The 56,846-nt window shown below is 67.2% G+C and carries 49 protein-coding genes and 1 pseudogene (1 of these 50 running past the window's edge); 8 read left to right on the forward strand and 42 right to left on the reverse strand.

Annotated elements, in window-relative coordinates; all coding sequences use genetic code 11:
• From ACSFBF_RS33655 to ACSFBF_RS33765, 23 genes are all read right to left on the reverse strand, one after another.
• Positions 1–1,044 (reverse strand): type VI secretion system Vgr family protein (locus ACSFBF_RS33655; protein WP_435474581.1); only part of this gene is annotated, 1,044 nt, incomplete at its 3' end.
• Positions 1,045–1,065: 21 nt separating this feature from the next.
• A complete protein-coding gene (tssH, locus tag ACSFBF_RS33660) occupies positions 1,066–3,789 on the reverse strand; it encodes a type VI secretion system ATPase TssH (protein WP_435474583.1) in 2,724 nt (907 codons plus the stop codon).
• Positions 3,786–4,982 (reverse strand): type VI secretion system baseplate subunit TssG, encoded by a 1,197-nt coding sequence (gene tssG, locus ACSFBF_RS33665; protein WP_435474585.1) that lies wholly within the window; start codon positions 4,980–4,982, stop codon positions 3,786–3,788. Before tssG ends, tssH begins: the two co-directional genes overlap by 4 nt.
• Positions 4,979–6,850, reverse strand: a complete 1,872-nt coding sequence (tssF, locus tag ACSFBF_RS33670) for a type VI secretion system baseplate subunit TssF (protein ID WP_435474587.1) — start codon at positions 6,848–6,850, stop codon at positions 4,979–4,981. The genes tssG and tssF overlap by 4 nt, the downstream gene beginning before the upstream one ends.
• The gene (gene tssE, locus ACSFBF_RS33675) at positions 6,851–7,378 is read right to left on the reverse strand and encodes a type VI secretion system baseplate subunit TssE (RefSeq protein ID WP_042673168.1); all 528 of its coding nucleotides are present in this window, start codon (positions 7,376–7,378) and stop codon (positions 6,851–6,853) included. It lies immediately after the preceding gene.
• An 11-nt stretch (positions 7,379–7,389) separates the two neighbouring features.
• The gene (locus ACSFBF_RS33680) at positions 7,390–8,250 is read right to left on the reverse strand and encodes a type VI secretion system accessory protein TagJ (RefSeq protein ID WP_435474590.1); all 861 of its coding nucleotides are present in this window, start codon (positions 8,248–8,250) and stop codon (positions 7,390–7,392) included.
• A gap of 127 nt (positions 8,251–8,377) precedes the next feature.
• The gene (locus ACSFBF_RS33685) at positions 8,378–8,860 is read right to left on the reverse strand and encodes an Hcp family type VI secretion system effector (RefSeq protein ID WP_435474591.1); all 483 of its coding nucleotides are present in this window, start codon (positions 8,858–8,860) and stop codon (positions 8,378–8,380) included.
• A 47-nt stretch (positions 8,861–8,907) separates the two neighbouring features.
• Positions 8,908–10,416: a type VI secretion system contractile sheath large subunit gene (gene tssC / locus ACSFBF_RS33690; RefSeq protein WP_435474593.1), complete on the reverse strand. Its 1,509-nt coding sequence runs from the start codon at positions 10,414–10,416 to the stop codon at positions 8,908–8,910.
• Positions 10,417–10,449: 33 nt separating this feature from the next.
• Positions 10,450–11,028 (reverse strand): type VI secretion system contractile sheath small subunit, encoded by a 579-nt coding sequence (gene tssB, locus ACSFBF_RS33695; protein ID WP_093081718.1) that lies wholly within the window; start codon positions 11,026–11,028, stop codon positions 10,450–10,452.
• 94 nt (positions 11,029–11,122) lie between these two features.
• Positions 11,123–12,217, reverse strand: a complete 1,095-nt coding sequence (gene tssA, locus ACSFBF_RS33700) for a type VI secretion system protein TssA (RefSeq protein WP_435474596.1) — start codon at positions 12,215–12,217, stop codon at positions 11,123–11,125.
• 151 nt (positions 12,218–12,368) lie between these two features.
• Entirely contained in the window at positions 12,369–13,550 is a 1,182-nt protein-coding gene (locus ACSFBF_RS33705) for a fumarylacetoacetate hydrolase family protein (RefSeq protein ID WP_435474598.1), read from the reverse strand.
• 89 nt (positions 13,551–13,639) lie between these two features.
• Positions 13,640–17,395, reverse strand: a complete 3,756-nt coding sequence (locus ACSFBF_RS33710) for a molybdopterin cofactor-binding domain-containing protein (protein WP_435474600.1) — start codon at positions 17,393–17,395, stop codon at positions 13,640–13,642.
• The gene (locus ACSFBF_RS33715) at positions 17,392–17,892 is read right to left on the reverse strand and encodes a (2Fe-2S)-binding protein (RefSeq protein WP_435474602.1); all 501 of its coding nucleotides are present in this window, start codon (positions 17,890–17,892) and stop codon (positions 17,392–17,394) included. The genes ACSFBF_RS33710 and ACSFBF_RS33715 overlap by 4 nt, the downstream gene beginning before the upstream one ends.
• Positions 17,870–19,030, reverse strand: coding sequence for an ABC transporter substrate-binding protein (locus ACSFBF_RS33720; RefSeq protein WP_435474604.1), 1,161 nt, complete (start codon positions 19,028–19,030; stop codon positions 17,870–17,872). The genes ACSFBF_RS33715 and ACSFBF_RS33720 overlap by 23 nt, the downstream gene beginning before the upstream one ends.
• 55 nt (positions 19,031–19,085) lie before the next feature.
• Positions 19,086–19,811: a bifunctional nicotinamidase/pyrazinamidase gene (gene pncA, locus ACSFBF_RS33725; protein WP_435474606.1), complete on the reverse strand. Its 726-nt coding sequence runs from the start codon at positions 19,809–19,811 to the stop codon at positions 19,086–19,088.
• 31 nt (positions 19,812–19,842) lie between these two features.
• A complete protein-coding gene (locus ACSFBF_RS33730) occupies positions 19,843–20,577 on the reverse strand; it encodes an ABC transporter ATP-binding protein (RefSeq protein WP_435474608.1) in 735 nt (244 codons plus the stop codon).
• The gene (locus ACSFBF_RS33735) at positions 20,574–21,383 is read right to left on the reverse strand and encodes an ABC transporter ATP-binding protein (protein ID WP_097197427.1); all 810 of its coding nucleotides are present in this window, start codon (positions 21,381–21,383) and stop codon (positions 20,574–20,576) included. The genes ACSFBF_RS33730 and ACSFBF_RS33735 overlap by 4 nt, the downstream gene beginning before the upstream one ends.
• Positions 21,380–23,323: an ABC transporter permease gene (locus tag ACSFBF_RS33740; protein ID WP_435474610.1), complete on the reverse strand. Its 1,944-nt coding sequence runs from the start codon at positions 23,321–23,323 to the stop codon at positions 21,380–21,382. The genes ACSFBF_RS33735 and ACSFBF_RS33740 overlap by 4 nt, the downstream gene beginning before the upstream one ends.
• Positions 23,324–23,353: 30 nt before the next feature.
• Positions 23,354–24,559, reverse strand: a complete 1,206-nt coding sequence (locus ACSFBF_RS33745) for an ABC transporter substrate-binding protein (protein ID WP_435474612.1) — start codon at positions 24,557–24,559, stop codon at positions 23,354–23,356.
• A gap of 66 nt (positions 24,560–24,625) precedes the next feature.
• Positions 24,626–25,210, reverse strand: coding sequence for an amino acid synthesis family protein (locus ACSFBF_RS33750; protein WP_435474614.1), 585 nt, complete (start codon positions 25,208–25,210; stop codon positions 24,626–24,628).
• Between the two features lie 32 nt (positions 25,211–25,242).
• Positions 25,243–25,884, reverse strand: coding sequence for an amino acid synthesis family protein (locus ACSFBF_RS33755; protein WP_435462296.1), 642 nt, complete (start codon positions 25,882–25,884; stop codon positions 25,243–25,245).
• 21 nt (positions 25,885–25,905) lie between these two features.
• Entirely contained in the window at positions 25,906–26,823 is a 918-nt protein-coding gene (locus ACSFBF_RS33760; protein ID WP_435474616.1) for a UPF0280 family protein, read from the reverse strand.
• Positions 26,824–26,825: 2 nt separating this feature from the next.
• Positions 26,826–28,451 (reverse strand): 6-hydroxynicotinate reductase, encoded by a 1,626-nt coding sequence (locus ACSFBF_RS33765; RefSeq protein ID WP_435474618.1) that lies wholly within the window; start codon positions 28,449–28,451, stop codon positions 26,826–26,828.
• A gap of 311 nt (positions 28,452–28,762) precedes the next feature.
• Here ACSFBF_RS33765 and ACSFBF_RS33770 point away from each other — a divergent pair, with 311 nt between their 5' ends.
• The 3 genes from ACSFBF_RS33770 to ACSFBF_RS33780 are packed head-to-tail and all read left to right on the forward strand — an operon-like array spanning position 28,763 to position 31,489.
• Positions 28,763–29,536, forward strand: a complete 774-nt coding sequence (locus ACSFBF_RS33770; RefSeq protein WP_130426483.1) for a ferredoxin--NADP reductase — start codon at positions 28,763–28,765, stop codon at positions 29,534–29,536.
• 19 nt (positions 29,537–29,555) lie between these two features.
• Positions 29,556–30,335: a TetR/AcrR family transcriptional regulator gene (locus tag ACSFBF_RS33775; protein WP_435474620.1), complete on the forward strand. Its 780-nt coding sequence runs from the start codon at positions 29,556–29,558 to the stop codon at positions 30,333–30,335.
• Positions 30,290–31,489 (forward strand): amidohydrolase family protein, encoded by a 1,200-nt coding sequence (locus ACSFBF_RS33780; protein ID WP_435474622.1) that lies wholly within the window; start codon positions 30,290–30,292, stop codon positions 31,487–31,489. The genes ACSFBF_RS33775 and ACSFBF_RS33780 overlap by 46 nt, the downstream gene beginning before the upstream one ends.
• Positions 31,490–31,504: 15 nt before the next feature.
• Here the strand turns inward: ACSFBF_RS33780 and ACSFBF_RS33785 are convergent, their stop codons facing one another.
• From ACSFBF_RS33785 to metH, 4 genes are read right to left on the reverse strand one after another with little or no spacing between them, the layout of a single operon-like run.
• Positions 31,505–31,906, reverse strand: coding sequence for a GtrA family protein (locus ACSFBF_RS33785; RefSeq protein ID WP_307617424.1), 402 nt, complete (start codon positions 31,904–31,906; stop codon positions 31,505–31,507).
• Positions 31,903–32,907 carry a glycosyltransferase family 2 protein gene (locus ACSFBF_RS33790; RefSeq protein ID WP_435474625.1) on the reverse strand — a complete coding sequence of 335 codons (1,005 nt, stop codon included), beginning with the start codon at positions 32,905–32,907 and terminating at the stop codon, positions 31,903–31,905. Before ACSFBF_RS33790 ends, ACSFBF_RS33785 begins: the two co-directional genes overlap by 4 nt.
• Complete coding sequence (locus ACSFBF_RS33795; RefSeq protein WP_435474627.1) at positions 32,904–34,733, reverse strand: ArnT family glycosyltransferase; 1,830 nt, start codon at positions 34,731–34,733, stop codon at positions 32,904–32,906. The genes ACSFBF_RS33790 and ACSFBF_RS33795 overlap by 4 nt, the downstream gene beginning before the upstream one ends.
• Positions 34,734–34,785: 52 nt before the next feature.
• Entirely contained in the window at positions 34,786–37,524 is a 2,739-nt protein-coding gene (metH, locus tag ACSFBF_RS33800; RefSeq protein ID WP_435474629.1) for a methionine synthase, read from the reverse strand.
• 224 nt (positions 37,525–37,748) lie between these two features.
• Here metH and ACSFBF_RS33805 point away from each other — a divergent pair, with 224 nt between their 5' ends.
• Together ACSFBF_RS33805 and ACSFBF_RS33810 are read left to right on the forward strand one after the other, a co-directional pair.
• On the forward strand, positions 37,749–38,720 hold the full coding sequence (locus ACSFBF_RS33805) for an esterase/lipase family protein (RefSeq protein ID WP_435474681.1): 972 nt from the start codon (positions 37,749–37,751) through the stop codon (positions 38,718–38,720).
• 7 nt (positions 38,721–38,727) lie between these two features.
• Positions 38,728–39,675 (forward strand): lipase secretion chaperone, encoded by a 948-nt coding sequence (locus ACSFBF_RS33810; protein ID WP_435474631.1) that lies wholly within the window; start codon positions 38,728–38,730, stop codon positions 39,673–39,675.
• Here the strand turns inward: ACSFBF_RS33810 and ACSFBF_RS33815 are convergent.
• Positions 39,665–40,108 carry a PACE efflux transporter gene (locus ACSFBF_RS33815; protein WP_435474633.1) on the reverse strand — a complete coding sequence of 148 codons (444 nt, stop codon included), beginning with the start codon at positions 40,106–40,108 and terminating at the stop codon, positions 39,665–39,667. The two genes, ACSFBF_RS33810 and ACSFBF_RS33815, sit on opposite strands and share 11 nt — an antisense overlap.
• Before the next feature lie 101 nt (positions 40,109–40,209).
• Between ACSFBF_RS33815 and ACSFBF_RS33820 the strand changes: the two genes are divergently transcribed.
• The 3 genes from ACSFBF_RS33820 (at position 40,210) to ACSFBF_RS33830 (ending at position 42,913) form a co-directional block, all read left to right on the forward strand.
• Positions 40,210–41,142: a LysR family transcriptional regulator gene (locus ACSFBF_RS33820; RefSeq protein ID WP_435474635.1), complete on the forward strand. Its 933-nt coding sequence runs from the start codon at positions 40,210–40,212 to the stop codon at positions 41,140–41,142.
• A 33-nt stretch (positions 41,143–41,175) separates the two neighbouring features.
• Positions 41,176–41,790, forward strand: coding sequence for a TetR/AcrR family transcriptional regulator (locus tag ACSFBF_RS33825; RefSeq protein WP_435474637.1), 615 nt, complete (start codon positions 41,176–41,178; stop codon positions 41,788–41,790).
• An 88-nt stretch (positions 41,791–41,878) separates the two neighbouring features.
• Positions 41,879–42,913, forward strand: a complete 1,035-nt coding sequence (locus ACSFBF_RS33830; RefSeq protein WP_435474639.1) for an NADP-dependent oxidoreductase — start codon at positions 41,879–41,881, stop codon at positions 42,911–42,913.
• A 12-nt stretch (positions 42,914–42,925) separates the two neighbouring features.
• Here the strand turns inward: ACSFBF_RS33830 and ACSFBF_RS33835 are convergent, their stop codons facing one another.
• The 14 genes and pseudogenes from ACSFBF_RS33835 to ACSFBF_RS33900 form a co-directional block, all read right to left on the reverse strand.
• Positions 42,926–43,642 carry an SH3 domain-containing protein gene (locus ACSFBF_RS33835; protein WP_435474641.1) on the reverse strand — a complete coding sequence of 239 codons (717 nt, stop codon included), beginning with the start codon at positions 43,640–43,642 and terminating at the stop codon, positions 42,926–42,928.
• Positions 43,643–43,717: 75 nt separating this feature from the next.
• Positions 43,718–44,770 (reverse strand): homocysteine S-methyltransferase family protein, encoded by a 1,053-nt coding sequence (locus ACSFBF_RS33840; protein ID WP_097197444.1) that lies wholly within the window; start codon positions 44,768–44,770, stop codon positions 43,718–43,720.
• 40 nt (positions 44,771–44,810) lie between these two features.
• Positions 44,811–45,635 (reverse strand): N-formylglutamate deformylase, encoded by an 825-nt coding sequence (hutG, locus tag ACSFBF_RS33845; protein ID WP_435474643.1) that lies wholly within the window; start codon positions 45,633–45,635, stop codon positions 44,811–44,813.
• A gap of 7 nt (positions 45,636–45,642) precedes the next feature.
• Positions 45,643–47,028 (reverse strand): formimidoylglutamate deiminase, encoded by a 1,386-nt coding sequence (locus ACSFBF_RS33850; protein ID WP_435474645.1) that lies wholly within the window; start codon positions 47,026–47,028, stop codon positions 45,643–45,645.
• Positions 47,025–48,260, reverse strand: a complete 1,236-nt coding sequence (gene hutI, locus ACSFBF_RS33855) for an imidazolonepropionase (protein ID WP_435474647.1) — start codon at positions 48,258–48,260, stop codon at positions 47,025–47,027. Before hutI ends, ACSFBF_RS33850 begins: the two co-directional genes overlap by 4 nt.
• A gap of 27 nt (positions 48,261–48,287) precedes the next feature.
• Positions 48,288–48,860: a HutD/Ves family protein gene (locus ACSFBF_RS33860; protein WP_435474649.1), complete on the reverse strand. Its 573-nt coding sequence runs from the start codon at positions 48,858–48,860 to the stop codon at positions 48,288–48,290.
• The gene (locus ACSFBF_RS33865) at positions 48,857–49,525 is read right to left on the reverse strand and encodes an amino acid ABC transporter permease (protein WP_435474651.1); all 669 of its coding nucleotides are present in this window, start codon (positions 49,523–49,525) and stop codon (positions 48,857–48,859) included. Before ACSFBF_RS33865 ends, ACSFBF_RS33860 begins: the two co-directional genes overlap by 4 nt.
• A 7-nt stretch (positions 49,526–49,532) precedes the next feature.
• Positions 49,533–50,285 (reverse strand): transporter substrate-binding domain-containing protein, encoded by a 753-nt coding sequence (locus tag ACSFBF_RS33870; protein WP_258351903.1) that lies wholly within the window; start codon positions 50,283–50,285, stop codon positions 49,533–49,535.
• A 45-nt stretch (positions 50,286–50,330) separates the two neighbouring features.
• Positions 50,331–51,065: an IclR family transcriptional regulator gene (locus tag ACSFBF_RS33875; RefSeq protein ID WP_435474654.1), complete on the reverse strand. Its 735-nt coding sequence runs from the start codon at positions 51,063–51,065 to the stop codon at positions 50,331–50,333.
• A gap of 142 nt (positions 51,066–51,207) precedes the next feature.
• A pseudogene (locus ACSFBF_RS33880) lies at positions 51,208–52,054 on the reverse strand (phytanoyl-CoA dioxygenase family protein).
• The gene (hutU, locus tag ACSFBF_RS33885; protein WP_093081786.1) at positions 52,054–53,781 is read right to left on the reverse strand and encodes a urocanate hydratase; all 1,728 of its coding nucleotides are present in this window, start codon (positions 53,779–53,781) and stop codon (positions 52,054–52,056) included. Before hutU ends, ACSFBF_RS33880 begins: the two are co-directional and overlap by 1 nt.
• Positions 53,782–53,809: 28 nt before the next feature.
• A complete protein-coding gene (hutH, locus tag ACSFBF_RS33890) occupies positions 53,810–55,369 on the reverse strand; it encodes a histidine ammonia-lyase (protein ID WP_435474656.1) in 1,560 nt (519 codons plus the stop codon).
• 59 nt (positions 55,370–55,428) lie between these two features.
• The gene (gene hutC, locus ACSFBF_RS33895; protein WP_435474658.1) at positions 55,429–56,166 is read right to left on the reverse strand and encodes a histidine utilization repressor; all 738 of its coding nucleotides are present in this window, start codon (positions 56,164–56,166) and stop codon (positions 55,429–55,431) included.
• Positions 56,167–56,174: 8 nt separating this feature from the next.
• A protein-coding gene (locus tag ACSFBF_RS33900; protein WP_435474660.1) for an ABC transporter ATP-binding protein crosses the window boundary here: on the reverse strand, positions 56,175–56,846 show its 3' portion. The gene runs 114 nt beyond the window's last position; the window shows 672 of its 786 coding nt (coding positions 115–786); its start codon lies beyond the right edge, outside the window; its stop codon occupies positions 56,175–56,177.

The raw sequence follows: 56,846 nt of genomic DNA on the forward strand, positions 1-56,846 counted from the left end.
GGTGGGCTGCGCCACGAAGTTGAAGTCGTAGCTGCCGGGCTCCGAGCCCGTGGCGTAGCCGCCCTCGCGCAGCGCGTACGACACGGACGCCACCAGATACTCCTGGTTGTCGTCCGACCTGGGCGAGTTGCGCATCGTGAACTTGTAGCCCGGCGCCATGCCGCGCACGGTCGAATGCCCCGTGCTGCGCTGCGCGAGCGCCTGCGACTCTTCCAGCCGGACCTTCGCGTAGTGCTCGCCATCGCCTGCGGCCGGGTAGTCGCCCAGCCACTCGTACATCTCGTAGTCGGCGTTGTCGTGGCCCCTGGGCTGGCTGCGCACGTTGAGCAGGTCACCCTTGGGCGTGGTGAAGTTGAAGTCGTCCACCGTGTAGCTGCCCGAGCGCACTTCCTCGCTGGGCTGCCACTCCCGGATGACTTCCATGTCTTCGCTGATGTCCCGGTCGGCCGCGAAGTAGTCGATGGTCTCGTAGCCGGGCATCGCCTCGTGCGTGCCGACGTCGTCGGCCAGCACCAGCGTGTGCTGGTTCTGTTCGTGCCTGAACCAGTAGTAGATGCCTTCGAGTTCCATCAGCCGGCTCACGAAGGCGAAGTCGCTTTCGTTGTACTGCACGCAGTACTCCCACTGCCGGTAGCTGCCGCTGAGCTGCTTCTCGAATGCGAAGCCGTAGTCGCCGAACACCTCTTCCAGGATCTCCACCACGCTCTTGTTCTGGAAGATCTTGTTGTCGCTCGAACGCGTGAGGTACCACAGCCACGGTCGCACGGTGGCCCGGTACACGGTGTGGCGCTCGGTGTCGCCTTCACGCCCGATCATCGAGAAGCGCACCACCTGGCCGTTCAGATATCGCGGCTCGCTGCCCGCTGTCTGAATCTCCAGCGACAGTGGCTTGCCCAGCACCGACTTCAGGTCGATCGAAGCACTCGGGCTCAGCAGATCGACCTCGAACTCGAACAGCTGCGACAAACCCTCCGTGCCGCGCATCGAGCGAAACAGCAGCTGACTCTCGTCCAGCGGTGTGTGCGCCTTTACGACTCTGGCCATGAGGGTTGTCTCCTTGTATTTTTAAACTTCGGAAAACTCGTAGTGGAAGTCGTCTCCAGCTGCGCTCAGCTGCACGCCGCTCAGCTTGCGCGCACTGACCGTGGCGCCGATGACTTCCTCGCTCAACCGCGGAAGGATCGTGTGCGTGAGGATCGCATCGATCATCCGGCCGCCCGATTCGATGGCCGTACAGCGGCGCGCTACGAGTTCGACGGCGCTGTTGTCGTAGGCCAAAGCAATGCCGTGGTTCGCCTGCAGGCGCGCCGCAATGCGATCGAGCTGGAGGCGGATGATGCGATGCAATGCCTCTGCGTGCAACGGGTAATAAGGCACTACAACGAGACGGCCGAGCAGCGCGGGCGCGAACACCTTGAGCAGCGGCTCACGCAGCGCTGCGGCCAGCGGCTCGGGGTCGGGGCGCAGGGTCGGGTCTTCGCACAGCTGCATGACCAGGTCGGTGCCGACGTTGGAGGTCATGATGATCACGGTGTTGCGGAAGTCGATGTGGCGGCCCTCGCCGTCTTCCATCCAGCCCTTGTCGAAGACCTGGAAGAAGATCTCGTGCACGTCGGTGTGCGCCTTCTCGATTTCGTCGAGCAGCACCACGCTGTAAGGCCTGCGGCGCACGGCCTCGGTGAGCACGCCGCCTTCGCCGTAACCCACGTAGCCGGGCGGTGCGCCCTTCAGCGTGGAGACGGTGTGCGACTCCTGGAACTCGCTCATGTTGATGGTGACGAGGTTCTGCTCGCCGCCGTACAGCGCTTCGGACAGTGCCAGCGCGGTCTCGGTCTTGCCCACGCCAGAGGGGCCGCACAGCAGGAACACGCCGACGGGTTTGTTGGGGTTGTCGAGCCGTGCGCGCGCAGTGCGGATGCGGCGTGAGATGGTCTCCAGCGCATCGGGTTGCGCGACCACGCGGGCCGAAAGGATCTCGCCGAGCTTCAGCACCGATTGCGCGTCGTCGCGCACCATGCGGCCGATGGGAATGCCAGTCCAGTCGGCCACGACGGTGGCGATGGCCTGCGCATCGACGGCTGCGAGGATGAGCGGCGATTCGCCCTGCAGTTGCACGAGCTTGTCTTGTGCTTCGTTGAGTTCGGCGCGGATTTCTTCCGGGGTTCGCTCGGGCTTGCCGGGGGGCGTATCGACCGACGACGGTTCGCTGTCTTCTACCGCGTCAGCCTGCACCTGCGGCACTGCCGCCGGCGACAGCTGCTTGCGCAGCGCCACGATGCGCTCGACCAGCGCGCTTTCTTCCACGCGCCGCGTCTCCAGCAGATCGAGCTCAGCCTGTGCCGCCGCAACCTGTACCGCGATGTCTTCCACGCGCTGATGCTCGCCCACGCCAATGGCCGCCTCGCGCCCCGCGATGCCCGACTCGATGCCCAGCACCTCGATACGGCGCTGCAGGTCTTCGATGGCGGCGGGCAGCGCGTGCTGGCTCAGCGCCACGCGCGCGCACGCGGTGTCGAGCAGGCTCACGGCCTTGTCGGGCAGTTGCCGCGCGGGAATGTAGCGGTGCGACAGGCTCACGGCCGCTTCGAGCGCGGCGTCGAGAATGAGCACGCCGTGGTGCTTCTCCAGCTCGGCCGAGATGCCGCGCAGCATGATCACCGCCTTGGGCTCGGTGGGCTCGTGCACCTGGATGGTCTGGAAGCGCCGCGTGAGCGCCGGGTCTTTCTCGATGTACTTCTTGTACTCCGACCAGGTGGTCGCGCCGATGGTGCGCAGCCGCCCGCGCGCAAGCGCTGGCTTGAGCAGGTTGGCCGCGTCGCCGGTGCCGGCCGTGCCGCCCGCGCCCACCAGCGTGTGCACTTCGTCGACGAACAGCACGATGGGCTTAGGGCTCTTTTCGACCTCGTCGATCACCTGGCGCAGGCGCTGTTCGAACTCGCCCTTCACGCCCGCTCCGGCCTGCAGCAGCGTGGGGTCGAGCACCCACAGCGACACGTCTTTCAGCGAAGGCGGCACGTCGCCCGCGGCGAGGCGCGAGGCGAGGCCTTCGACCACGGCCGTCTTGCCGACGCCGGCCTCGCCGGTGAGCAGCGGGTTGTTCTGGCGGCGACGCATGAGGATGTCGATGATCTGGCGGATCTCGTCGTCGCGGCCGTAGACCGGATCGAGCTCGCCGGCGCGCGCCTTGGCCGTGAGGTCGCTCGCGTACTTGGCGAGTGCGGAGCCGCCTGCCGCGGGGCCGTCGCCCTGGTGGTGCGCCACTGCGGTTGCACCGCCGGCTGCACCAGCGCTCGGCGCAACATCGAAGTCGTCTTCGGGTGAGCCTTCAGTCCATGCTGCGAGCTGCGCCACCAGCACGTCGGGCACGATCTTGTCGAACTCGCGCGAAATGCCCGAGAGCACCTGGCGCAGGCCCGGCGTCTTGATGATGCCCGCCAGCAGGTACGCGCCACGGATCGAGGTGGCCTCGAAGCGCAGGCTCGCATAGACCCACGCGCGCTCAACGGCGTTGTCGACGTGTTCGGAGATGTCGCTGATCGACGTAGCGCCGTGCGGCAGCCGGTCGAGCGCACGCACGAGGTCTTGCTCGACCGCGTCGAGGTTGAGCCCCGCGCGCTTGATGATGCGCAGCATGTCGCTGTCCTGCAACTGCAGGATCTGGTGCAGCCAGTGCACCAGCTCGACGTAGGCATTGCCGCGCAGCTTGGCGAAGGCGGTGGCGGTCTCCAATGCCTTGTAGAGCATCGGATTGAGTTTCGAAAAAAGAGAGACGCGGCGGATGTCGGTCATAGAGCCATGGATGAAGATGCGGACGCGGCAACGGGTGCCGCCGATGCGGAACGGGAAAACAATGCTTCGGGCTGGAACACCATGTCGCCGGCGTCGGTGTCCGACAGGCGCGTGCCGAGCCAGCTGCCCCAGCCGAGGCGTTGGTTGCTGTTGAGCCGCATACCGTGCGCGTCCTGCTTCTTGAGCACGAGCCGCAGCTCCCACGCGAACTCGATGCCGACGTACTGGCGCACCCAGTCGACCACCTGCTGCAGCCGCTTGCTGCCGGGCAGGAACTCGCGGAACTCTTCCTGCGAGAGCGGCCCGAGTTCGAGGCGGAACTTGCTCTGCGCATCGCGCACCGCGAGGCCGATGGTGGCGCCGCCGCCGAGCCGGTGGTTGCGACCGGTGATGCCGATGCGGCTGACCTGGCGCTCGTCGATCATCACCCAGTCGCTCACGAACTCATCGACGCGCACGGGCACGTCGAAGTAGAGCTTGAGGATCTGGATCAGGCCCTCGGGGTTGCGCGTCTGGCGCACGAGGTGGCCCGCCATGAAGGTGCGCGCATGGTCGGCAATGCGGTCGCGCTCCTTGAGGCCGGGCTGCCCCATGTTCATGAGGCTGGCCACGTAGTCGACGAAGCGATGGCCGTCGGGGCGGTCCAGGCTGTTGACCGATTGCGCGTCAGCCCAGGCCCGGTAGAACAGCAGGATCAGCCGGTGATGGAACAGATCGGCGAACGCGCTGATGGTGTTGTCGGCATGGTGCCGCTTGCGTTCGCGCGCGTACTCCGTCAGGTGCAGCGGCAGCGGACCGTTGGGGCCGAACAGGCCGAAGCCGTAGATCGAGATGCGCGGGGGACCGTCGCTGTCGACATCGACGCCCGACACGTTCGAGGGCGCGAAGGCCATCGAGGGCTCTTGCCCGAGGCGCAGCGGCTCATCGAGCGGGCGCGGCGCGCGGCCCAGCAGCGGATGATCGCCCTGCGCGTCGAGCCGGCGCAGCAGCATGAACAGGTCGTGCTCGAAGGGCTGCTCGACCAGCTTGGCCCAGAGCACGGGATCGGTCTGCGGCACGCCGCGCCGAGGTGTCACAGGGAGGGCGGGCTGCGCGATGTCATGGCGGACCTCGGCCGTGTCCAGCACCTCCTGGGCCTCCCCGGCCGGCGCTGCGGCCTGCTGCATCCCGTCGGTGAAGCCGGCTTCGCTCATACGGCGGGGCGGCGTCCCACGCGCGGGGTCCACCGCGCGATCTCGCCGCGCTGCATGCTGGACAGCGCGAACTCGGTGAACGCATTGAGCGACACGTGCCGGCTGAAGAACTGCTCCAGCACGGCGCCGAAAAGATACGGGCTCGCGCCCGAGAACGCGACCTCGTCGATCTTGAGCGCAATCTCCACGCCACGCCCGAACACGATGGGGCCCGGCTCCGGCAGGCGGCGGAACACCGGCGCCAGCGCCATCGAGCGCACACCCTGGATCTGCCGGCGCACCGAAGGGTCGGCGAGGTTGCCGTACAGGTCGAGCATCTCGCGCAGCGCGGCCGCGCCCTGCGCCGCATCGACGTCGGTAAGGCTCAGGTAGTTCAGGCCGAGGTGGCTGATGAGGCGCCACGTCAGCGCGCCCTCGGCCAGTGCGGGGTACGGCCGCGAAGGCCCGCGCAGGATGCGGATCGATCGCACGGGCGCCGACACGCGCAGCGTGAAATCCGACTCAAGCCCGGTCGGCAGCAGCAGCGGCAGGTCGCGGTTGGTGCACAGCGCATCGAGCGTGATGTGCCGCAGGCTGTGCGGAAACGGCGCGTCGTGCTGGTCGACCAGCGACACGTAGACCTCGCTGCCGGTGTAGCTGGTGCGCGTGCCCTGGGCGCGTGCGCGGTCCGACACCAGGCGCGGCTCCCGGCGCAGCGAGAAGTACGCACCGAAGTCGCCGTCGTCCGCCGCAAACGAACCGAGGAAGGGCCGGAACTCGCGCTCTTCCGAGCCGTTGGCCATGTGGCCGGTGACGCGCTCGACGGTGAAGATCTCGAAGTCGCGCGGGCGCGTGCGGTCGATCACCGCGTGGTGCTCATGCTGGCCCGGCCCCACCGGAATGCGGTCGCTGCGACGCGGCACAAGGTTGATGATGGGCGTGCAGAACAGCGAGAAGTGCTTGGCGTCTACCAGCCGTTCGAGGTCGCCGTCGGCGCGGTCGAGCAGGATCACGATCTCCATCGTGGTGCCGCCCATGGCCTGCACCGCCGCGCGCAGCTTGCTCACGCTGAAGAACAGGTAACGATCGGGAAACGCGAAGTACTCGTGCAGCAGGCGGTAGCCCTGGAACGAGCGCGCGTCGTAGGGCAGCAACGCCTGGTCGGGGTCGAAGCCCTCGTGCCTGATGGCCTCGTCGCCCAGCGGCACGATGCGCGCCGTGCTGCCCGGTCCGCTGCGGCACACGACGCCGACGCTGTGGTGCGCCGCGAGTTCGAGCACGCGCAGCGCATGCAGCTCCGCGCCCGAAAGAAAGAACTCGAGCCGGTCGAGCGGCATGTCGGCAAAGCGCGCGCCGCCCACCGCTTCGAGCTTGATGGTGATGGCGCTCTTCGCCTGCCGCGCAGCCATGGGCATCGCATGCGCGATTTCCGCGGGCACCGGGCCGATGCCGGCGTCGGCGATGCGAATGGGCCACAGCGTGACGGCATGGCCGGTGCGAAACTCGCAGGCCGTCTGCTCGCCCTTGATCATTCGCCCGCGCAGGATGGTGTGGCGCGGCAGCTCGTAGCCGGCCTTCAGCGAGCCTTCGTTGAGGTTGCCGTCGATCTGCACCACGGCCATGGCGGGCAGCGGCGCGAGAAAGTTGGGGTACACCACTTCGAGCAACCGCTGCGAGAAGCGCGGAAACTCCGCGTCCATCTTGAGCTGGATGCGCGCAGTGAGAAAGCTGAAGCCTTCGAGCAGGCGCTCCACGTAAGGGTCGCTGACCTCGATGCCGCGCATGCCGAGGCGCCCGGCGATCTTCGGGTAGCGCTGCGCGAACTCGGCCCCGAGCTCGTGCATGTAGGTGAGCTCGCGGTTGTAGTAATCGAGCAGCCGCGCGTCCATTCAAAGGCCTCCGGTGGGCCGCAGCACCATGTGCCCGCTTTCGAGGTCGAGCTCCGAGCGCAGGATGAATTCGATCGGGTACGGCACCGACCACAGCGTGCCGCGGATCTCCAGCGCGAGCAGGTTGTGGTGTTCGAGATCGGTGGCATCGGTCACGCAGCGCACGTCGATGCTGTCCTTCATGATGCGCGGCTCGAAATCGATGATGGCCGAGCGGATGGCCGCTTCGACGTCCGCGAAGTCGACCTCCGACATGCGGCCGCCGGCCCAGCCGCGTACGCCGAAGTTCAGCACCGAACGGCGCGCGCGCGGCATGGTGTTGATGTTGTGGTCCGCACCGAAATTGGTGGTGTTGAGCAGCCACTGCAGATCACGCAGCACCGAGTCGCGCAACAGCCTACCGCTCATGAGGAAGGCGCCAGCGCGCTCCTGCCGGGTCTGCGGCGTCTTGTCGGTGAGACGGTCGAGCAGCACCGGCTGCAGGCGGTCGCGCGCGACGCTTTCCTGCTGGTCGCCGTCGGTGTCCATGATGCTGCTCATCAGGTCGCGTCCTCGCGCGAGAACTCGATGAGCCGCAGGTCGAGCAGCGAATGGTCGCCAGCCTCGCTGATCAGCGTGCGCTGGCCGAGGCCCGCGTATTGATCTTCGCCGGCCAGCGGCAGCCAGTCGGTGCGGCGGCCCAGCGTGGTTTCGTCGTCGAGGCCTTCGAGCGAGCCCGGGTAGCGCACCGGCACCAGGCCGTTGAGTGCGCGGCCGTCATGCAGCTCGAATTCAGCAGGCGCCCAGAGCAAGTCGACCAGATGTTGCGGACGCGAAAACTTGATGCGGCGCACCTCGGGCAGGGGCAGCCACGCATATCCCGAGGGCGTGAGCAGCTCCAGCACCGCACCGATGCGCACATCGCCGTCGCACAGCCACGCGAAGATGCTGCGCTCCACCGGTTCGCCGTCGAGCGCCTGCACGGCGCGCGAATCGGAGCGGTCGACGCTGGTGAGCGCACCGTGCAAGGCGGGCGTGGCCTGCCGCGCGGCCTCGCGCAAGGCGGCGGCTTCTTCGGCGCGGTCAGCCGGCAGGGCAGCAGCAGCGATCAGCTGTTCGACCCATTCCGCGTTGCCGCAGACGATGGCCGGGGCGCGCCCGCCGGACCAGAAGTCGCTGCGATGCCGTTCGCCCGAAAGCGCCATCGAACACGTGACGCTGGCGGGCGTGAAAGTGGGGTCGAGCTTGGTGGCGAGCTTGAGCTGGTCTTCGGCCCGCTGCCATTCGCCGCGCAACGCGAGGAAGTGGCACAGGGCAAGACGCAAGCTTGCATTCTGGGGATTGGCGCGGATCTGCCTCTGTACCCATTCGGTGTGCTCGGCCACGGAGCGTTCGCCCAGCACTGCAAACCCATCGCCCATGAAGCTTCCTCGCTGACTGAATGGCACACGGCGCGAAAGGCCTGTGTGCGAAGGACGGCCGTGGAGGCCGTCGGGAAAAACGTCGCGGCCGGCCCGCTGGGCCGGCCGCGCATCGGGAAAAAGGAAATCAGGCTTCCTTGTTTTCCTTGATGTTCCAGCCCAGCACCGTCTCGGCGCCCTTGCCGCCCTTGTCGGTCTGTTCCCAGTACTGCTGCTTCACCTTCGCGGCCTGGAAGGCGTACTGCACGAACACGGCATCCGAACCCTGCTCGGCCGTGTACTGAACCGAGGTGACCAGCACTTCTTCGAGCGTGACGCGCGTGTATTCGATCTGCGCACCGCCGGCCTTGCAGACCGACACTTCCACCTTGGCCAGATGCTTGCCGCTGGCGCAGTTCTTCAGGACGGACGGCGCCGCCTTGTCGATACGTGCAAGCACTTGCAGGTCATTGAAGCTCGCCTTGCCCACGCCGCCGCCACCGCCGCTGACCATGTTTCCAGGCTGCGTTGCTCCCCACGCAAACGACTTGATGTCCGTCCACTCCTTGTGGTTCGAGTCCTTCGATTCGCCGTTTGCGCCCTCAACGCGCATGAACATGTCTACTGCCATGATTAACCCCCAAAGTTATATGTGCCCGATTCCGGGACACCGTTGAATTAGCTGCTGTCCTTCTTGTTGGATGGCAGCTTCGAAACCAGCCGCAACGACACCGTCAGCCCTTCGAGCTGATAGTGCGGCCGGAGAAAAAACTTGGCGGCGTAGTAGCCCGGGTTGTCCTCGATGGCTTCCACCTGGACTTCCGCCGCCGCCAGCGGCTTCATTGCCTTCGTGTCCTGCGACGAGGTGCCGGGGCTGCCGTCGACGTAGTTCATGATCCAGTCGTTGAGCCAGCGCTCCATGTCCTCGCGCTCGCGGAACGAACCGATCTTGTCTCGCACGATGCACTTCAGGTAGTGCGCGAAGCGGCAGCAGGCGAACAGGTACGGCAGGCGCGCCGCGAGGTTCGCGTTGGCCGTTGCGTCGGCGTCGTAGTACTCGGCCGGCAGCTGCAGCGACTGCGCACCGATGAAAGCCGCGAAGTCGGAGTTCTTGCGGTGCACCAGCGGCATGAAGCCGTTCTTGGCAAGCTCGGCCTCGCGCCGGTCGCTGATGGCGATCTCGGTCGGGCACTTCATGTCCACGCCGCCGTCGTCGGTCGGGAAGGTGTGGGTGGGCAGGTTCTCCACCGCGCCGCCGGACTCGACGCCGCGGATGGAGGTGCACCAGCCGTACTGCTTGAACGAGCGGTTGATGTTCACGCCCATCGCATAGGCCGAGTTGGCCCATGTGTAGCGGGTGTGCGCGGCCGAGTCGGTTTCTTCCTCGAACTCGAACTCGTCGACCGGATTCGTGCGTGCGCCATACGGCAGGCGTGCCAGGAAGCGCGGCATGGCCAGCCCGATGTAGCGCGCGTCTTCCGAGTCGCGCAGGCTGCGCCATGCGGTGTGCTCGGTGTTCTGGAAGATCTTGGTCAGGTCGCGCGGGTTCGACAGCTCTTGCCACGAATCCATCTGCATCACGGTGGGCGATGCGCCGGCGATGAAGGGGCAGTGCGCGGCGGCCGCGATCTTGGCCATTTCGCTGAGCATCTCGACGTCGGGCGGACTGTGGTCGAAGTGGAAGTCGCCGATCAGCGCGCCGAAGGGCTCGCCGCCGAACTGACCGTACTCGGCTTCGTAGATCTTCTTGAACAGCGGGCTCTGGTCCCAGCCGATGCCCTTGTGGCGCTTGAGCGAGCGCGCCACTTCGCGCTTGGACGCGCACATCACGCGGATCTTGAGCTGCTCGTCGGTCTCGGTGTTATTCACGAGATAGTGCAGGCCGCGCCATGCGCCTTCGAGTTGCTGGAAGTCCTCGTGGTGCAGGATCTGGTTGATCTGCTCGGAAAGCTTGCGGTCGATCTCGGTGATGATGGCCTGCACCGTGCGGTAGGCATCGTTGGAGACGGTGACGGTGCTTTCCAGAGCCTGCACGGCCAGCGTCTTGACGGCGTTCTCAACCGCCTCGCGGGCCTGGTCGGTCTTGGGCTTGAACTCGCGCTGCAGCAGGTCGGCGAACTCGTTCGGCTCGAGCGTTTCGACGGAGGCGGGTGCGCGCGCGGCGGTCTGTTTGGGGGCGGTGCTCATGATGATGACGGTCCTTGCTGCTCGTGCTCGCGCTTACTCGGAAGAGGTCCCTGGGTTGCCGGGCGTGCCGGCCTTTTCGTTCGCGGCTTCCACGGCCTTGGCAACGGCCGGGTTCGGCGCCGAGGCCAGCGACTTGAGAAGCCCCGGGTTCTGCAGCGCCTGCGCGATCAGTTGCTCCGCGCCGTTCTTGCCGTCCATATAGGACAGCAGGTTCGACAGCTCGGTGCGCGCTTCGAGCAGGTGCTGCAGCGCGCCGACCTGGCGGGCGATGCGCGCGGGCGAGAAGTCGTCCATGCTGTCGAAGGTGATGTCGACGTTCATCTGGCCGTCGCCGGTGAGCGTGTTGGGCACCTGGAAGGCAACGCGCGGCTTGATGGACTTCATGCGTTCATCGAAGTTGTCGATGTCCACCGCCATGAACTCGCGCTCGCCGAGGTCGGGCATCGGGTCGACCTGCTTGCCCGCGAGATCGGCGATGACGCCCATCACGAAGGGCAGCTGGATCTTGCGTTCGCTGCCGTAGATCTCGACGTCGTATTCGATCTGCACACGCGGCGCGCGGTTGCGCGCAATGAACTTTTGACCACTGTTTCTGACACGGTTGTCTGCCATAAGCTTCCTCTTGAATCTGTAATGCGTGTGGGTACGACCCCGGCAGTCCTGCCGGCCTGCGGAGTCCGCGACGGCCCCCGCCCTGTCCTTGTTATTACGTGCTGCCCCCACTGTTCAGTGGACGTCCTGCAAGGCTTTCTATCTTTTGCAATCCCTCGGGCACGAGCTCTTCGATGATCTGGAAGAAGTTGAGATCCAGCAGCCGCTGCGCTCTGCGAATCAGCATGGGCGCCGGATGACTGGGTTCCGTGCGCTCCATGAACTGGCAAGCTTTTTCCAACAACACTTGCACATCATCACGAGTCGATATTTCAATATCTTTAATAAGCACCGTGCGTAGGCCAGCACCACCATTTGCACTGCCGACAGCTGCACCCTTGGCAGCCGGCTCGGCGCCTCCCGCCCCTTGCGGATCGGCTCCAGAGTGGGCTTCGCCAGCCTCTACCCCTTCGCTCTGCGCCTGCTCGGGCAACAGCTGGGCCACGGTGCGCAGCGAGCGTTCGAGCCGCGAGAAATCAGGCGCCCAACTCTGGCCGAGCGCGCGTTCGCAGGTCTCGCGTATGCGCTGCAGCAGGTCGAGCGCAGCACGCAACGCCACCACCGGGGGCGCCGCCTTTTCCTGCGCGCGCCGCGCCGCGTCCCGCAGTCGGCCAATGCCGCCCGGGTAATCGATCTGATGGTCGGTCTTGCTCGAATCGAGCAAAGCTTCGACCTGTCGCAGGCTCATTGATGCGCCGCCGTCTTCGAGCAGCCTTGCATCGCGAACACTGCGCCCCAGTCCCTCGGCTTCGGCCAGCGCGGCCAGTGCATTCATGCGCGGCAGCGGGTCTTCGAAGCCATCGTCGACAACGCGCGGATGCACGCCGTCCCAGAATTTCTGCAGCACGGCGTCGACGAGTTGCAACCCGTCGACATAGCCGGGCAAGCCACGGTTTTCGGTCCAGGCCAGCGTGAGGGGCACCAGCACTCGCAGGTCGCGCGTACGTGTGCACAGCTGCTTCGCGATGCGTTCCACGCGGGCCCAGTCGGGCGGCTCGGCGGGGATGATCGTCGAGCCGAATTGCTGCTCGCGCTTACCGGTTGTTGCTTGGTGCAACGCCATGAAATCGGGGTCGTATTCCAGGTCTTCACCGCACGGATGCGAGCCTTCCACAGGCAACTGCAATAGATCGATTTCGCTCGGCGACAACCTCTTCTCCCTTGTTCATCCGTTTCGTAACAGCGGCGATATTGAGGGGAACAAGAGGCGCGGTCAACAGCAACAGAATGCAACACGACGCGTATGAATTACTAAGGAGTACAACTCCTTTTAAAACTCAAACGGAACGTCTACATGCAAATCACAGCAGACCGCGTTCACTCAAATTGCGCATCAACGCACTGATACCAAAAGTCCACATCGGCGCCTGGTCCGCGTGCACAACGCGATTGACCAGGGCGCCGAGTTCCGGTGCGGCAATGCACACGCGGTCGCCCACGACGTGGGTGAATCCTTGCCCAGGCCCGTGACGGTCTTGTGTCGGCGCGAACATCGTTCCAAGAAACAACATGAAACCATCAGGGTAGGCGTGATGCCTACCCACGGTCTGCGCCACGAGGTCGAGCGGATCGCGGCTGATCTTCGACAGCGAGCTCGAACCCTCGAGCTTGAAGCCCTCGGGGCCGGTCACTTCCAGCGCGACGGTGATGCGGCGCACGTCCGCAATGCCGAAATGCGCATCGAACAACCGGATGAAGGGGCCGATGGCGCACGAGGCGTTGTTGTCCTTGGCCTTGCCGAGCAGCAGCGCGCTGCGGCCTTCGAAGTCGCGCAGGTTGACGTCGTTGCCTAGTGCAGCGCCGAGCGTCTCGCCGCGGCTGTTGACTGCGAGCACGACCTCGGGCTCCGGGTTGTTCCACACCGAGCCCGAATGAATGCCGACATCGGCGCCTGTGCCCACGGCGGAGAGCACGGGGGCCTTGGTGAAGATCTCGGCGTCGGGGCCGATGCCGACTTCGAGGTACTGCGACCACGCGCCCTGCGCGATCAGTACTTCCTTGACCTTCATGGCCTCGGGCGAGCCCGGCACGATGTCGGCGAGGTTGTCGCCGAGCACGCCACCGATGGCCGCACGCGTGGCCTCGGCCTTCGACGCGTCACCGCGTGCCTGCTCTTCGATCACGCGTTCGAGAAGGCTCGCGACGAAGGTGACGCCGCTGGCCTTGATGGCCTGTAGGTCGCAGGGTGCGAGCAGCCAGGGCTTGCTCGTGTCGCGCGCGGTCTCGTCGCTGTTGGCAAGGACTTCGTCGAGCGCGGCGATGCGCGGTGCGCCCTGCAATGCGTGGCGAACGGCTTCTGCAGGCGCTTTCTTGCCTTCGAGCAGGTCGCTCATGGTTGGCGCGAGCTTCGACAGGTCGTACAGGTCGCCGTCGTGCACGGCCACCAGCACGGGGCCCACGCCGGGTTGCCAGAGACGGCCGACGAGGGTGGCGCGTTCGGCGTCGCGGGGCAGGCTGGAAGAGATTGAAAGATCGAGCGGCATGGCGTGGTGTCTCCGTGGATGTGTGCGCTACGTTGCATCGTAGCGGCGCACAGCGAAAGACGACGCGGCCGGCCCCTCTCTTCTTTGTGTCAGTGCCCCGGCGCAGCCCGCACGCGCGCCACATCGGCAGGCAGGTTGGCCCACGCAGGCTCCTGCGGTGCGAAGCGCGCGCGCATGTAGCCGGCGAGCTCGGCGATCTGCTGGTCGTCGAGCACCTCGCGGAACGCGGGCATGAAGCCGATGTCGCGGCTCGCGGGCTCGCGCACGCCGTCGAGGATGGTGCGCAGCAGGTTGTCGGGCTTCGCGCTCGTGAGGTTGCTGTTGAGCGCGAGCGGCGTGTTCACGCCGAGCAGCGTGGGGCCGTTGCCGTCGTGGTGGCAGGAGGCGCAGGCGCTGTCGAACATGCGCTGCGCGGGGCCGAGCAACTGGCCCTGCGTGCGTGCGGCGTTGCTGATCGCTTGCTGTGCCACGGCTGACGGCTCCGCAGCCGGTGCGGGATTGAACGAGCCGAGGTAGGTGGCCATCGCACGCACGTCTTCGTCCGGCACCTGTGCGAGTTCGCGCACCACCTCGGCCATCGGGCCACCGGCGATGCCATGGCGCTGCGTGTGGCCATGGCGCAAGTAGCGATAGAGCTCGTCGGCATCCCACGGCACCGCTGACTTCGACAGGTGCGTGAGCGCGGGCGTCTCCCAGCCGTCGATCATCGCGCCCGACAGGAAGGCGCTGCCGCCCTGCTCCGCGCCGAGCGCATTGCGTGGCGTATGGCAGGCGCCGCAATGCCCGAGGCCATTGACAAGATACGCGCCGCGGTTCCATTCCGCGCTCTGCGTGGCCACGGGCTGCATCGGCGTCGGATCGTGGAAGAGTGCGTTCCAGCCGGCCATCAGCGGCCGGATGCTGAACGGAAACTTGAGCTCGGACTTCGGCGTTTCCGCACGCACCGCAGGCATCGACATGAAGTACGCATAAAGCGCCTGCAGGTCGTCGTCGCTGGTCTTGGCGAAGGCGGTGTAGGGGAACGCGGGGTACAGGTAGTGGCCGTCGCGCGAGACACCTTCGCGCATCGCGCGCTGGAAGGCGCTGAAGGACCAGTGGCCAAGGCCCGTCTCTGCGTCGGGTGTGAGGTTGGTCGTGTAGAGCTTGCCGAAGGGCGTTTCCATCGCGCGGCCGCCCGCGTTGGGTGCGCCGCCAGGGGCTGTGTGGCACACGGCGCAGTCACCGGCGGCGGCGAGCACACGCCCGCGTTCAATGGTGGCTTCGCTGTAGACCGGAGCGGTGAGCGATACGGGCGCGATGGCGGAGCGCCAGCCGAGCAGGCCTGCGACGACGCCGATGCCGCCGACGAAGAGCGCGGCGCCGGTGGCCCATAGCCCTTTGCGGCGCGGCCAGATTGCATTGCTCCTTCCCCCTCCGGGGGAAGGTTGGGATGGGGGCACGGCAGCGTCACCATTCACACGCCGCTCGCCCCCACCCCCGCCCTCCCCCAGAGGGGGAGGGAGCAACCCCCGGTTCAATTCAGCCAGCACCGTCTCCGGCGTAAACGGCGGCGAGCGAAACCGCACCCCCGTCGCATCGAAGATCGCATTCGCAATTGCCGCAGTCCCTGGCACCGAAGACGACTCGCCCGCCCCCAGCGAAGGCTCGCCGGGCCTGGGCATGTGCATCACCTCGATCACCGGCACTTCGCGGAAATTGATGATCGGGTAGCTACCCCACTCACGGCTCGCAACCACGCCCGAAGGCAGCACGCCCGGCAGCTGCGCACCCGTCGTCGTGCCTTGCTGCTGTTGCTGTTGTTGCGGCGCGAACTGCACCCGCTCCTTCAACGCCCGGCTCGTGGTCTGGATCACGTTGCCGTGAATCTGGTGCTCGACGCCCGCCGGGTTGATCATCAAGCCCGCGTCATGCCCCACCACCACGCGGCGCACATGCACCTCGCCGGTCTTGCGGTTGACCTCCACATCGGCCACCCACGCGGCCCACGCGGCGCCGAAGCCCGGCCACTTGCTGTGGATGTAGCGCGCGTACGCAAAGCCCTGGCCGAAGAGGATGTCGCCGCCTTCACCGAGCCCGCCGTCCGCGTTCTCCTGCGGCCCGGTGCGCATGCGCCAGCCGGCCTTCTGCGCGGTGGCCTGCACCAGTTCGACCGCACGCGGGTCTTCCAGGTGCCGCAACCGGAACTGCACCGGGTCCACACCCGCAGCAGTCGCCAGCTCGTCGATGTACGACTCGTGCGCGAACGAACTCGGCAGCGCCGACACGCCGCGCAGCCATGAGGCGCGCACGATCGGCGCCATGTCGTTGACCTTCACGCGCAGGTTGTCGTACGTGTAGGGCGGGCGCGCGGTGCGGTCGCCCATCTCGAAGGCCTGCGCCACCGGCTCGATGGTGCGCGTGAGCAGCAGCGCGAGCGTGGGCGCGCCGTTCGACGGGTACGAGGTTTCGAAGTCGTAAGCGGCGACGCGGCCATCGGCCATGAGGCCGCCGTCGATCTCCATGAGCTGCGCGGCACCCTTGGGCTCCCATGCATGCTCCTGCTCGCGCGTGAGCTGCACGCGCACCGGCGCCCCGACCGCACGCGCGAGCAGCGCCGCATCGGCGGCCACGTCGTCTGCGCCATTGCGGCCGTAGCAGCCCGCGGCTTCCATGCGGACCACGTCGACCTGCACGTCCTCCACGCCCATGAGCTTCGCGAGATCGGCGCGCAGCACGTGCGGATTCTGCGAACCGGCCCAGCAACGCAGCTGCATGCCGCTGCCGTCGGCTGGCTGCCAGTCGACCAGTGCGCAAGAAGGGCCGACGGACGCATGCATCTGGTACGGCCACACGTAGGTGCGATGCATCGGCTGCGCTACTGCGGCAATGGCGCCGTCGACATCGCCTTCGTCGACCAGCAAGCGCTGCGTGGAGGGGTTGTCGCGCAGCGCCTGTGCCACGTCGCTCAGGTCAGGCATGCCAGGCCATGGCTTCCACGTGACGCGCAATTCGCGCAAGGCCTGTTCGGCGTGCTCCTCGCGCTCGGCCACGATGCCGACGAAGTCGCGGATCACGACCACGGCGCGGATGCCGGGGATGTGCGCAATCGACGACTCATCGACCGCCTCAAGCGTGTTGCCGATGAACTCGCCATGGTCCGCGCCGGCATACGGCGGGCGCACCACGCGACCGTGCAGCATGCCGGGCACGCGCATGTCGTGCACGAACACGAGCTCGCCCGCCAGCTTGGCCGGAATGTCGACGCGCGCCTGCCGCGTGCCGACGACCCGGTAGTCGGCGGGATTCTTGGGCTGCGCCTGCGGATCGAGCCGCAGCACGGTGCGCTGGCCTGCCACGAGTTCGGCGTAGCTGACGTGGCGGTCCGGCCCTTCAGCAACGCGCACCACGCCGTTACGTACCTGCAGAGCGTCGACGGCCACGCCCAAGCGCTCAGCCGCACGCGCCAGCAGCCATGCACGCGCCTGCGCAGCGGCAAGCCGCATCGGCTGCGCATGGATCTGGATCGACGCGCTCGCAATCGTCGCGCCCTGATTGGGCACGCGTGCGGTGTCGCCGAGCATCACGCGCACGCAGGGCATGCCGAGGTCGAGTTCCTCGGCCACGATCTGCCCGAGCGCAGTCTGGATGCCGGTGCCCAGGTCGACGTGGCCGTTGAGCGCCGAGGCGCTGCCGTCGTCCCACACGGCGAGCAGGATCTCGTCGCCTTCGATCGGGTTGCCGGCGATGAATGCGGGCTGGCCCTTGGCGGGCGGCGGTGCGAGCGGGGTCTCGCGCACCACCAGCAGCACACCATTGGCCGACAGGAACTCGGCGCGTGTCAGCGGAAGATCGGCGCGGCGGGTCATGGGGTCGGATGCGCGCGCATGCGCACCGCCGCGCGTTGCACGGCATCGAGAATTTCGATGTGCGTGCCGCAGCGGCACAGGTTGCCCGAGAGCTCGGCGCGAATGCGCGCATCGCTCGCATCCGGATCGCGCGCAAGCAAGGCCGCAGCCTGCATGACCATGCCGTTGAGGCAGTAGCCGCACTGCGCGGCCTGCGCATCTTCGAAGGCGGCCTGCACCGGATGCCAGTCGCCGCGCGCGCCCAGCCCTTCGAGCGTTGTGATGGCGCGCCCCACCACGCCATGCGCGGGAATCACGCACGAGCGCGCCGCCACGCCGTCGACATGCACCGTGCACGCGCCGCACTGCCCCAGCCCGCAGCCGTACTTGGGGCCGTTCAACCCCAGGTCGTTGCGCAGCAGGTGCAGCAGCGTCGCTTCGCTCGGCACGCCCTCGATCGATTGCGCCTGGCCGTTGACCAGCAGGTGCAGCGGCTCAGCGCCGCAACTGGCCGTCACGGGTGTACATCTCCAGGTCCACGAAGGTCGAGCCGTTGTGGTTCTTCGCGCTGTACTCGACGGGGAAGTCGCCGATGCGCGTGCTGCCGATGCTTTCGAGCCCGGCGATGAAGCTGTCGCGCGTGAGCGTCTTGCCCGCGCGGCGCAGGCCCTCGACCATCACGCGCGCGACGATGTAGCCCTCCAGCGCGGTGTAGCTGTCGATCTTCTCGCCGAACTCCGCCCGGTCGCGCTGGTAGTCGGCCACGATGGGCATGCGCTGCGCCTGCGGCGGCGGCACGATGCTGGCCGTGACCAGCCCCGCGAGCTTGCCGTCGAGCCGCTTGGCCGAACCGGCCGCGTCGGTGATGCCGACCGACAGCGTGTACAGCGGCGCACCCACGCCGTTCGCGCGGTAGTCGCGCATGAACACTTCGACCATGCGCCCGGCCATGATCATCACGACGGCGCCCGGCTTGGCTTCAGAAAGACCGGTGACGACCTGCTTCGCGTCTTCGGCCGTGATGGCCAGCGGGAAGGTCTTGAGCACTTTCACCTTGTAGTCGGCCGCCAGCTCTTCGCAGGTGGCGAGGTTCGACTTGCCGAAGGCGCTGTCCTGGTAGACCACCGCGATCGACTGGATGCCGATGGTCGAGAGGTGGCTGATGATCTTGCGCAGCTCCAGGTCGTAGCCCGCGCGCACGTGAAACAGGTAGCGGTTGACCTTGGTGCGAAACGAACTGGTGCCCACCAGCGGTGCAAACATCGGCACGCCCGCCTTCTCCGCCAGCGGCATCGCGGCCGCGAGGTTGCCGGTGGCCACGTAGCCGGTGAGCGCGAAGACCTTGTCCTCGTCGATCAGCTTTGCCGTGTTGATGGCGGTCTTTGCGGGGTCGTATGCGTCGTCGTAGGTGACGAGTTCGATCTTGCGGCCGTTGACGCCGCCTGACTTGTTGACGCGGTCGAAGTACAGCTTGATGCCCGCGCGGTAGTCGACGCCGAAGTCTTTCGCCGGCCCGCTGAACACGGCCGACTGGCCGATGCGGATGGTGGTGTCGGTCACGCCGTTTTCCGCGCGTGCCGACCGCAGCAGGCCGGGGCCGAGGGCCAGGGCGGCACTGCCCGCCACCATGGCGCGCCTTGAGATCGAAAGCTTCATGCGTCGTGTGTCTCGTGTTTTCTTGTTGTTCGTCGTTGTTCTTCGCGGCGTGGGCTCAGGCGGTCTGAATGTCTGCGGACTGGATGCGCTTGACGCCCTTGGCCGTCATCTGCTTCCACGCCGCGGCCAGCGAGCCGTTGAGGTCGATGCCGCGCGTGGCGTCTTCGATCACATAGGCCTCGAAGCCTGCCTTGCGTGCGTCCATCGCAGTCCAGGCCACGCAGAAGTCGGTGGCCAGGCCGGTGACGTACACGGTCTTGATGCCGCGCGCCTTCAGGTAGCCGGCCAAGCCCGTGGCCGTCTTGTGGTCGGCTTCCTCGAAGGCGGAGTAGCTGTCCATCTCCTTGTGGAAGCCCTTGCGGATGATGAGCTGCGCGGTCGGCACCTTCAGTTCCTTGCCGAGCGCGGCGTCTTCAGTGCCTTGCACGCAGTGGTCGGGCCACAGCACCTGCGTGCCGTAGCTGAGCTTGGTGGTCTCGAAGGGCTTCTTGCCGCTGTAGGTGCTCGCGAAAGACGCATGACCCGCCGTGTGCCAGTCTTGCGTGACGACGATGTTCTGGAACGCGGGTGCGAGCGCGTTGATGACCGGAATGACTTCGTTGCCACCCTTCACCGCGAGCGTGCCGCCGTCGAGAAAGCAGTTCTGCACGTCGACCACGATCAGCGCGGCCTTGGCGCCAGGCTTGATCTTGCCGGCCGCGAAGGCGTTGAAAGCGACGCTGCCGAGGCCGCTGGCCAGCCCGAGGGCGGCGGCGGATTTCACGAGGGTTCTGCGATGCATGGCGTGGACTCCGATGGGTTGAAGGAAAAACTCAGACGCTCAAGTAGGCGCGGCGAACTTCGTCGTTGGCCGCAAGCTCGGCCATGGTGGCGTGATAGCGGATCTGCCCCTTCTCGAGCACATAGGCGCGGTCGGACACCAGCTCGGCAAAGTGCATGTTCTGCTCCGACAGCAGGATGCTCACGCCCTGCGCCTTGAGCTCCAGGATCATGTTGGCCATCTGCTCGACGATCACCGGCGCCACGCCTTCGGAAGGCTCGTCGAGCAGCACGAGGTACGGGTTGCCCATGAGCGTGCGCGCCACGGTCAGCATCTGTTGCTCGCCGCCGCTCATGCGCCCGCCCGGACGGTTCGGCATTTCACCAAGGTTGGGGAACAGCTTGAACAGGCGCTCGGGCGTCCACAGCGGCGCATCGGTGCCGTCGGCCCAGCGGCGCGCGGGCTGCTTGCCGACTTCGAGGTTCTCCATCACCGTGAGGTCGGTGAACACGCGGCGGTCTTCAGGCACGAAGCCCAAGCCCAGGCGCGCTGCGTGGTGCGGTTCGCTCCTGGAGATGTCGTGGCCCAGGAAGCGCACCGCGCCGCGGCGCTTGGCCAGCATGCCGATCAGCGTCTTCAGCGTGGTGGACTTGCCTGCGCCGTTGCGGCCCATGAGCGCGACCACTTCGCCGCGACGCACTTCGAGGTCGACGTCATAAAGGATCTGCGCGGCGCCATACCAGGCGCACAGGGCCTTGGCCTGCAGGAGGGGTTCGTGTGTGCTCATGCTGCGACTCCCAGGGCTGCGGCTTTTTCTGCGATCTTCTCGAATGTCTTGCCGCTGCCGAAGTACACCTCCTGCACCTTCGGGTGGTCGCGGATTTCGAGCGGCTTGCCCTGCGCGATGAGGCGGCCGCGCGCCAGCACGATCATGCGGTCGGCGTACGCGAACACCACGTCCATGCTGTGCTCGGTGAAGAGCACGGCCATGCCGCGTTGAATGACGAGGTCCTTGGTCAGCGCCATGAGCGAGTTGCGCTCCTTGGGCGCCATGCCGGCAGTGGGCTCGTCCATCAGCAGCAGCTTGGGGCTGTTGGCCATCGCGATCGCGAGCTCGACGCGCTTCACGTCACCGTACGCCAGCACGCTGCAGGGCCGGTCGGCCTGCGACTTCATGCCGACCTGGTCGAGTAGCGCCAACGCTTCGTCGCGCTTGTGGTCGGCCGCGCGGCGCCACATCGAGAACAGCTTGCCGTCGTGCGACAGCAGCGCCATCTGCACGTTCTCGACCACGGTGAGCGAGGCGAAGGTTTCGGCAATCTGGAAGGTGCGGCCCACGCCCTGGCGCCAGATGGCGCGCGGCTTCTGGCCCACGAGCTCGTGCCCGTCGAACAGGATCGAACCCTGATCGGCCTTGAGCTGGCCGTTGACCATGTTGAAGGTGGTGGACTTGCCGGCGCCGTTGGGGCCGATAAGCGCGAGCAGTTCGCCGGCGTGCAGCTCGAAGCTGATGCCGTCGACGGCCTTCACGCCGCCGAAGGACTTGCCGAGGTTCTCGACCTTGAGCAGGGGTGTGTTGGAGGTGGTCGTCATGCCTTGGCCTCCTTCGCCTCGGCGGCTACCGCTGGCCCTGGCGCCGCATCGGGCTTGGCGCGGCGCAGCAGCTTGTCGGTCAGCTGCTTCGCGAAGCCAGCGATGCCCTGCGGGAACAGCAGCACGAGAATCAGGATGATGGCGCCGAGCGTTGCGCGCCAGTAGTCGGTGTTGCGCGCCACGGTGTCGTGCAGCCAGCTGAAGGTGACGGCGCCAACCACCGGCCCGGCCAGCGTCTGGATGCCGCCCAGCAGCACCATCACCAGCCCGTCGACCGACTTGTCGACGCTCAGGCTCTCTGGCGAGATGCTGCCCTTGGAGAAGGCGTAGAGCGAACCGGCCAGCCCCGCCGCAGCGCCCGCGACGACGAAGGCTGTCCACTGCATGCGCTTGACGTCGATGCCAATGGCGTCGGCGCGCAGCACCGAGTCGCGGCCCGCGCGCAGCGCATAGCCGAAGGGCGAGAACAGCACGCGGCGCAGCATCATGACGCCGGCAGCCACCAGCACCAGCGTGAGCCAGTAGTAGGTGCGCTTGTCCGACAGCCACTCCGAGGGCCACACACCCGTGAGGCCGTTGCTGCCGCCGGTGAATGAATCCCACTGGTAGACGATGGCCCAGGTGATCTGCGCGAAAGCCAGCGTGAGCATGGCCAGGTACACGCCCGACAGCCGCACCGCGAACCAGCCGTAGATGAAGGCGCCGATGGCCGCGACCAGCGGGGCCACGATGAGCGCCACTTCCATCGGCAGGCCGCTGGCGCGCACCAGCAACGCGGCGCCATAAGCCCCGAGGCCGAAGTAGGCGGCATGGCCGAACGAATGCATGCCGGCCGGACCCATGATGAAGTGCAGGCTGGCGGCGAACAGCGCGGCAATCAGCAGGTCGATCATCAGCACCGTGGTGTAGGGCGAATCGGCGGTGAGCAGCGGCATCGCCATGAGCACCACGCCCAGGGCGGCGACCAGCCACAGGTAGCCCTTGCTCGCGCGGCGCAGCGGCTCCTCGGCCATGCCCACGTAGCGGCTCGGCGCCTGCGGCCGGCCGAACAGGCCCCACGGGCGCCACACCAGCACGATGGCCATGACGATGAAGTCGACCACCAGCGTGAGCTTCGAGAAAGACACGCTGTAGCCGAAGATTTCCACCACGCCGAGCCAGATGCACACGGCCTTGATCTCCGAGATCAGCAGCGCCGCCGCATAGGCGCCCGGAATGGAGCCCATGCCGCCCACCACCACCACCACGAAGGCCGCGCCAATGGTGTTGAGGTCCATCGCGAGCGTGGCCGGCTCGCGCGGCAGCTGCAGCGCGCCGCCCAGACCCGCCAGCATGGCGCCGAGCGCGAACACCGCGGTGAAGAGCCAGGCCTGGTTCACGCCCAGCGCACTGACCATCTCGCGGTCTTGCGTGGCGGCGCGCACCAGCGTGCCCCATCGGGTGCGCGTGAGCAGCAGCCACATGAGGCCGAGCACGACCGGGCCGACGACGATCAGGAACAGGTCGTAGGTCGGGAACTGCCGGCCCAGAATTTCAACGGAGCCCGACAGGCCCGGTGCGCGCGGCCCGAGCAGTTCGTCAGGCCCCCAGATGTAGAGCACCGCGTCCTTGATGACAAGGACCAGTGCGAAGGTCGCCAGCAGCTGGAACAGCTCTGGCGACTTGTAGATGCGGCGCAGCAGCACCATCTCGATCAGCGCGCCAAGAATGCCGACCGCAAGCGCGGAAATCACCAGCGCGGGCCAGAAGCCCATGCCGCCGCCGAGCTTCTCGACCAGCGTATAGGCCAGGTAGATGCCGACCATGAAGAAGGAGCCATGCGCAAAGTTGACGATGCGCGTGACGCCGAAGATCAACGAAAGGCCGGCCCCCACGAGGAACAGCGACGAAGCCGACGACAGCCCGGTGAGGAACTGAAGCAGCAGGGACGAGAGGCTCATGGGTGCAAGCGTTCCGAAAAAGGATCAGGGTCAGTCGGCGGCGCGCGACTTCTTCACGTCGGCGGCGGAGGGCTGGAACTTGGCGCCGTCGAAGTAGGTGTAGTCGACCATCACGCCCTTGCCGTTTTCGTTCTTCGTCTTGCCAACGAAGGCGCCCATGGTGGACTGGTGGTCTTCGGCGCGATAGCTGATCTTGCCGAAGGGCGTGTCGACCTGCAGGCCCTTGAAGGCTTCGAGGAGCTTCGACGTTTCGGCACTCTTGGCCTTGGCAACGCCGGCTGCGACCGACTTGATCATGCTGTAGCCGACCACCGAGCCGAGGCGCGGATAGTCGTTGTACTTGGCGTGGTACGCGAGGAAGAAAGCCTTGTGCTCGGGCGTCTGGATGCCGTACCAGGGGTAGCCGGTCACGATCCAGCCGTTGGGCGTTTCGTCCTTCAGCGGGTCGAGGTACTCGGGCTCGCCGGTCAGCACGCTGACGACGGTGCGGTCCTTGAACAGGCCGCGGGTGTTGCCTTCGCGCACGAACTTCGAGAGGTCGGCGGCGAAGAGCACGTTGAAGATCGCATCGGGCTTGGCGTCGGCCAGCGCCTGCACCACTGCGCCCGCATCGACCTTGCCCAGCGGCGGTGCCTGTTCGGCGACGAACTCGACGTCGGGCTGCGCGGCCTTCAGCAGCGTCTTGAATGCGGCCACGGCCGACTGGCCGTATTCGTAGTTGGGGTACACGACGGCCCAGCGCTTCTTCTTGAGCTTGACGGCCTCGGGCACGAGCATCGCGGCCTGCATGTAGGTGCCGGGGCGCAGGCGGTAGGTGTATTCGTTGCCGCCCTGCCAGGTCATCTTGTCGGTCAGCGGTTCGCCAGCCAGGAAGAAGATCTTCTTCTGCTTGGCGAAGTCGGCCACGGCCAGGCCGGTGTTCGACAGGAAGGTGCCGGTGAGCACGTCGATCTTCTCGCGCGCCACCAGCTCTTCGGCCACGCGCACGGCGTCGCCGGGGTTGGCATTGTCGTCGCGCGTGATGAGCTCGATCTTCTTTCCGTTCACGCCGCCCTTGGCGTTGATCTCTTCGACGGCCAGCTCCATGCCCTTCTTGTAGGGCTCCAGGAAGGCGGGCTGGGCCTTGTAGCTGTTGACCTCGCCGATCTTGATCACGCCCTGCGCATGCGCGGGAACGAGAGCAGTGGTCAGCGCAGCGAGGGCCGCGGCGCTGAAGACGTGACGCAATGGATTCATGGGAAAACTCCTTGAGATCGAATGAGGAAAGAAAACACCGTGAGTGGGCGAGGGCAGAAGACAGCGTCAGCGAAGACCGTCTTCACCCTTGATTTCATGGGCCTGCAGGCCGCCGATGCGCGGTAGCGGACGGCCGCTGTCGGTGACGGCAACCGCCACCACGATCTCGTTGGCGCGCGGCGCGTCGCTCACGCGGGCTTCGATCCCGTCGAAGTGGCTGCGCACGAAGGCTGCGTCTTTATGGCCGAGCGGCACGTCGATGGCGGTGCCCAGCGTGCCTTGCTTCTTGGCCGAAGGCACGAGCGCCGCGCCCTTCTCGACCGCAACGCGCAGCGGCGCGCCCAGCTTGGGATGCAGGATGGCGGCGGCGTGCTCGAGCTCGCCGCGCTCGCCGACGATGGCGGCCTTGCCGTAGCTCTGCGCCTGGCCGGGCTCGATGCCCAGCGCCTTCACGGCCTTCTGGCCGAGCAGCGCGCCGAGTTCTTCGCCAATGGCGATCAGTTCGTCGAGGTTCTCGCTGTAGCGGCCGGCGTAGGGGTTCTCGATCACGGCGATGGCAACGGCGCGGCGCGTGGGCGGCGTGACGTCCTTGCCCATTTCCTTGCGGGTTTCATCGACCTGGATGACGAGCTTGCGGATGTTGGCGGTCATGTTCTGTGTTCCTTGTCTTGTCTCTGTGCGGGTCAGCGCAGGCCGTCCCACTTGCTGATGTTCTCTGCGAGCAGGCCGCCGACGCGGGCGTGCACGCGGTAGCCCGTGCTCATCGCGAGGATGAAGACGATCTCGTCCGCAGCCGGCGCGCCGGGCACGCGCACTTCGATGGCGTCGAACTGGCCGCGCACGTAGCTGGCGTTGATGTTGGTCAGCGGCACGTCGAGCGCGGCGCCGGGCGGGCCGACCTTCTTGGTCGAGGGCACGATCGACAGCGCATTGCCGGGCTGGCCGGTTTTTTCTTCTGCCGTGCCCGCGGTGTAGGCAACGCGGCTGCCCTTCCAGCCGAGCAGTTCGCGCATTGCATAACCGCCGGGCACGTGCCACAGCGCGCCGTGCTCAAGCTCGCCGTCGGCGCCGACGATGGCGCCCTTGCCATAGGTGGCGATCTGCTCCAGCGGTACGTCCATGGCAGCATGCAGCTTGTGCGCCATGTCGACGCCCACGGGGTCGAGCAGCGCCATCATCGGAAGGATGTCGGGCTCGTAGCGGCCGGCGAACGGATTGGTCAGCACCGCGCCGATGGCACCGCGCACCAGCGGCGTGTCGGCGCGGGGTCCGAACTCGTGGTGGATGTGCTCGACATGGGTGAAGACGCGTCGGATTTCGATCATGAAAAAGAACCTTGCTTTTCGTTAAGCAAATACTGAACCAACCGCTTTCGGCAGCTCGGTCTTGAGCGCCTTCGAGCATAAGGGTTCGACAAGTCGCCACTGCCCCTGACAAACGAGTAGAACGGCCCAGACAAGGCCACCTTTTTGCAGGACCTTGGCGCACACCACGCCCGTATCGAGTGCGCTGCGCACCTGCCCGGGGGCCAGCGCGGGCACGTCGACGGTGACAAGGGTGTCGCCGAGGTCGCTGTCGTCCTTGCATTCGTTCGCGGGGCGGCGCGCGATGGCGTCGTCGTCGACATCGACGGCGTTGGCGATCACTGTCGCCGCCGCATCGGCCTGTGCTGCCGTGGCGGCCAGGACCGTCACGCTGTCGGCGATGCCCAGCGAAAAGCTGCGCCCGCGCCAGCCGCTGGTGGCGACGCCGCGCACGGGCTGGTCGGCGCGCAGTTCGAACTGGCCGTCGGTGGTGAGGATGCCGCTGCCACCATCGACATGATTGCGCCAGTCGAAGCGCGCGAGGTCGGCGAACACGCCCACGCGTGCGGACTGGCCGGGCGCGAGGTGCAGCGCGATGTCGCCGCCGTTGTTGATCCATGCGCGCTCGATGCCGGGGCGCTCGTAGAACGCGATCAGCTCCTGCGCGACCGAGCCGGCCACCGCCGCCATCGGCGTGATGAACATCGGCGAGAACGCTGCGCAGGCGTCCCACATGCGGCGCGCCACCACATTGCGCGGACGCATCTTGTCAGTGACGGGCAGACGCAGCAGCGGCAGCTCGCGCACCAGCTCGTCGAGCACGTGGACGAAGCGCGCCCACGCGGCGTCGTGTGCGGCCGCGACGGCGTACGGGTCGCCATGCGCCTCGGCCACGATGTCGATCGGGCCGTGGTTGAAATGCCAGCGGTTCTGATCGAGCGCTGTGCGTTGAGCGGACATGTTCAGCCCAGCATGGGGGCGTGGCCGAGCGGCCACGGATTGGCGTCGTCCATCGCGAGCCATTGGCGCGCGAGCGGTGCGCCGTCTTCCTGCCATGCACCGCGCGCGAGCGCCTGTTCGAGCGGGAAGATGTGTTCCATGTGGCCGCCGAGCGCCTCGTAGTCGTCGCGCCGCATGCTGAACTCGATGGGCGCGACGATGGCCGGCGTGGGCACGGTGCCGAAGCTGTTGTCGGGCATGCGCATGACGTCGGCCATCACGGTGATGCCACCACCGGGCCACACATAGGCCGGTGCGCCGCCGCATGTGACGTTGACCAGCGCGCGCTTGATGGCACGCGTGAGCAGCACCGGGTTTTCGGTGACGCCCGCGCGCAGGCTACCGCCCGCGCCGCCGAGGAACAGCACGGTGCACAGCGAGGGTTCGCAGTTCTCGCCGATGCGGTCGACGATGCGCTGCACTTCAGGTGGCATGGGCTGCTCGACGGGCTTGAGCGCATCGTCGAGCACGTACCACTGCGCGTGTTCGCCGGTGGTCGAGGTCATCAGCAGGCGCAGGCCGGGGCGCGCGACGCCCTCTTCCCAGCCTTCGATGATCGCGAGCGGATCGGCGATGTCGGTGCCGCCCCAGCCGTTGCCCGGATTCGCCACCTGGAAGTAGCGCCCCGGCGTGGACTTGCGCCCCAGCATCTGGATGCCCGAGGGCGCCATGTCGAGGCAGCGGCCAGCCTGGTGCTCGGTGAGCACGCCGGTGATGTGGTCATCGACCACCACCACCTCGTCGGCCACGCCTGCGAACTGGCGCGCGAAGATGCCGACCGCCGCCGAGCCGCAGCCCACGCGCATGCGCTGCTCTTCAACGCCGTTGACGATGGGCGCCTTGCCGGCCTGGATGACGAGGGTGGAGCCGCCGTCGATGGTGCACTCCACGGCCTTTTTGTTGCCCAGCAGCTGCATCAGCTCGGCCGTCATGCGGCCTTCCTTCTTGCTGCCGCCGGTGAGGTGGTGCACGCCGCCGAGCGAGAGCATCTGCGAGCCGTATTCGGCCGTGGTGACGTGGCCGACGACTTCGCCGCGATAGCGCACGTTGGCCTGCTCGGAGCCAAGGAAGCGGTCGGTGTCGATCTTCACCTTGAAGCTGCAGTAGCTGAAGATGCCTTCAGTGACGACGGTGACCATGTCGACGCCCTGGGCCTTCGATGCCACGATGAAGGGCGCAGGCTTGTAGTCGGGGTAGGTGGTGGAAGAGCCCACGCCGGTGACGAAGACTTCGTCGGCGTGCAGCAGGTCGCCGTTCCAGTCGGGCTCGGCGGGGGCCGGGGCCAGGGCTGTGTCGGCGCCGGTGCGATTGAAAGGCACCAGCGCAGGCGCTTCGCTTTCGATTGTCCGGCGCAACAGCACCACGGGATCGACGCGCACCAGCACGCCCTCTCTATTGGCATAGCGGTCGCAGGCGCCGGTGCGGCCGTCGGAGATCTGGCACAGCACCGGGCAAGCGTTGCACTCGACCTTGGCGGTGCTCATGCGCTCGTTGCGCGGGGGCGCCTTGCCGAAGGCGCCGCTACCGGCTTCGGCCACCACGGGCATGTCCATGCCGGGGAGGCCATCTGTCTTGGTGTGTTCTGTCATCGGGCAATCTCGTGGGCGTATGTGGGCAAATCCTGGCTGTCGGGGTTTGCAACAAACGTGCCGTCCGCCCGCTTGTGCACCGACTTCCGTTTGTGTAGCATTCCCTACACTTTCATGTTGCGTTCACTACATTCGCAGTCAATGTAGCAAACAGGCCCGATGCTTGCAATGGTGTTTTCTCGCGATGTTCATCGGGGTTTTTACGACCAACGACAATGGAGGGTTCGGAGCCGGCCGGCGGTTTTCGCCCCAAAGGCGTGCACGTCGGCTCAGCCAACCTCCCCTGTTACCAACCAACTCTTGAGTTCCGTATGAGTGCATTCAGCGAAGAACGCGTCCTGAGCGTCCACCACTGGACCGACCGCCTGTTCACCTTCACCACCACGCGCGACCCGGCGCTGCGCTTCTCGAACGGTCATTTCACGATGATCGGCCTGAAGGTCAACAACAAGCCCCTGCTGCGCGCCTACAGCATCGTGAGCCCGAACTACGAGGAGCATCTCGAGTTCCTGAGCATCAAGGTGGAAGAAGGCCCGCTGACCTCGAAGCTGCAGCACATCCAGGTGGGCGACACCATCATCGTGGGCCGCAAGCCCACGGGCACGCTGCTGATCGACTACACGCTGCCGGCCAAGCGCCTGTACCTGTTCGGCACCGGCACCGGCCTTGCACCGTTCATGAGCATCATCCGCGACCCTGACACGTACGAGAAGTTCGAGCAGGTCATCCTGGTGCACGGCGTGCGCCAGGTCGACGAGCTGGCCTACCACGACCTCGTGACCGACCACCTGCCCAAACACGAAATCCTCGGCGAGATGATCGAGAAGCAGCTGCTGTACTACCCGACCGTCACGCGCGAGGAGTTCCGCAACCAGGGCCGCATCACCGACCTGATCGAGAGCAACAAACTCACCGACGACCTCGGCCTGCCGCCGCTCAACGTCGAGGAAGACCGCGTCATGCTGTGCGGCAGCCCCGGCCTGCTGGTCGACCTGAAGCACATCCTGGAGAAGCGCGGCTTCAAGGAAGGCAACACCTCGACGCCGGGCGACTTCGTCGTCGAACGCGCCTTCGCAGAAAAGTAAGCAGGACGTCGCGCGCACGATGGCCGACAACAGCCGCTCCGCCTCCCACAAGCCCAAGCCGCAGCGCCGCACGGGCGTGCGCGAGGCGGCCGCGCAGGCCACGCGCGACAGCATCCTGAAGGCGGCGACCAAGGTGTTCGCCAAGTACGGCTACGACGGCGGCAGCGTGGAGAAAATCTCCAAGGCCGCGAAGTCGTACGACCGGATGATCTATTACTACTTCGGCAGCAAGGAAGGCCTCTTCATCGCGGTGCTCGAAGGCATCTACCAGCGCATGGACGACGCCGAGGCCGCCATTGCGCTCGACGCCTCGCGGCCGGTGGAAGCGCTCACCGAAGTCATCCGCTTCGTGCTGGGCTACTACCGCAAGAACCCCGAGTTCGTGACGCTCTTGAACACCGAGAACCTGCACAAGGGCCGGCACATTTCGAAGTCGCTGCGCGCACGCGAGTATTCGTCGCGCGCGGTGGCAATCATTGCGGAGATCCTCGCCAGCGGCGCTGCGCAGGGCCTGTTCCGCAAGGATCTGGTGGCGCGCGACATCTACCTGCTGATCGCGTCCACAGGTTATTTCTACACCTCCAACCGGCACACGCTCACCGCCTTCCTCGGCGAGCCGCTGGAGTCGCCGGAGGCGATCACGCACTGGGAAAACTTCGTGATCGAGACGCTGCTGCGCACGGTGCGCGCGGACGCGGATACAGAGGCGGACGAGCCGCAAGACAACACACCACCCCACGAGGACACATCGAAATGGCAGAAATCGCAGCCGGCGGCAAGTCGGGCAAGGTCGTCATAAGGAACATCGGACTGCTGCTCTCGGGCGACATCGACAAGCCCATCCTCGACGCCGACACCATCGTGGTGAACGACGGCCTGATCGTCGCGGTCGGCAAAGAGAAAGACTGCGATCTCGAAGGCGCAGTGACCGTCATCGACGCGAAGAAAACCTGCGTGGCGCCCGGCCTGATCGACAGCCACGTGCACCCGGTGTTCGGCGACTGGACCCCACGCCAGGGCCAGATCGGCTGGATCGACTCCACCATGCACGGCGGCGTGACCACGATGATTTCCGCCGGCGAAGTGCACCTGCCCGGCCGTCCGAAAGACATCGTCGGCCTGAAGGCACTGGCCATCACCGCGCAGCGCGCCTTCGACAACTTCCGCCCCGGTGGCGTAAAGGTGCTGGCGGGCGCGCCCGTCATCGAGAAGGGCATGGTCGAGAGCGACTTCAAGGAACTCGCCGAAGCCGGCGTGGGCCTGCTGGGCGAAGTGGGCCTGGGCTCGGTGAAGGCCGGCTACGAGGCGAAAGAGATGGTGGCCTGGGCCCGCAAGTACGGCATCCAGAGCACGATCCACACGGGCGGCCCGTCGATCCCGGGCTCAGGCCTGATCGACAAAGATGTTGTGCTCGAAGCCGACGCTGACATCATCGGCCACATCAACGGCGGCCACACCTCGCTGCCCGAAGCGCACGTGTGCGAGCTGTGCGAGAAGAGTTCGCGCGCCATCGAGATCGTGCACAACGGCAACGAAAAGGTGGCCATCGCCGCGGCCAAGGCAGCGCTGGAGCTCAAGTGCCCGCACCGCGTGATCCTCGGCACAGACGGTCCTGCGGGCTCGGGCGTGCAGCCGCTGGGCATCCTGCGCATGGTGGCGATGCTGTCGTCCATCGCGAACATTCCGGCCGAGCTGGTGTTCTGCTTCGCGACCGGCAACACGGCGAAGATCCGCAAGCTCAACTGCGGGCTGATCGAAGTGGGCCGCGACGCCGACTTCGTGTTCATGGACCGCGCACAGCATTCGCCCGCACCAGGCCTGCTCGAAAGCGTGCAGCTTGGCGACATCCCGGGCGTGGGCATGGTGATGATCGATGGCATCGTGCGCTGCGGCCGCAGCCGCAATACGCCGCCTGCAACGGAGATTCCGGTCGTCGTGTCCGGCGCGCACTGAGCGCCCCCGGCGGCCTCAGCCGCCGCGGTGCGAGCGAAAGACCAGGTAGCGCGCCGAAAGAAAGTTGGCGCTCATGCCTGCGAGGCTGCCCAGCGCCACGCCCAGGGCCGCGGCCCAGCGCCCTTCGACCCAGTGCAGCGTCAGCACATAGGCGCCGTAGTTCAGCACCGCGCCGGCGGCCATGGTCGCCAGGTAGCCCAGGTACTCGCGCCAGAGGGAGCGGCCGGCCGATGCGCTGGCCGCGAAGGTGTAGCGGCGGTTGAAGGCCCAGGTGGTGGTCGCCGCCGCGAGAAACGACACCACCCGCGCGCCGTACCAACCCAGCAGCGGCGCCAGCAGGTACAGCACGACCACGTCGACCACGAGTCCGATGACGCCGACGAGGGCGAAGGAGAGGAACTCGCGTCCGATCTTCATCGCGAGGCGCGTGAGGTACGTGAGACGCGGGCCGCCTGCTCGCGCACGCTCGGAATCGCGAGGTAGCTCAGCCGCTTGGCCTCCCGTCGCCCCAACGTGATGGCCTGCATGACGACGCCGCACACGAAGGACAGCATCGCCGCCAGCATCGCACCAGTGGCCAGCACCGCCGTGGGGAGCCGGGGCACCAGGCCGGTGTGCATGTAGGTCATGACGAGCGGCAAGACCAGCGCGACCGACATCAGCACCAGCAGCCCCCCCATGATCGAGAAGAACTGCAGCGGCCGTTCGCTCACGAACAGCTTGCAGATGGTCTTGAGGATGCGCCAGCCGTCGCGGTAGGTCGAGAGCTTGCTGACCGAGCCCTCGGGACGCGTGCTGTAGGCAGTGCTTTCCTCGGCATAGGGCATGCGCAGTTCGAGCGCGTGCACGGTGAGTTCGGTCTCGGTCTCGAAGCCCCGCGACAGCGCCGGGAACGACTTGGCATAGCGCCGCGAGAACACGCGGTAGCCCGAGAGCATGTCGCTGAGGCCGCCGCCGAACAGCTGCGCCACGGCGCCCGTGAGCATGCGGTTGCCCAGGCGGTGGCCGGTGCGGTAGGTGTGCGCGTCCTGGCCGTCGTCCACGCGGCTGCCGACGACCATGTCGAGGTTGTCGTTCACCAGCCGGTCGATGAGCCGGCGCGCGGCGTCGGTGTCGTAGGTGGCGTCGCCGTCGACCATCACGTACACGTCGGCATCGACGTCGGCGAACATGCGCCGCACCACGTTGCCCTTGCCGCGCAGGGTCACGTGCGTGACGACGGCGCCGGCCGCGCGTGCCACGGCGGCCGTGTCGTCGCTGGAGTTGTTGTCGAAGACGTGGATCTCGGCCTCCGGCAGCGCGGCGCGAAAGCCCGCCACCACCTGGGCGATGGCAAGCGCCTCGTTGTAGCAGGGGATCACCGCGGCAATGCGCAGGCCGCTGCCGGCGTGGGTGGTGGGGAAACTGGCGTCGGTCATGGTGCGGCGGGAAGGATACGGTAGACCCGGCTGCCGTCCTTCTCGTATTCGACGGCGAAGTACTTGTCGAAGTCGACGCGCGCGCTGAACACCGGCACCACGCTGTCCGGCAGGACGACCGCGACAAAGCCCAGGCCGCCGAGCTTGCGCGCGAGATCGCCGCCCGACAGGCGCCCGAAGTCGGTGTAGCGCCACGGCCCGAGCGTGTCGCCCCAGATAGGGTTGGGCCCGTAGTAGATCGCCTCGTTCAGCGCGATCTGGTAAACGCGGCCGGTGGCAGTGCGGCGCAGGTAGTCCATGACGGCATAGCCCGGAACGTGCTTGCGCAGCACGGCCTCGCGGGCCTCCGGCGTGATCGAGACCATCGAGATCTTCACCGCGGTCTGGCGCACCGACGCGGCGGCCAGCACGGCCAGCAGCAGCACGAGCACCCAGTCGCCCGCGCGAGCGCCGGAGCGCGCGGTGTCGCGGCTCATCGAGCCCGTTGCCACGACGCCAGCGTCCTGCTTCTTCTCTTTCGCACCGAACACGCGACGCACGCCCGATGCGATCCATCCGAACACCACCTGCCAGCCGATCGCCGCGATGGCGGCCAGCAGCGGAAACGAAGCCGTCAGGTAGCGCGGATAGCGCGAGGTCACGACCCAGACCACCACCGAGTACAGGCAAAACCAGCCGGCGGCACGCACGGCCGCGGAGCGCTTCCACAGCACGCTGAAAGGTGCGAAGAACACGGACCAGATCAGCGCATTGGGCATCTCGGCGTGCACGCGCACATCCGCCACCTGCTGCACGTAGTCGGCCGGGGTCCATTCGGTGAAGCCGAACACACGCGCGCCGATCGGGTTGAACGGATCGCCGGTCATGACGGCGTTGCGCGCGTACCAGTACAGGCAAGGAATCAGGAAGCAGACGAACACCAGCGCCCAGGCCTGGGGCCGGCGCTCGTGGCGAATGACGAACAGCGCCACCAGCGGCAGGAAGATCAGCGCCTGGTACTTCGAGCCCGCGGCCACGCCGAGGCAGAACGCGGCCACGCCGAGCCAGCGCATGCCGCCGTGCACGGGCTTTCCGGGCTCCGACTCGCGCCACCACCACAGCGCCACGCAGGCTGACAGCACGAACAGCGCCACGCCCATGTCGATCAGCGCGTTGGAGTAGTCGCCGAGCCCCAGCCAGATGGCCGCGCCGATGCATGCCGTAAGCCGGTTGGCGTGCAGGATGCCGAGGCGGAAGATCATCACCACCGACAGCGCGCCCGCCAGCGCATTGAGGAAGTGCGGCAGCACGTCGTCGCCGACCTGCAGCGCAGCGGCGTAGAGCAGGTTGTAGTTGTACGGGAACCAGGGGTAGCGCAGCCAGTCGTGGATGCCCAGCGAGCCCTGCTGCGCCACCTGGCGCGCGTAGGGCAGGTGGTACATCAGCTCGTCGAAGGCGATCGGTGGCGCGAGCGGCGCCACCAGCGCGGGCAGCGCGACCAGGGCCAGCGCGATCATGGCAACGCGTTCGAAGTAGGTCCACGGCGCGGCGGGCTCGTTCGCGCGCAGGGCACGCCGCTCGCCCAGCCATGACGGCAGCTGAAGCGCCGCGGCAACGAAACCCGCCACGACCAGCGCCACGGTCGCGCCAATCTTGAAAGCCCCGAAGATGGCCAGCGCCTGGAACGCGCAGATGAAGAGGCCGACGCCCAGCGCCGCGGCCATGGCGGCTTCGAGCCCCGCGTCGCGGCGCGGCGGCGGGGCCATGCGGCCGAGCAATGCACGGCCGTAACCCCAGCAGCTGATCACGAAAACCGCCAGTGCCGCGTAGTGCGCGGCTGCAAACATCAGCTTCTGAATAACAACTCCCGGCGCCGGGCGGCCGCGCCGGCCGGCAGGTTCAAAGATTGGGCGCCAGCAGACGCTCGAGATCGGATTCGCTCTCCTTGCGCCGCGCGGCCTGGTCCTGCAACTGATCGTGTCCGATCTTGCCGACGTTGAAGTACGTCGCATCGGGGTGGCTCAGGTAGAAACCGCTCACGCTGGCGGCGGGCATCATAGCGAGGCTTTCCGTCAGGGTCATGCCAATGTCCGCGCAGGCCAGAAGGTCGAACATCGGGCGCTTCACGCTGTGGTCGGGGCAGGCCGGGTAGCCGGGCGCGGGGCGGATGCCGCGGTACTTCTCCGCGATCATGTCCTCGTTGCTCAGGCTTTCGTCGCTCGCGTAGCCCCAGAGATCGGTGCGCACGCGGTGGTGCAGCGACTCGGCGAAGGCCTCGGCCAGCCGGTCGGCCAGGGCCTTGAGCATGATGGCGGAGTAGTCGTCGAGGTCGTCGATGAAGTACTTCTCTTTTTTCTCGACACCCAGGCCGGCGGTCACGGCGAACATGCCGACGTAGTCTTTCACGCCGCTCGCCTTGGGCGCGACGAAGTCGGACAGGCAACGGCTGGGGCGCATCACGCCGTCGATCATCTGCTTCTCGGTCTGCTGGCGCATGCCGTACCAGGTGAGTGCGACTTCGCTGCGCGACTCGTCGGTGTACAGCTCGATGTCGTCGTCGTTCACCGTGTTGGCGGGCCAGAAGCCGACGATGCCGCTCGCGCTGAGCCAGCGGCCCTCGATGAGGCGCTTGAGCATGCGCTGGCCGTCTGCATACACGCGCACGGCCTCGGTGCCGACGATCTCGTCCTTCAGGATGGCGGGGAACGGGCCGGCCAGGTCCCAGGTCTGGAAGAACGGGCCCCAGTCGATGTACTTGGCCAGATCGGTCAGGTCGAAGTTCTTGAACACGCGCCGGCCGATGAACTTGGGCACGGGCGGCAGGTAGTTCGCGAAATCGACGGGCGTCTTGTTGGCGCGCGCCTTGGCCAGCGGCCACATCGGCACCTGCTTCTTGTTGGCGTGCTGCTGGCGCACCTTGACGTAGTCGGCGTTGATCTCGTCGATGTACGCAGTGGCCTGGTCGGAGAGCAGGCTCTGCGCCACGCTCACGCTGCGCGAAGCGTCGGGCACGTAAACCACGGGGCCTTCGTAGTGCGGCGCGATCTTCACGGCCGTGTGCACGCGGCTGGTGGTGGCGCCGCCGATCATGAGCGGGATCTTCTTGATTCGGAAATGGTCGTCGCGCTGCATCTCGCCGGCCACGTACTGCATCTCCTCGAGGCTCGGCGTGATCAGGCCCGACAGACCCACGATGTCCGCGCCCTCGACCTTGGCGCGCGCCAGGATCTCGTGGCACGGGACCATCACGCCCATGTTCACCACTTCGAAGTTGTTGCACTGGAGCACGACGGTGACGATGTTCTTGCCGATGTCATGCACGTCGCCCTTGACGGTGGCGATGATGATCTTGCCCTTGGTGCGCACGTCGCGGCCGGCGGCCTCGTCGCGCAGCTTCTCTTCCTCGATGTAGGGCAAGAGGTGGGCCACGGCCGACTTCATCACGCGTGCCGACTTGACCACCTGCGGCAGGAACATCTTGCCGGCGCCGAACAGGTCGCCCACGATGTTCATGCCGTCCATGAGCGGGCCTTCGATCACATGCAGCGGACGGCCGCCGGTGGCAAGGATCTGCTGGTAGGCCTCTTCGGTGTCTTCCACGATGAAGTCGGTGATGCCGTGAACCATGGCATGCGACAGGCGCTGGTTGACATGCACCGGCTGCTCGGGCGTGCCGCGCCACTCGAGCCGCTTGCTTTCGTCCTTGGCGCCGCTCTTGGCGGTTTCGGCCACTTCGACCAGGCGCTCGCCGGCGTCCGGGCGGCGGTTGAGCACCACGTCTTCCACGCGCTCGCGCAGTTCGGGTTCGAGGTCGTCGTACACGCCGACCATGCCGGCGTTGACGATGCCCATGTCCATGCCCGCCTGGATCGCGTGGTACAGGAACACGGTGTGGATGGCTTCGCGCATCGGGTCGTTGCCGCGGAAGCTGAAGCTCACGTTCGACACGCCGCCCGACACCTTGGCGCCCGGCAGGTTCTCCTTGATCCAGCGCACGGCATTGATGAAGTCGACGGCGTAGTTGTCGTGCTCCTCGATGCCGGTGGCAATGGCGAAGATGTTCGGGTCGAAGATGATGTCCTCGGGCGGGAAGCCCACCTCGTCGACCAGGATGCGGTAGGCGCGCTCGCAGATCTCGATCTTGCGTGCGTAGGTGTCGGCCTGGCCTTTTTCATCGAAGGCCATCACCACGGCGGCGGCGCCGTAGCGCTTCACCAGCTTGGCCTCGTGCTTGAACTTGTCGACTCCCTCCTTCATGGAGATGGAGTTGACGATGCCCTTGCCCTGGATGCAGCGCAGGCCAGCCTCGATCACGTCCCACTTCGAGCTGTCGACCATCACCGGCACGCGCGCGATGTCGGGTTCGCTGGCGATGAGGTTCAGAAAGCGGACCATCGCGGCCTTGCTGTCGAGCATGGCCTCGTCCATGTTGATGTCGATCACCTGCGCGCCGTTCTCGACCTGCTGGCGCGCCACGGCCAGCGCCTCTTCGAACTGGCCGTTCAGGATCATCCGCGCGAAAGCCTTGGAGCCCGTGACGTTGGTGCGCTCGCCGATGTTGACGAACAGCGTGCCCTCGCCGATGGCAACCGGTTCGAGGCCGGACAGCTTCATGGGAGGGGGCATAGGGGAAGACATGGTTTGACTCGGGGGCAAAAGCGGTTATTCGTGCGCAGGTTGGGGGAGTCTATCGCCGTCCCCCAAGCCGATAGCGTGCAAGGAGTAAGTCTGAATCATGAAAGGGTAAGTCCGAATCGATAGCGAATCCCTGATTTCGCAGAATGAAAAGAGCACGCTCGTTCTTTTTTGCGTGCGTTCCCCCAAACCGACCTAACGCAATAAAGGGAGTTCCGATGATTCGACTGAAGACGATTCTGGCTTCGACGGGCAGGAAAAGCGGCACGGCACGGCGATCTGCCGGCGCGCTCCTGATGTGCGGCGTGCTGGCCCTCGCGCCCCTGGCGCAGACCGCGCAGGCAGCCAGCAGCAAGACCGCGCAGACGGCCTACCCGATCGTGCTGGTGCACGGCATGCTGGGCTTCGACACCGTCGCGGGCATCGACTACTGGTACGGCATTCCCGGCGAGCTGCGCGCCCAGGGCGCCAAGGTCTTCGTCGCCGAAGTGGCCGCCACCAACAGCAGCGAAGTGCGCGGCGAACAGCTGCTCAAGCAGGTCAAGGACGTTCTGGCGCTCACCGGCGCGAGCAAGGTCAACCTGATCGGCCATTCGCACGGCGGCCCCACGGCGCGCTACGTCTCGGGCGTGGCACCAGAGCTGGTGGCCTCGATCACGACGGTGGGCAGCCCCCACAAGGGCAGCAAGGTGGCCGATGTGCTCGGCAACACGCTGCCGGATGGCAGCATCAGCCGGACCGTGGTGGTGAGCGTGGTCAACGCGTTCTCCAGCCTCATCGGCATTCTCTCGGGCAACAACACGCCGCAGAACGGGCTGGGCGCGCTGGATTCGCTCAACACCGCCGGCTCGGCGAAGTTCAACGCCAAGTTCCCCGACGGCGTGCCCACCACGGCCTGCGGCAACGGCGCCGAGCTGGTCAACGGCGTGCGGTACTTCTCGTGGTCGGGCACCCAGCCGCTGACCAACGCGTTCGACGCCTCCGACTACGCGCTGTCGCTGACGAGCGTGGTGCACGGCGAGCCCAACGACGGCCTCGCATCGGCCTGCAGCTCGCACCTGGGCACCTACCTCGGCAGCTACCGGCAGAACCATCTGGACGAGGTCAACCAGCTGCTCGGGCTGCGCGACCTGTTCTCGGTCAGCCCGGTGACGCTGTACGTCAACCAGGCGGCGAAGCTGAAGCAGCTCGGCCTCTGAGGAGACGATGTCCCCGAAGCTCCTGCGCCCGCTGGCGGCGGTCGCGGTCGCGGTCGCGGTGGTGGTGGCGGCAGGCGTGGCGTGGTGGCAGCTCAGTGGGCCTGAAGCACCCGCGCCAGCGGGCGCCGCTTCTTCGGTGCCGCCGGCCACCAACGTCGCGGCGGCTGAGGCATCCGCCATCGCGCTGCGCAACAACAGCCATGCTCCCGACCCGCTGCTGACGCCCAACCTGCTGCGCATCTTCGAGCAGATGCTGAACGACAGCCAGGCCAGGGACAAAGAAGGCCTGATGGCCGAGATGCGCGCCAAGATCGACAAGTACCTGCCGCCGGAATGGCGCGTGCGCGGACTGAGCCTGCTGGAGCGCTACATCGACTACCGCAACGCGCTCGAGGCGCTGCCGGCCGCCAGCATCGGCGACCCCGCCGGGCTGCGCAGGATCCTCGATGCGCGTGCGGGCATCAGGGCTCGCTACTTCGCGCCCGAAGAGGTCGAAGGCCTGTTCGGCGCCGAGGAGAAATTCGACCGCTTCAGCGTCGAGAAGCTGGAGATCGAGCGCAACAAGGACCTGACGCCCGAGCAGAAGCGCGAGGCGCTGGCGCAGATCGAGAAGAACTGGCTCACGCCCGAGCAGCTCGCCGACCGCGTGGCCACCACGGCACAGCTCGGCGTCGCCGAGCAGACCGCAGCGCTAGAGGCGCGCGGCGCGAGCCCCCAGGAGCGTTTCGCGGAGCGCTCGCAGCAGTACGGCTATGAAGCGGCACAACGGCTCGCCACGCTCGACCAGCAGGAGCAAGACTGGCAAGGCCGCCTCTCGCGCTATGCCGCTGCCGACGAGGCCACGCGGGCACAACTGCAAGCCCAGCTCTTCACGCCGCAGGAGGCGCTGCGGCTTCAGGCCGCGCTGGAAGTCCGCGCCGCCAACGACAAAAAGAAAGCGCCCTTTACGCCGTGACCACCGTGCTGTTCGCCGCAGCAGAAGCCGGCAGGCCGAACACCCGGTCGAAGGCCCAGTTGAAGACGAAGGTGTAGACCAGGAAGAAGATCACCAGCCCCAGGTCCATCACCAGCGCCTGCCAGAGCGTCACGCCCAGGCCCCAGGCGAACATCGGCACCAGGAAGGCAATCAGCCCGCCCTCGAAGCCGATGGCGTGCGCGATGCGGCGGCGCAGGCTGCGTCCGCGCACGACCTGGCGCGATTCCCAGCGTTCGAACAGCGAGTTGAAAACCAGGTTCCAGATCACCGCGATGACCGAGGCGGCCACCGCCAGCACGCCCGAATGCCCCAGGCCGGCGTCCGTCATCAATGCCAGCCCGGCGCTGGCGGCGACGATGGCAATGCCTTCATAAAGGCTGATGTAGACGATGCGACGTTGAATGCCTTGCATGACTCTTCTCTTGGTTTCGTTACTGCGATGACTGGACTTTATGTGTCATACGCTGATATAAAAAGTTAACTTGTTTCAGTTTTATTGATAGGTCGGACGCCATGGCTTTTTCCAGCGACAACGTCGAAGTCTTCCTGGCCGTGATCGACCACGGCTCCTTCTCGGCCGCCGCCCGCGCGCTGCACAGGGTGCCGTCGGCCGTGAGCATGGCCATCGCCAACCTCGAGGCCGAGCTCGACCTGCCGCTGTTCGACCGCAGCGGCCGCGAGCCCCAGCCCACTCCTGCCGCGCGCTCGCTGGAGCCGCAGGCTCGGCTGCTGGCTGCCCAGTTGAAGCAGCTGCAGGTGCAGGCGCTGGCGCTGACCCAGGGGCTGGAAGACCGGCTCACGCTGGCCATCGCGCCCGAGCTGCTGGCTTCGCCCTGGAGCAGCGCGCTGGCCCAACTGGCGCAGGAACATCCGCTGCTGCAGGTCGAGGTGCTGGCAGCCCCGCAGGCCGACGCGCTCGCGCTACTGCACAGTGGGCGGGCGCAGCTGGCCCTGGTGTTCGAGCGCCCGAGCCTTGATGGGCGCGAGGGCTTCCAGGAGGTCGGCAGTGACCTGATGGTGGCGGTTATCGCACCAGACCACCCCGTGCTCGCGGCCAACGGCGGCCGGCTGCGCGAGGACCACCTGACGAACACCCGACAGATCGTCGTGGCCGGGCGCGACCTGGCCACCAGCGACCCGCGCTTCGTGTTCGCGCGCCATGTCTGGCGCACCGACAACGCGCTGGCCGCGCTGAGCCTGATCACCGCCGGGCTGGGCTGGGGCTGGCTGCAGCGCAACTTCGCGAAGCCGCATGTGGCGGCGGGCGCGCTGATCGAGATCCCGTTCGAGAACCTCAGCAACGGGCTGGAGCTGTGGGTCGATGTGGTGTGGTCACGTGAGCGCCCACTCGGCCTGGGAGCCCAGCGCTTCGTGAAGTTGATAGCGAAGGACCGGGCAGCCGCTGGTGAATGCAGCCCCAAGACGGGCGGCGACCAAGGCAACTAGACGACTGGTCTAATAGCCGCTAGAGTGCGGGCCATGAACGCGATCGCTCCTACTCCTGACGTCCGCCAGCACATCCTCGACGTGGCCCATCCGCTGCTGCTGCAAAGGGGTTTCACCGGGGTCGGCCTGGCCGAGGTGCTGGCGGCGGCGAAGGTGCCGAAGGGGTCGTTCTATCACTACTTCGGCTCCAAGGAGGCCTTCGGCGAGGCCGTGCTGGAAGCCTATTTCACCGAGTACCTGGGCCGCACCGACGCCCTGCTGACCGAGACGCCGGGCACGGCCGCCGAGCGGCTGATCGGCTACTTCGACGACTGGCTCGACTCGCAGACCGGCGATGAGGCACAGAGCCGCTGCCTCGTGGTCAAGCTCGGCGCGGAGGTCTGCGACCTGTCCGAGAGCATGCGCGCCGCGCTGGCGCGCGGCACCCGCGGCATCACCGACCGGCTGGCGCGCTGCATCGAAGCCGGCCGGGCCGACGGCTCGCTGAAGCCCGCGCCGCAGTCGCAGGACGCGCAGGGAATCGCAGTCGCCCTCTACCAACGCTGGCTTGGCGCCAGCCTGCTGGCCAAGATCACCCGCGACCGCGCATCGCTGGACATGGCCATGCGCGACACCCGGCAGTTGCTGGGCCTATCTCCAGACAACTGAAGCGAGAAGCGGGAGGCGAGCGCTCCCGCTTTTTTTCGCCTGCCTTCTAGACGACTGGTCTATTAACCACCAAAGGAGTCCACTGCCCATGCCTCAAAGCGACACCATCAACCGCCGTATCGTCCTCGCCGCGCGCCCGCACGGCCTGCCGACGCCGGGCGACTTCCGCCTCGACGAAACCGCCGTCCCCACGCCCGGCGAAGGACAGGTGCTGCTGCGCACCCTGCATCTCTCGCTCGATCCCTACATGCGCCAGCTGATGGACGAGATCGCGCCGGTCTACGCGGCCTCTGTGCCGCTGGGCGAGCCGATGCCGGGCGGCACGGTCAACCGCGTCGTCGCCTCAAGGCATCCGCAGTTCCGCCCCGGCGATCTCGTGCTCGGCAACGCAGGCTGGCAGGACTACGCGCTGTCCGACGGCCAGGACCTGCTCCCGCTCGGCGAGATGACGCAGCCGTCGCTGGCACTGGGCGGGCTCGGCATGCCCGCGTTCACCGCCTACGTCGGTCTGCTCGACATCGGCCGGCCGAAACCGGGCGACACCGTGGTGGTGGCCGCGGCGACCGGCGCGGTCGGCTCGGTGGTCGGGCAGATCGCCAAACTCAAGGACGCACGCGTGGTCGGCATCGCGGGCGGCGCGGACAAGTGCAGCTACGCGGTCGAAACGCTCGGCTTCGACGCCTGCCTCGACCGCCATGACCCGCAGTTCGCATCGCGCCTCGCGACCGCCTGCCCCAAGGGCATCGACGTCTACTTCGAGAACGTCGGCGGCGCGGTGTTCGACGCGGTGCTGCCGCTGCTCAACATCGGCGCGCGCGTGCCGGTGTGCGGGCACATCGCCGACTACAACAACGAGACGCTGCCGTCAGGCCCCAACCGGCTTCCGCTGCTGATGGCTGCGCTGCTGCAGAAGCGCATCCGCATGCATGGCTTCGTCATCCTCGACCACTACGGCGACCGCTTCGACACCTTCCGGCGCGAGATGGGCGAATGGGTCGACGCCGGCCGCGTCACGCTGCGTGAGGACCGGGTCGACGGGCTGGAGAACGCGCCGACCGCGCTCATCGGCCTGCTGCAAGGGCGCAACTTCGGCAAGCGCGTGGTGCACGTCGCCAAGGCCTGACGGTGCGCGTCGTCAGTTCCGGTGCCCGCCGCCGTGACCACCACCATGTCCGCCGCCATGCGGGCGTTCGCCGCCGCCCCCACCTGGCCTCGGCCGGCCGCCTGGATGCGGGTGCTGCATGCCGGGCGGCGGCCCGGGACGGAAGCCCGGCTGCGGCCGGGGCGGCCTGATGCCAGGATCGTGCGGCGGGCGGAATCCAGGCCCGGGTGGTGGGCGGAACCCGGGGCCCGTTGGCCGGAAACCCGGCCCCGGCCGCCATGGGTGCGGCTGCCATCCCGGCCTCACCGGCGGCGGCGGACGCCAGCCCGCCACGGGTGGTGGAAGCGGCCGGCCGCCCCACCAGCGCCGGTCGCCGTACCAAGGCCGGTCGCGGTAGTAGTCGGCCCAGTAGCTGCCGATCGCGAAGCCGATGATCGGCACACCGATCACCGCGCCGTAGGTGGCCAGCGGCACGCGCTGCTCCTGATATGCGTAGTCGAGGTTGCGCGACCAGACCCAGCCGCGCCCGCCATCGGGCAGCACCACGTCGCACCAGCCATAGCCGCTGGTGCAGCCGACCACGTCGAGCGGCTGGCCCGGCCCGAGCCGCGCCACCAGCGGATAGTCGCCCGAGGGCCCGGCGCGCATGTTGACCGCGCCACGCGTGAAGGCCTGTTGCGCCGCGGCCGCAAGCGGAAGCAGCAGTGCCAGTGCGCCGATGCCGATCCAGCGCGGGACGAATGTGTTCATGGACAGGCTCCTTGCGCCCAGCCTAGGCCGGGCGCCGGAGCCCGTCAATCAGCCGCAGGCGCGACCGGAGCGTGCTTACGCAGCTTCTTTGTAGAAGCCGGCGTTGTTGCTGCCAAGCACACGACCGGCAACCGGCGCCACCGCCTTGCCGATGGCCGCGATGTGGTCCGGCGTAGTGCCGCAGCAGCCGCCCACGATGTTCACCAGCCCCTCGGCCGCGAACTCGTGCAGCAGCCGCGAGGTGACGTCCGGCGTCTCGTCGAAGCCCGTGTCGCTCATCGGATTGGGCAGGCCCGCGTTCGGGTAGCAGCTGATGAAGGTGTCGCCGGCCACGCGCGCCAGCTCCTGGATGTACGGACGCATCAGCGCCGCGCCCAGCGCGCAGTTCAGGCCGATGGCCAGCGGCTGCGCATGGCGCACGCTGTGCCAGAAGGCCGTGACGGTCTGGCCGCTGAGGATGCGGCCCGAGGCGTCGGTCACCGTGCCACTGATGATCAGCGGCAGGCGCTGCCCGCTATTGTCGAAATACTCGTCGACCGCGAACAGCGCGGCCTTGGCGTTGAGCGTGTCGAAGATGGTCTCGACCAGGATCACGTCGGCACCGCCTTCCACCAGCGCTTCGGTCTGCTCGTAATAGGCCGCGCGCAACTCCTCGAAGTTGACGTTGCGCGCACCCGGGTCGTTCACGTCGGGGCTGATGCTCGCCGTCTTGGGCGTCGGGCCAAGGGCGCCGGCCACGAAGCGCGGCTTGTCGGGCGTGCTGAACTTGTCGCAGGCCGCGCGCGCCAGCTTGGCCGATTCGAGGTTCATCTCGCGCGCCAAGTGGGCCATCTTGTAGTCCTCCTGCGCGATGGTGGTCGCGCCGAAGGTGTTGGTCTCGATCAGGTCGGCGCCGGCCGCGAGGTAGCTCTCGTGAATATCGCGGATCACGTCGGGCCGCGTGAGCGACAGCAGCTCGTTGTTGCCCTTGATGTCGCGCTCGAAGTCCTTGAAGCGCTCGCCGCGGTACTGTTCCTCGGTGAGCTTGAAGCGCTGGATCATCGTGCCCATGGCGCCGTCGAGGATGGCGATGCGCTTTGCGAGGATGCCGGCCAGGGCCTGGCCGCGGGTGTAGACGAGGGGCTTCATAACCCCCGATTGTAGAAAGCGGCCCTGTCCCTGCCCGCCGTCAGTTCTTTGCGCGGCCTTCCACGAACGCCAACACCGCCTCGATCATGCGCCGCACATGCGGCTGCACGCCGGCCGCCACCTCGGGCAGGTAGTCGAAGGGCAGCTTTTCCTGCATGTAGCTCGACTGCGTCATCTCCAGCTGCACCGCGTGCACGTTCTGCGCCGGGTTGCCGTAGTTGCGCGTGATGTAGCCACCGGTGAAGCGGCCGTTGAGCACTCCCGTGTAGCCGGTGGCGCTTTCGGCGATGCCCAGCAGCGTCTGCGCCAGCGCCGGGTCGCAGCTGATGCCCTTGCCGGTGCCCAGGTTCAGGTCGGGCAGCTTGCCCTCGAAGAAGCGCGGCAGCACCGAGCGGATCGAGTGCGCGTCCCACAGCGCGGCCACGCCGTGCTGTGCGCGGATGCGCGCGAGTTCTTCGGCCAGCTTCGCGTGGTAGGGCTGCCAGATGGCATCGCGGCGCTCGGCGGTTTCGGCGTCGCCCGGCAGGTCGCCGGGGTTGGCATACACCGGCGTGTCGTCGAAGGTGTCGATCGGGCACAGGCCGGTGACGCTTTGGCCCGGATACAGGCTCGCGCCATCCGGCGGACGGTTGAGGTCAATCACGTAGCGCGAATGCGTGGCGACCAGCACCGAGGCGCCCAGTTCGTCGGCAAAGTCGTAGAGCCGTTCGAGGTGCCAGTCGGTGTCGGGCACATGGCGCGCTTCTTCCGTGAAGCGGGCAGCGAGCGCAGGCGGCACGTGCGTGCCGACGTGCGGCATCGAGATCAGCAGCGGGCGCGTGCCCTGGCGGAAGCGGAATGGCGGTTCGGCGGTGGTGAAGGCCATGGTGGGGTCAATCCTTGAGTAGTTGGGTGCGCGCGGCCACGAAGGCGGCCGCGGCTTCGTCGTGCAGCGCGTGGCGGCCGGCCGAGACGCGCGGGCGACCCGCCACCCAGACGGTGTCGATGGCTGAGGTGCGGTGGCTCGCGAAGACGTGGGCCGAGAGCATATCGGGCGCAAGCAGGCCCTGCAGCGCGAGGTGCGAGGCATCGAGCACAGCGAAGTCGGCCTGCTGCCCCGCTGCAAGTCCGCCAACGGCGCGGCCCGCGGCCTGCGCACCGCCCCGCACTGCTTCGAGCGTCAGCGCGGTCGCGACATGCGGCTGCTCCGCGCTGGCACCGACGTTGCGCTGGCGCTTGCCCAGGCGCTGGCTGTATTCGAGCATCAGCAGCTCTTCGGCCGCGTTGACGCTGGCGTGGCTGTCAGAGCCCACGCCCCATGCGCCGCCGTGACTGCGCCATTTGGCGAAGTCGAAGATGCCGTCGCCCAGGTTGGCTTCGGTCGTCGGGCACAGGCCCGCGACCGCGCCGCTCTGGGCCGCGTACTCGTACTCGGCATCGTTCATGTGCGTGGCGTGCACGAGGCTCCAGCGCGCATCGACCGGCGCGTGGTCGAGCAGCCACTCGACCGGTCGCAGGCCGCTCCAGGCCACGCAGTCGTCCACTTCCTTCGTCTGCTCGGCGATGTGGATGTGGATGGGCGCGGTGCGGTCGATGGCTTCGAGCCCCGCGATCGCATCGCGCAGGCCTTCGGGCGGCACGGCGCGCAGCGAGTGCGGTGCCAGGCCGAGGCGGGCGCCCTGCTTGTCGCACGCTGGCTTCAGCACTTCGAGCAGGCGCAGCATCGAATCGGTCGAGCGGATGAAGCGGCGCTGCCCGTCGGTGGGCGGCTGGTCGCCGAAACCGCCGGTCTGGTAGAGCACCGGCAGCAGCGTGAAGCCGATGCCGGCCTTCTTCGCCGCGCGCAGCAGGGCGAGGCTCAGCGTGGCGTCGTCGGCATACGGGCAGCCGTCCACGTCGTGATGCACGTACTGGAACTCGCACACGCTGGTGTAGCCCGCCTCCAGCATTTCGGCATAGAGCCAGGTCGCGATGGCTTCCATGTGCTGCGGGCCGAGGCGCGCGGCAAAGCGGTACATCAGCGTGCGCCAGCTCCAGAAGCTGTCCTGCTGCTCGGCACGGTGTTCGGTGAGGCCGGCGAAAGCGCGCTGGAAGGCGTGCGAATGCAGGTTGGGCATGCCGGGGATCACGGGGCCGTTGGCGGCTTGCGTGTCGGCGGGCCGCTGCGCACCGGACTGAACCTGCGTGAGCTGGCCCGCATCGTTCCACGTCAGCAGGACGTCTTTGGCCCAGCCTCGGGGCAGCAGCGCATCGGCCGCGAAGAAAGTGTTTTTTGTCATGCGTTGGCTCCGATGGCGATGCGGCCCTGGCGCACCACGGCGCGCACGGGCTGCTGGCCGAACCAGTAGGCCAGCTCGGCCGCATCGCGCACGTTCCATAGAACGAAGTTGGCGGGCATGCCTGGTGCGATGGCGCCGTGCGTATCCTGCAGGCCCAGCGCGCGCGCGGCGTGCACGGTGACGCCGTCGATTGCCTCGGGCACGGTGAGGCGGAACAGCGTGCAGGCCATGTTCACCATCAGCAGCAGGCTCAGCGCCGGCGAGGTGCCGGGGTTGTGATCGGTGGACACCGCCATCGGCACGCCCGCGGCGCGCAGCGCGGCGATGGGCGGCAGATGCGTGTCGCGCAGCGTGTAGTAAGCGCCGGGCAGCAGCACGGCGACGGTGCCCGACTGGCGCATCGCCTCGATGCCCTCGGCCGACAGGTGCTCGATGTGGTCGCACGAGAGCGCGCCGTAGCGCGCAGCCAGTGCCGCACCGCCCATGTCCGACAGCTGCTCGGCGTGCAGCTTCACCGGCAGGCCCAGCGCCTGCGCGGCCTTGAAGACCTGCTCGGTTTCTTCGAGCGAGAAGGCGATGCGCTCGCAGAACACGTCGACCGCATCGACCAGCCCTTCGGCCGCGAGCGCGGGCAGCATCTCGTTGCAGACGAGGTCGATGTAGTCGCCACTTCCATTGACTTGGCCCGCGTATTCGGGCGGCAGCGCGTGAGCGCCGAGGAAGGTGGTGCGCACCGTCACGCCATAGGCTTCGCCCAGGCGCCGCGCCACGCGAAGCTGCTTGCGCTCGTGCTCCAGCGAGAGACCGTAGCCCGACTTGATCTCGATGGCGCACACGCCATCGGCCAGCAGCTGTTCGAGCCGAGCCGCGGCCTGCGCGAAGAGCGTGTCTTCGTCGGCCTCGCGCGTGGCGCGCACCGACGAGACGATGCCGCCACCGGCCTTCGCCACTTCTTCGTACGTCGCGCCCGCGAGCCGCATTGCGAATTCGTTGGCGCGCTGGCCGCCGTAGACGAGGTGCGTGTGGCAATCGACCAGCCCTGGCGTGACGAGCGCGCCACCGCCGTCGTGCTGCCCGAGTCCGGCGAATTCCGCCGGCAACGCACTGCGTGCGCCCACCCAGCGAATCGCGCCCTGCTCCACCACGATGGCGCCTTCCACCCCGGCATCGGAGGCAAGGCGAAGACCGGTCCAGAGGCCGTCGGCCGAAGGGAATTCGTTGGCGGGTTTCATCGTCTTTCCTGTCGTTGCTTTTGCAGGTTACGCCGGCACGATGCGTACCGCGATCAGCCGTGCATCGGGGCCTTCGGGCACTGCCTGCCAGGCCTGCGCTGCGTCGGCCCACTGCAGGCCCTCGCCTTCGCGGCAGGCTTCGTCGTTCAACCGCCATGCGCTGCGCAGCGCCAGCAGCACGCCATGCGGCGCGGCGTCGATGGCCGAAGCGCCATCCAGCACCCGCACCTCGGCGCGCCACTGTCCGCGCCGCGTCATCACGTTGAAGTCGTTCGACGCGCCGCCGAGCAGCGTGCAGTCGATGGCCTCGTCACCGCTGAAGGCAAAGGGCCGGTGCGGAACGTCGAGGCGATGGTCGATGCGCCCGTCGTGCGTGAACAGGCGAACCCCGTCGCCTTCCAGCAGCGTGATGCTGCGGTCGACGCCCGCGAACACCGAGAACGGCCCCGCCGCCGCGATGGTCGCGATGCTCACGCGCCAGCCGAAGCTGTCGAGCCCCGCGCCCTGCGGCCAGCTGGCGATTTCCTGCGTGGTGCCGCCGCCGTTCTTCCACGGCGTGACGGGCAGCGCGGCGCGCGAGAAACGAAGCACAACGCTCATCGCATCAACCCGCCCTGGCGCAGCCGCTGCTCGAAGTGCCGCAGCACCAGCGTCATGGTGCCGGTCAGCACGAAGTACACGACCGCGATGGCCAGGTACACCTCCAGCGAGCGGTAAGACACGCTGATGATCTTCTGCCCCTCGTGCATCACGTCGTGGATGGTCAAGAGCGACACCAGCGCCGAGTTCTTGATGAGCGCGATGAACTCGTTGCCCAGCGGCGGAATCATGCGCACCACCGCCTGCGGCAGCACGATCTGGCGCATCGCCACGCCGGGCGTCATGCCCAGCGACTGCGCCGCCATCGTCTGGCCCTTGTCGATCGACTGGATCGCGCCGCGCACGATCTCCGACACGTACGCGCCCGAGTACACGCCGAGCCCCAGCACGCCGCACAGGAAGGCCGGCAGCAGGATGCCGAAGTGCGGCAGCCCGAAGAACAAGATAAACAGCTGCACCAGCAGCGGCGTGCCGCGAATGGCCGCCACATACGCCGTGCACACGCCGTAGAGCCAGCGCCGCTTCGGGTTCAGCCGGCCGATGCCGACCAGCAAACCCAGCACGCAGCCCAAGGCCAGCGCGCAGGCGGTGATCTCCACCGTAACGAGCGCGCCGCGCAGCAGGTCGGGCCAGCCTTCCCAGACGGGCGAGAAATCGAAATCCATGGCCCGCTTACTTGGCGTTGGCGCTGAACCACTTCTTCACGATCTGGTCGTAGGTGCCGTCGGCCTTCAGCTTCTCGATGGCACCGTTCACGGCCTTGGTGAGCTCGGGCGTGTCCTTGCGGATGGCCATGCCGTATTCCTCGGTGGTGATCTGCTCAGGCAGCACCTTCAGGCCGCCGCGCGTGCGCACGTACTGGTAGGCGGCGGGCTTGCCGGTTACGGCGGCGTCGGCGCGGCCGATGTCGACGAGGTTGAACATCTCCTGGTTCTTCTCGACTTCCATCAGCTGCACCTGCGGGAATTTCTCCTTGGTGTACGACACCGACTTGGTGCCCACCTGCACGCTGACCTTCTTGCCGTTGATGTCGGCCGGCGTCTTGATGGCCGTGTTGCCGTCCTTCACCATCACGACGAGGCCGCCCGCGTAGTACGGCACGGTGAAGTCGACGACCTTCTTGCGCTCGTCGGTGATGTAGATGCCCGAGACGGCCATGTCGAAGCGCTTCGAAATCAGGCCCGGCACGAGGCCCTTGAAGTCGATGTCGATCCACTCGATCTTGCGGCCCAGCGTCTTGCCGATGGCCTCGACCAGTTCCACGTCGAAGCCGGTGCGCTTGCCGTTCTCCACGAACTCCATCGGCGGGAAGGTGGCGTCGGTGGCCACGCGCAGCGGCTCGCCCTGGGCCTGTGCGGCGCCGGCAAAGCCGAAGAGAGCGAGGCCGGAGAGTGCGGCGGCGACAAGGGTGCGACGGGTGTTCATGGTGAAAGGCTTCCGTGGGAATGAAAAAGAAAAAGCAGCGCGCGACTACTGCAGGGCGCGAGAGATGCGGGCCGCCGTGACGACGGTCATGTGGAGCAATGCAGCTTCCATGCCCTCGACGCGCGTGAGCGGCGCCATGAGCGTGATCGCGCCGCGCAGGCGCCGGCCCGTGGCGAGCACCGGCGCACTCGCGCCCCACACGCCTGCATCGACCTCGCCGTGCGTCACGGCATGGCCGGCTTCGCGGATGGCATCGAGTTCGGCGGCGCGCTCGGCGCGGCGTTCGGGGCTTTCACCGAGCCCGTCGAGCAGGGCGTCGCGCTGGTCGAGCGGCATGTGGGCCAGCAGGCACTTGGCGCTGGCGCCGTCGCGCGCCGGCACGCTGCGGCCGCGGTCGAAGGAGCAGCGCAGCGACTGCTCGCTGTCGATCATCTCCAGGCACACGACGCGCTCGTTCACCGCCGTGACCAGCGCCACGCTCTCGTGCGTCTGCTGGGCCAGCGCCCGCATGTCGGCGCGTGCAGCCATCACGAGGTCGGAGTTGCCGTCGAAGCCGGTGGCGAGCTGCACGCTCACCGGGCCCGGGGAGTAGCGGCCTTCGGACTCCATCACGAAACCCCAGCGCCGCAGCGTGGCGATCTGCCGGTACAACGTGCTCTGCGAGAGGCCAGTGGCCTGCACCAGCTCGGCCGCCGTCATCGCCGCCTTGCTTTGCGCCAGCACCGACAGCACGAACAGCGCGCGGTCGTTGTGGGCGGGAGCTTCAATCGGGGGCGTCATCGGAGGCAATCGCTGGAGGTCGAAAGTGGATGCGGCGTGCAGTATCTTGCTCGCCGTTCTCACTTCCAAGCCTTGATTCCCATTCGATGGGAATGAGCGCGTTTTTTCTTTCTACCTTCGTCTTAACCCTGAGGCCGCTTCTTCAGCCCACCAGCAGCGGAAAGCGCGCGTCATCCATGGGCGCGCCCGCCGGCAGCGTGTCGGCCAGCCCGGGGAAGTCGGGCGAGGTCTTCCAGCTGCGCGGCGCATGGCGGATGTCGTCGCCCATGAAGCGCACCGAGAACACGCGGCGCCGGTTCTGCCCCTCGACGCCAGCGGCCGCATGCAGCGTGAGCATGTGGAAGCAGACGAAATCGCCCGGCTCGATGTTCCAGCCCACGATGGGAAAGCGCTCTCGCGCGCCCTCGATGTCGGGCAGGTCTTGCAGGCTGCCTTCGGGGAACCACTTGGCGTGGTTGTCCATGAAGGTGCGCGGCATGAGCCACGCCCCCCTTGTGGGAGCCGGCCACAAATTCGAGCGTGGCGGCGCGCGACACCGGATCGACCGGAATCCACATGCTGACGTTCTGCTCGCCCTCGATGTTGTAGTAGGGCTGGTCCTGGTGCCACGGCGTGCGCTGTCGCGTGCCGGGCTCCTTCACGAGCAGGTGGTCGTGATACAGCCGCACGGTCTGCGAGCCCATGAGCCGCTTCGCGAGTTGCGCGAGCGGCGCCTCGAAGATGAAGCGGCGGAACTCGTCGATCTCCTGCCAGTTGCAGAAGTCCTCGAAGAAGCGGCCCGGGTCGTCGGGCCGGCTCGCCACCTTGGCGCGCGGGCTGGGGGCTGCGAGGTTGGCCTCGATGCCGCCCTTCAGCAAGGTCAGCTCATCGACTGTGAGCAGTTGGCGAATGCAGACCGCGCCATCGCGCTGGAACTGCGCGACGAGCGCGTCGTCCACGCGCTCCTGCACGCGGCGCTGCAGCTCCCGGGCGTCAGGAACCTGCGCCATCACTTCACCATCGGCAGCTTCAGGCCCTGCTTCTTCGCGGTGGCAACGGCAATGTCGTAGCCCGCGTCGGCATGGCGCATCACGCCCGTGGCCGGATCGTTGAAGAGCACGCGTTCGATGCGCTTGGCCGCGGCGTCGGTGCCGTCGCACACGATCACCACGCCCGAATGCTGCGAGTAGCCCATGCCCACGCCGCCGCCGTGGTGCAGGCTGACCCAGGTGGCGCCGCCCGCGGTGTTGAGCAGTGCGTTGAGCAGCGGCCAGTCGCTCACCGCATCGGTGCCGTCCTTCATGGCTTCGGTCTCGCGGTTGGGGCTGGCGACCGAGCCGGTGTCGAGGTGGTCGCGGCCGATGACGATGGGCGCCTTCAGCTCGCCGTTCTTCACCATCTCGTTGAAGGCCAGGCCCGCGATGTGGCGCTCGCCCAGGCCCAGCCAGCAGATGCGCGCCGGCAGGCCCTGGAAGGCGATGCGCTCGCGCGCCATGTCGAGCCAACGGTGCGTGTGCTTGTTCTCGGGGAACAGCTCCTTGATCTTGGCGTCGGTCTTGTAGATGTCTTCCGGGTCACCCGAGAGCGCCACCCAGCGGAACGGGCCCTTGCCTTCGCAGAACAATGGGCGGATGTAGGCCGGCACGAAGCCGGGGAAGTCGAAGGCGTTCTTCACGCCTTCGTCGAACGCCACCTGGCGGATGTTGTTGCCGTAGTCGACCGTGGGAATGCCCATGGCCTGGAAGTCGAGCATGGCCTGCACGTGCACGGCGCACGACTTGGCGGCGGCCTTTTTCAGCGCATCGTGCTGCGACACGTCCTTCATCGCGGCCTGCCATTGCGGCACGCTCCAGCCCGAAGGCAGGTAGCCGTTGATAAGGTCGTGCGCGGAGGTCTGGTCGGTCACGAGGTCGGGCTTCAGGCCACCAGCCTTCGCGCGCTTCACCAGCTCGGGGAGGATGTCCGCCGCATTGCCGAGCAGCGCGATCGACACGGCCTCCTTCGCGTCGCAATGCTGCTTGATGAGCTCGAAGGCGTGGTCGATGTCGCGCGCCTGCTTGTCGACATAGCGCGTGCGCAGGCGGAAGTCGATGCTCGACTGCTGGCACTCGATATTGAGCGACACCGCACCGGCCAGCGTGGCCGCCAGCGGCTGCGCGCCACCCATGCCGCCGAGGCCGGCCGTGAGGATCCACTTGCCAGCGAGGCTGTTGTTGTAGTGCTGGCGGCCGGCCTCCACGAAGGTTTCGAAGGTGCCCTGCACGATGCCCTGGCTGCCGATGTAGATCCAGCTGCCAGCCGTCATCTGGCCGTACATGAAGAGGCCCTGGCGGTCGAGCTCGTTGAAGTGCTCCCAGTTGGCCCACTTCGGCACGAGGTTGGAGTTGGCGAGCAGCACACGCGGTGCGTTCTCGTGCGTCTTGAACACGCCGACAGGCTTGCCCGATTGAATGAGCAGCGTCTCGTCGTCGTTCAGCTCTTTCAGCGACGCGAGGATCTGGTCGTAACAGGCCCAGTTGCGCGCGGCACGGCCGATGCCGCCGTACACCACGAGGTCTTGCGGGCGCTCGGCCACCTCGGCGTCGAGGTTGTTCTGCAGCATGCGAAACGGCGCTTCGGTGAGCCAGCTCTTGCAGTTGAGCTCGCTGCCGCGCGGGGCGCGGATCACGCGGGTCGGGTCATGGCGCGGGTCGGCGGCATCGGGGTTGTTCAGGGCGAATTTCTCGGGAGCGTTCATGGCGTGGTTCTCCTAATCGGGATGTGTTTTACGAGTGACTGGGCAGGATGTCGAGCAGCGCGGCCGGCAGCTCGGCCTTCAGCGCCCACTGGCGCATGGCTTCGATGTCGGGGGCGAGGTAGCGGTCGCGTTCGAGGAAGGCGACCTTCTGGCGGATGCTGGCGAATTCGGCTTCGACCAGCGGCGAGCTCTTGAGCTTTCTCTTGAGCTCGATGCCTTGCGCGGCAGCCATGGCTTCGATGCCGACGACCACGGCCGTGTTGTTGACCATGTCGGCCAGGCGACGGCCCGCGAAGGTGGCCATCGAGACGTGGTCTTCCTGGTTGGCCGAGGTGGGCAGGCTGTCGACGCTGGCGGGATGCGCGAGCGACTTGTTCTCCGAGGCGAGTGCAGCGGCAGTGACCTGCGCAATCATGAAGCCCGAGTTGAGGCCGCCGTCGCGCACCAGAAACGGCGGCAGGCCCGAGAGGCCGGTGTCGAGCAGCAGCGCGATGCGGCGCTCGGCGATGGCGCCGACTTCACTGATGGCCAGCGCAATGATGTCGGCCGCGAAGGCGACGGGCTCGGCGTGGAAGTTGCCGCCCGAGATCACTTCGCCGGTGTCGACGAACACCAGCGGGTTGTCCGATGCGGCATTGGCTTCGATGACCAGCACGCGCGCGGCGTGCGCGAGGTTGTCGAGGCAGGCGCCCATGACCTGCGGGATGCAGCGCACCGAGTACGGGTCTTGCACGCGGCCGCAGTCGGCGTGCGAGGGAACGATCTCGCTGCCTTCGAGCAGCGTGCGCACCGCGCCCGCCACGGCAATCTGGCCCAGTTGGCCGCGCGCGGCGTGGATGCGCGCGTCGAAAGGCTTGATCGAGCCCTGAATGGCTTCGAGCGACAGCGCACCCGACATCAGCGAAGAGGCGAACACGTCTTCCGCGCCGAACAGGCCGAAGAGCGCGAGCGCGGTCGACACCTGCGTGCCGTTAAGCAGCGCCAGGCCTTCCTTGGGGCCGAGCACGAAGGGTTCGAGGCCGATGCTGCGCATGGCTTCCGCACCGCCGACCACCTTGCCATCGGCCAAAGTCGCCTGGCCTTCGCCGATCAGCACGCAGGCCATGTGCGCGAGCGGCGCGAGGTCGCCGGAAGCGCCGACCGAGCCCTTGCACGGGATGCTCGGCGCGACGCCCGCGTTGAACAGGGCCAGCAGCGCATCGACCAGCGCGGGCCGCACGCCCGAATGGCCGCGCGCCAGGCTCACCGCCTTGGTCGCGAGGATCATGCGCACGACGGGCGCGGCCAGCGGCTCGCCCGTGCCCACGCTGTGCGAGAGCACGAGATTGCGCTGCAGCTCGGCCAGGTGGTCGTTGCCGATGCGCGTGCTGGCGAGCTTGCCGAAGCCGGTGTTGATGCCGTAGACGACCTGGTCGTTCTCGACGATGTGGCGCACGGCGGCTTCGGCGCGAAGCATGCCCTCGCGCACCGACGCATCGAGCGCAAGCTGCACGCCGCCGGCCTGGATGCGTCGCAGCATCGCTAGATCGACCTTGCCGGGCGTAAGGGTCAAAGTGGCATCTGAAGTGGCGGTGTGATTGCTTGGCATGTGAACCTGTCTATACAAGTGGTTGCGAGAGAAAACGTAGGTCTCTGAGGACGAAAAAATCAGCCGAAGCTCGGGTTGCCGTCGGCTCGGAAGCGACTGCCCAGGCTGTAGCGCGAGGCGGGATGCAGGCAGCGCACCCAGGTCACGGGCGTGTTGCGTATCCACGTGCGGCGCGTCAGCAGCAGGCAGGGGTCGGTGGGTGCCATCGCGAGCCTCTGCGCCTGTTCCAGGTTGGGCAGCACAGCATCGACGACGTGTTCGATCTGGTCGAAGGGCACGTTGCGCACCAGGTATTCGCTGGGCGGCATGGCGGTGAAGTCCTGCTCGAGGTAGTCGGGCACGACCTGCGGATTGACGTAGCGCTCTTCGAGCTGCACCGGCGTTTCGTTCTCCAGGTGCAGGCAGGCGCTGTGGAACACCGAGTCGCCCGCACGCAGGTCGAGCCACGCGGCCACGTCGGGCGAGGCGGCGATGCGTTCGACCTCGATCATTTCGCAGCGATAGTCGTGCCCGCGCTGGCGGATTTCGCTGGCGATGTTGGCGATCTGCAGCAGGGTGGACTGCGGCTTGTTCTCGGCCACGAAACTGCCGACGCCGGCCACGCGCACGATGCGCCCCTGCTCCACCAGCTCGCGCAGCGCGCGGTTCACCGTCATGCGCGCCATGCCGAACTGGGCGACCAGCTCGTGCTCCGAAGGCAGGCGGTGGCCGGGCGGCCACGTGCCGTCCTGGATCTTGCGGGAGATGTGATCCTTGACTTGCGCGTAGAGCGCGAGGGTCGGCAGGTCGCGTTTCATCGTTTCGGTCAATGCTCCGCCGCTGCCATCGACTCGGCGCGAATTTCTTCCGTCAGGCGCGCCTTGATGTCCATGAACTCCGGCGAGGTCTTGATGGTGTAGCTGCGCGGATGCGGAAAGTCGACCGCGATCTCGGTCTTGATGCGCCCCGGCCGTGCGCTGAACACCGCCACGCGGTTGGCCATGAAGATCGCCTCGTCAATGTCGTGCGTGACGAACAGCACCGTCTTCTGCGCCGACTCCCAGATGCCGAGCAGCAGCTCCTGCATCAGCACGCGGGTCTGGTTGTCGAGCGCGCCGAAGGGCTCGTCGAGCAGCAGCATCTTGGGGTCGTTGGCCAGCGCGCGCGCAATGGCCGTGCGCTGCTGCATGCCGCCCGAGAGCTGCTTCGGAAAGTGATGCTCGAAGCCGCGCAGGCCGACCTTGGCGATGAAGAACTCGCTGCGCTCCTTCTGGTCGGCCTCACTCATGCCGCGCTCGCGCAAGCCGAAGCGGATGTTCTGCGCCACCGTGAGCCACGGAAAGAGCGTGTAGCTCTGGAACACCACGCCGCGGTCGGCGCCCGGGCCCTCGATGCGCTCGCCGTCGAGCAGCACCTGGCCGGTGGTCGGGAAGTCGAGCCCCGCCACGATGCGCAGCAGCGTCGACTTGCCGCAGCCCGAGGGGCCGAGGATGGTGAC

This window comes from Variovorax nivicola (genome assembly GCF_051216475.1).
GTDB lineage: Bacteria > Pseudomonadota > Gammaproteobacteria > Burkholderiales > Burkholderiaceae_C > Variovorax.

Excerpts from the sequence above, each read along its gene's own strand:
- ACSFBF_RS33810 (WP_435474631.1), top strand. The coding sequence starts at position 38,728 with ATGTCCCCGAAGCTCCTGCGCCCGCTGGCGGCGGTCGCGGTCGCGGTC.
- ACSFBF_RS33790 (WP_435474625.1), bottom strand. The coding sequence starts at position 32,907 with ATGACCGACGCCAGTTTCCCCACCACCCACGCCGGCAGCGGCCTGCGC.
- ACSFBF_RS33780 (WP_435474622.1), top strand. The coding sequence starts at position 30,290 with ATGGCAGAAATCGCAGCCGGCGGCAAGTCGGGCAAGGTCGTCATAAGG.
- ACSFBF_RS33760 (WP_435474616.1), bottom strand. The coding sequence starts at position 26,823 with ATGTCCGCTCAACGCACAGCGCTCGATCAGAACCGCTGGCATTTCAAC.
- ACSFBF_RS33795 (WP_435474627.1), bottom strand. The coding sequence starts at position 34,733 with ATGTTTGCAGCCGCGCACTACGCGGCACTGGCGGTTTTCGTGATCAGC.
- hutU (WP_093081786.1), bottom strand. The coding sequence starts at position 53,781 with ATGAACGCTCCCGAGAAATTCGCCCTGAACAACCCCGATGCCGCCGAC.
- ACSFBF_RS33785 (WP_307617424.1), bottom strand. The coding sequence starts at position 31,906 with ATGAAGATCGGACGCGAGTTCCTCTCCTTCGCCCTCGTCGGCGTCATC.
- ACSFBF_RS33870 (WP_258351903.1), bottom strand. The coding sequence starts at position 50,285 with ATGAACACCCGTCGCACCCTTGTCGCCGCCGCACTCTCCGGCCTCGCT.
- ACSFBF_RS33775 (WP_435474620.1), top strand. The coding sequence starts at position 29,556 with ATGGCCGACAACAGCCGCTCCGCCTCCCACAAGCCCAAGCCGCAGCGC.
- ACSFBF_RS33720 (WP_435474604.1), bottom strand. The coding sequence starts at position 19,030 with ATGAAGCTTTCGATCTCAAGGCGCGCCATGGTGGCGGGCAGTGCCGCC.
- ACSFBF_RS33705 (WP_435474598.1), bottom strand. The coding sequence starts at position 13,550 with ATGCCGCTCGATCTTTCAATCTCTTCCAGCCTGCCCCGCGACGCCGAA.
- ACSFBF_RS33825 (WP_435474637.1), top strand. The coding sequence starts at position 41,176 with ATGAACGCGATCGCTCCTACTCCTGACGTCCGCCAGCACATCCTCGAC.
- hutH (WP_435474656.1), bottom strand. The coding sequence starts at position 55,369 with ATGCCAAGCAATCACACCGCCACTTCAGATGCCACTTTGACCCTTACG.
- hutC (WP_435474658.1), bottom strand. The coding sequence starts at position 56,166 with ATGAAACGCGACCTGCCGACCCTCGCGCTCTACGCGCAAGTCAAGGAT.
- hutI (WP_435474647.1), bottom strand. The coding sequence starts at position 48,260 with ATGAAACCCGCCAACGAATTCCCTTCGGCCGACGGCCTCTGGACCGGT.
- ACSFBF_RS33820 (WP_435474635.1), top strand. The coding sequence starts at position 40,210 with ATGGCTTTTTCCAGCGACAACGTCGAAGTCTTCCTGGCCGTGATCGAC.
- ACSFBF_RS33730 (WP_435474608.1), bottom strand. The coding sequence starts at position 20,577 with ATGAGCACACACGAACCCCTCCTGCAGGCCAAGGCCCTGTGCGCCTGG.
- ACSFBF_RS33710 (WP_435474600.1), bottom strand. The coding sequence starts at position 17,395 with ATGACCCGCCGCGCCGATCTTCCGCTGACACGCGCCGAGTTCCTGTCG.
- ACSFBF_RS33765 (WP_435474618.1), bottom strand. The coding sequence starts at position 28,451 with ATGACAGAACACACCAAGACAGATGGCCTCCCCGGCATGGACATGCCC.
- ACSFBF_RS33755 (WP_435462296.1), bottom strand. The coding sequence starts at position 25,884 with ATGATCGAAATCCGACGCGTCTTCACCCATGTCGAGCACATCCACCAC.
- ACSFBF_RS33815 (WP_435474633.1), bottom strand. The coding sequence starts at position 40,108 with ATGCAAGGCATTCAACGTCGCATCGTCTACATCAGCCTTTATGAAGGC.
- ACSFBF_RS33835 (WP_435474641.1), bottom strand. The coding sequence starts at position 43,642 with ATGAACACATTCGTCCCGCGCTGGATCGGCATCGGCGCACTGGCACTG.
- pncA (WP_435474606.1), bottom strand. The coding sequence starts at position 19,811 with ATGCATCGCAGAACCCTCGTGAAATCCGCCGCCGCCCTCGGGCTGGCC.
- ACSFBF_RS33860 (WP_435474649.1), bottom strand. The coding sequence starts at position 48,860 with ATGAGCGTTGTGCTTCGTTTCTCGCGCGCCGCGCTGCCCGTCACGCCG.
- ACSFBF_RS33770 (WP_130426483.1), top strand. The coding sequence starts at position 28,763 with ATGAGTGCATTCAGCGAAGAACGCGTCCTGAGCGTCCACCACTGGACC.
- ACSFBF_RS33840 (WP_097197444.1), bottom strand. The coding sequence starts at position 44,770 with ATGAAGCCCCTCGTCTACACCCGCGGCCAGGCCCTGGCCGGCATCCTC.
- ACSFBF_RS33865 (WP_435474651.1), bottom strand. The coding sequence starts at position 49,525 with ATGGATTTCGATTTCTCGCCCGTCTGGGAAGGCTGGCCCGACCTGCTG.
- hutG (WP_435474643.1), bottom strand. The coding sequence starts at position 45,635 with ATGGCCTTCACCACCGCCGAACCGCCATTCCGCTTCCGCCAGGGCACG.
- ACSFBF_RS33750 (WP_435474614.1), bottom strand. The coding sequence starts at position 25,210 with ATGACCGCCAACATCCGCAAGCTCGTCATCCAGGTCGATGAAACCCGC.
- tssC (WP_435474593.1), bottom strand. The coding sequence starts at position 10,416 with ATGAGCACCGCCCCCAAACAGACCGCCGCGCGCGCACCCGCCTCCGTC.
- tssE (WP_042673168.1), bottom strand. The coding sequence starts at position 7,378 with ATGGACACCGACGGCGACCAGCAGGAAAGCGTCGCGCGCGACCGCCTG.
- ACSFBF_RS33745 (WP_435474612.1), bottom strand. The coding sequence starts at position 24,559 with ATGAATCCATTGCGTCACGTCTTCAGCGCCGCGGCCCTCGCTGCGCTG.
- ACSFBF_RS33680 (WP_435474590.1), bottom strand. The coding sequence starts at position 8,250 with ATGGGCGATGGGTTTGCAGTGCTGGGCGAACGCTCCGTGGCCGAGCAC.
- metH (WP_435474629.1), bottom strand. The coding sequence starts at position 37,524 with ATGTCTTCCCCTATGCCCCCTCCCATGAAGCTGTCCGGCCTCGAACCG.
- tssG (WP_435474585.1), bottom strand. The coding sequence starts at position 4,982 with ATGAGCGAAGCCGGCTTCACCGACGGGATGCAGCAGGCCGCAGCGCCG.
- tssF (WP_435474587.1), bottom strand. The coding sequence starts at position 6,850 with ATGGACGCGCGGCTGCTCGATTACTACAACCGCGAGCTCACCTACATG.
- ACSFBF_RS33875 (WP_435474654.1), bottom strand. The coding sequence starts at position 51,065 with ATGACGCCCCCGATTGAAGCTCCCGCCCACAACGACCGCGCGCTGTTC.
- tssB (WP_093081718.1), bottom strand. The coding sequence starts at position 11,028 with ATGGCAGACAACCGTGTCAGAAACAGTGGTCAAAAGTTCATTGCGCGC.
- ACSFBF_RS33740 (WP_435474610.1), bottom strand. The coding sequence starts at position 23,323 with ATGAGCCTCTCGTCCCTGCTGCTTCAGTTCCTCACCGGGCTGTCGTCG.
- ACSFBF_RS33830 (WP_435474639.1), top strand. The coding sequence starts at position 41,879 with ATGCCTCAAAGCGACACCATCAACCGCCGTATCGTCCTCGCCGCGCGC.
- tssH (WP_435474583.1), bottom strand. The coding sequence starts at position 3,789 with ATGACCGACATCCGCCGCGTCTCTCTTTTTTCGAAACTCAATCCGATG.
- ACSFBF_RS33850 (WP_435474645.1), bottom strand. The coding sequence starts at position 47,028 with ATGACAAAAAACACTTTCTTCGCGGCCGATGCGCTGCTGCCCCGAGGC.
- ACSFBF_RS33735 (WP_097197427.1), bottom strand. The coding sequence starts at position 21,383 with ATGACGACCACCTCCAACACACCCCTGCTCAAGGTCGAGAACCTCGGC.
- ACSFBF_RS33685 (WP_435474591.1), bottom strand. The coding sequence starts at position 8,860 with ATGGCAGTAGACATGTTCATGCGCGTTGAGGGCGCAAACGGCGAATCG.